This window comes from Microbacterium nanhaiense (assembly GCF_014646015.1).
In the GTDB taxonomy this organism is placed as follows: Bacteria; Actinomycetota; Actinomycetes; order Actinomycetales; family Microbacteriaceae; genus Microbacterium; species Microbacterium nanhaiense.
In genome coordinates, this window is sequence record NZ_BMMQ01000001.1 from 111,236 (window position 1) to 163,574 (window position 52,339).

The following is a 52,339-nucleotide window of genomic DNA, read 5'->3' on the forward strand; positions in this document are numbered from 1 at the left end:
GTACCGGAGGACGCGGAGCACGTTGTTTGGATCTTCGCGGCGACACCGAACTACCGAATGTACGCCGAGAAGAAAAATGGACTCTGGTTCCACGAAGACGCGCGCAATGGTTGCGCCCTCGAAGACCTCCCCGGCGTCACCCCCGAGACGACCTTCACGGTGCTCGATGAGAGGAAGAGCGATGCCTAAGTTCCGCAAGCGGCCCGCCGAGGTCGAGGCGAAGCAGTTCTCCGGCGTCCTCGACCTCATCGACGTGTACGCGCTCGCTGACTGGTGCGGCGGAGACTTCAAGCACGACACGCACCCCGGCCAAGAGATGAAGACCTACTACTGGTCGATCGAGATTCCGACGCTCGAAGGCGTGATGCGCGCGACGCCGGGCGACTGGATCATCCGCGGCGTGCAGGGCGAGTTCTACCCGTGCAAGCCCGACATCTTCGAGCAGACGTACGAGGAGGTTCCCGAATGACCGAGCAGACGAACGCTGACATCATCGCATGGTTGCGCCGCGCGCATACGTTCGATCTGTCCCCTCTTGGGCATGAATACACGGACGCGCAGATCGCAGATGCCCTGGAAGCCGCCGACCAGCGGGCCGAGTTGGCCGAGGCGAATCTATCAGTAGAGGAGAGCAAGAACGCAGGATACAGAGCGAAGAACAACCAGCTCGCCGCCGTCGTGGAGAAGTCGCTCGCCGTTGTGACCGACTCCGATCAGGGTGACAGCTTTCTACCCTTGCTGACCGTGCTGGAATCCGCCCCAGCCGATGCCCTGCGCGAGCACGACGCGGCACTGATCGACAGCCTCATTGAAGGCATCGGATCAGGGACGTACACACATCAGGTTGGGGAGGGCATCGAAGTCGCCCTTGACCAGCTACACGCCGCGAAGGCGGAACTGCGAGAGGGGAAGCCATGAGCCGTTTCAACGAACCGAAGTCACCACTCACGTCAGCGCGCATGTTCGACAAGACGAGTGACGCCGAACTGGCCGACTGGCTCGACACGGACGCACAGGCGATGGACGGACAGCCAGGGCGGAACAATCACGTTGCGGCCACCCGCGCCGCCGCTGAGCGTCTGAGACGGCTTGCCGAGCACGACGCCAAGGTGCGGGCCGAGTCCTACCAGCGGATCCTCGATGCCGCGAACGTGGACGAGCGTTCGAGCGTCATCCTCGCCGCCGTGAAGGGCATCGCACGAGACGGGATCCGAGGTGAGCCGAGCGATGCGACGTTGAAAGAATCGGCCCCAGATTTGACACGTCCCGACGATATGCGAAGCGATGTTGCATATCCGAGCGACGCCGAGGTGGAAGCCGCGGCACGGGGCGCATACGACCGGGCGTTCCTGAAGCACGCGCCCGAGGACGTAGACCGCTGGGACGACCTCGTGGTGGACAACGACGAGGCGGCGGAATCGTGGCGGGAAGTCGCCCGTGCCGCTCTCCTTGCCGCCCAGGAGGTGCGCCCTGGCTGACCAGACGACACCCGCCGAGATGCGGGAGACCGCGAAGCGACTGCGGGCGATGGTATTCGCAATGGAGCGCCTGGGCGAGACGGCTGACGACGAGCGTGCGGGTGCTGACGCTCTCGACCGGCTGGCCGACGTGATCGAGTGGGCGCTCACCGACGACACGCCACCGTCGCTCGACTCCGAGTCGTACGGGATCGCCCGAGGAGACGCGCTCTACATCGCCCGCGGGGACACCACCAACGAGAAGGAGAAGCGATGACCGGCAGCGTCAGCGGTGCGATCCCGTTTCCCGGTCCCGCCGGTCGTTTTCTTGCACATCGGCACGCGCCTGGGTCTCATCGCTGGACTTCGCGCCGTGCCAGTGCTCACCCCGCGCGTCGTCCCATGCCTTCTCGCGGCGGGTGCGCGCGGGGGCTTCCGGCTCGTGGGCGTCAGCGGCACCGCCTTCGTCGTCCCATCGTTCGTCGGCTTGCTGGTCTTCGTGGTCATCGGAGGGTCGTTCATCGGTCATGTTCTTCACTTTCGAGTGTTCGTCCGTTGGCTCTCTCGCGACTGGCGATCAGGACCGCTTCCCGTACCGTGCTGCGCGTTGAGATGTTGCGTTCCGGTGAACGGCTCACATCGACTGCCGACGATTTCGCGTCGCCAGGCCTATCTGAGCCGCTCACCACAACTATCCACTGGACGACTTCGTTCAACGGGGCGCACTCGTCGTTGAGTACTTTCCCAAAGCTATCCCGGAAGGAGCAACGGTGATACCCCCCAACGCGAAACGTATCGCCAGAACCATCTTGGCCAACGAAAAGGAGAAGCCGTGATCTCTCCACCTCTCGACCGAAACAAGACCGTCTATCAGCGCCTCCGTGAACGTCTCGCGGAGGCGCTTCCCGTTGGTACCGACATCGACAAGGCCGCGGCCGCACTGCACCCGTACGTGGTCGCAGAACGACACGACGCGAAGGAGACACGATGACCAGTAAGCGAACACTCGAGGCTGAGCTCGAAGCCGAAGTGGAGCTTCGTAGACGCGCGGTAGACGCGAAGAACCGAGCAGACGCGGCCGCCCACGCCATGAAGTCCGCCCTGGTGCGGGTGGCGAAACACTTCGGCTTCTACGACGCGTACGTGAGGGAAGAACGGTACCTCGTCGAGCGTCATGATGGATACCCGCCAGAGAACCAGCCGACGGGCTACAGGAACGTGTTCTCGCCCGACGCTCTGATAGCGGATCTTGACGCGATCGACCAGGCAAGATCCGCCGACGAAGCACGCGCACGACTCGGGATCAAGGAGGAAGCATGACGACCGACACCTACAAGCTCACCGAAGGGGAAGCAATGCGATGCCTCGCCGCGGTGATCGACAACCCCGAACTCACCGATCTTGTCGAGAAGGGATGGTGGGCATGAAACGCATCTGGACGATCTGGGGCATCACGGCACTCACGGGGGTAATCCTCGTGGGTGCTGTCGTTTTCGGGGCGGTTGCCTGCGCCGGGTACGCGGGCGACGTGGCGTCGTTCTGCATATCTATCTTCGGCGGGGGCCTCGCCGTATTCGCTACGGGGGCCGTCGCGATCTGGCTGGATGACGAGGTGCCGCGATGAAGGGCAGTAGCGGTGCAGGCTGGGCGACCGCGTTCTTCGCCTACCTGACGTTCTCCGCATGGCTGGACGACGAGGCAGGCGTGGTAGGCAGTTTCGGGATTGTGGGACTCGCCTTCCTGGCGCTGTTCTTCCTCTGCCGGTCCATCGAATCACTCAAGGAGAAAGCATGACCGAGAAGTATCCAGTCGAGAAGCTCGACGAATACGAAGATGACGGAACGATGCCCGGCAACGTGCAGGAACTGCGCGACGCCGTCGTGGGGCACCGGATCGTGCGCGCGGGAAACGCCACGAGAACCACGACATACGCGTCGGGCTATTCGTATACGTCCAAAGTGTTCGAGATCGAACTCGACAACGGCAAGACTGTTCAGCTGGCCCAAGGCGGCGACTGCTGTGCGTTCACCGAGCTCGAATCGTTCCTGTTGAACGTCGATCAGATAGACCACGTCATCACAGGTATCGGCACGACGGGCCGGTACACGAAGTGGCACATCTACGCCGACATGGGCGATGTTCTCGAACTCAACGTCGGATGGAGCCCCGGCAACCCGTTCTACTACGGATACGGGTTCTACATCAACGTGGAGGACGCGAATGCTGACCGATGACGGACATGGTGAGTTCGGCTACCTGACGACGGCCCAATGGGAGACATTCCAGTGGGCCGTCTCCTATTCGTTCGCGCTCGTACCGTTCCTCCGCAGCGCCGGGAACTACAGCATCAGCGTCGACGAGGGTAGATCCGCGAAGACAGAGCCGGCGCTCGGGATGCCCGCGACACAGATCGCCGCTATCGAGATTGAACGACTCGCCACACGACTAGGGGAGTGGGACAACCTTGAGGACATCGCCAACGACATCGAAGGGTGGCAGATCGCGCTCGACTTCACACGCGAGGTGAGAACCGCGGCGGAGCGGTGGCCCATGGAAGACGAACCGCACGACGTCCCCGACCTTAGGTGCATCCACTGCGGGAAGCTCGGCATCGTCTACCGGCCTCCCGTAGCTCCCGGCGACGACACGAAGGTGACCTGCGAAGAATGCGGGGGAGAGGAAGACGCCGAATCGTTCGCCGCGAGAGTCAACATGATCCGGCTCGAGATGGAACAGGTGCGGCGTGCGCGTTAACGGCTGGGTGAGCATCGCGGAAGCGGCGAAAGCGACAGGCCGGACGAAGAAGACCGTCTACCAGTGGATCCGCGAAGGGAAGGTGCGGACGATGCGACCCATGCGGGCACTCTGGGTCAACCTCTCAGACATCCGAGCGGTGGAAGAAACGACCACCCTAGGGCGTCCTAGAAAGAAAGGGTGAATCGTGTTACACTCACTAGTGAGGATCGAGAACTGCGCCTAGCCGCCGGTCGAACTTCACACACTAGCTGCTCATCGCCTCCGGGTTGATGGGCATTTTTCGTATCTGAACACGCTCGAGCCGGGTCAAGCCGCGGCGAGCATGCCTTCGTAGCTCAGAGGAAGAGCGCCCGCCTGTCGAGCGGGAGGCCGGGGTGTCGGAATCCCTCGGAGGCGCGGTGAGGTCGAGTGACTGAGGAGATGAAAGCGCGCACCCTTCTCGACCGCACTATCCACAAGCGCCCTTGCGCGGTGCGCCCACGATCTGGGCCGTCCCCGTGCACGCCTCTGTGGAACTAGCCCGGCATGTTGAATCACGGCTTTCCTTCCGTGAACCTCTACCGGGCACACGCCGCTCTAGCTCACCAGGCAGAGCATCCGTTTGAAGCACGGAAGGCGCGAGGTTCGAGACCTCGGGGCGGCACAATGCGACGACTGCGCCGATTATGCGGTCAGGGATCCCCGTCGCAGAAGCCCACGGTCGAGTACCGGTAAGGACGACGGGCGTCGAGTACTCACACGCCGTCGACACCGTGGCAATTCTTTGACTGGTCACTTCCGAATGCTCTGGATCCCAAGCGATCACAGGGAAGTTTCTTTGACTGGCACTTCTTCTGGCGGGACGTCAACGCGTAGGGACATGCACGCGAAGGCAACTCACGACGGCTGTATCAGAAGGGCCCAGGTTGACCTGCGTCCCGCCAGCACTTCTCTCCACACCTCTTCACCGTGGCCCCACGGACACGGCTCTACGACGAACAACAGCGTAGGAGGCCACGGTGATGTACCAGTGCGACGAATGCCCCGCCGAATACACGTCCGCTATGGCAGCGGCCGAATGCGGCGAGACGGATCGTGCGGATGACGCACGCGAACGGCAATGGCTACGTACGCACCCGACAGGCAGAGTGCGGGCCGAGCAGGCAACAGGCTAACCGCCGCTCGAGGAGGATTACATGTCCTCCGAGATCGAGTGGAACATGCCGGGCGATGCCTACTTCAACCCTCCCAAAGAGAAGAAGAAGGAAGCGCCCAAGCCGACGCCGAAGCCGCCCGCGCCGAAAAAGCGGTACAAGGTTGCCACGTCCGAACGGCGCGATGCGCGGCTCAAAAGGCACTACAAGATGACGCTCCTGGAATTCGAGGATTTGCTCGATTCGCAGGATCGCGTGTGCGCCATATGCCGACAGCCCGATATGGACTGGCATGTGGACCACGACCACGCATGCTGCCCGGGAAACGTGACGTGTGGGAAATGCGTACGCGGGATCCTGTGCCGAGCTTGCAACTGGACGATCGGGAAGATGCAGGACAACCCCGAGTGGCTGAGAGCAGCGGCAAGGTACGTAGAGGACAACGCGCGAGGGCGGTAGCTACATGCGTGTCTGCACAGAGACCGGATGTCCGACCCTGATCACGTCAGGGCGCTACTGCCCCGACCACGCACGCGCATACGAACGTGCACGGGGTAGCCGACAACAGCGCGGCTACGGGCTTGAGCATGACCGCATCCGTGCAGGGTGGGCGCCGAAGGTCGCATCTGGCCGCGTCACATGTTGGCGGTGCGGCGAACGCATCAGCGCGACAGAGCCATGGGATCTCGGCCACGACGACGAGGACCGGAGTAGGTACCGCGGGCCCGAACACGCATACCGATGCAACAGGGCAGCGGCAGGGCGCAGATCGCACGACTAGCGCACGGCGACGACGAACGTACACGAGGCGATCCAACGCCCGAATGCACCGCAAGGAATACCTGACCACCCCGGGGCGTTGAACGCCCCTCACGTGACCCTCCAGGGGGTGGGGGGATGCCCTCAGCGCGGCACCCTGCCGTACCGCCGGGGAGGTGTCTACATGGTGCGGAGGGTTCAAAAGTTTCCGCCGTTCGGCTATGGAGGGGGTGGTCTGGATGCCTCGTGGGGGTGCTCGCCCGGGTTCTGGCCCGGCTCCTGATCCGTCTTCGGCGCGCTCTGAGCAACGGGGATTCAAGCTGGCTGGTCTGCCTGCTGAGGGTTATCGCGGTGTCGTGCCGGATTTCCCGCTGCAACCGATCGTGCTGTTCACGGAGTACTTCGAGGACGGCTCGAGGGTGAAGGTTGCAGACGAGGGCGGTACGGAGTCGTTCCGTGAGCGTGAGGCGCAGATCTGGGCTGAGGCGTGGACGACTCCGCAGGCGTGCGCCTGGTCGATGGAGTCGTGGCGTTGGCCTGTAGTCGCGGAGTACTGCCGCCTCAAGGCCGTGATTGAGCATGACCCGGGCGCGAATGCGTCTCTTGTGGGCCAGTTGCACCGTTACCGGGACCAGTTGGGGTTGACTCCGGCAGGTATGAAGTTCAACGGCTGGGCGATCGCGGCGGACGAGGTGGCTGAGAAGCGTTCGGAAAGGGTGGAGCCGGGACCGGCTGTTGCTCCGGTTCGGCGCCTGAGGGCCGTCAATGGAGATGTCGAGTGAGTTTGTAGTCGACTTCCCGACTCTCGGCGATCTGGGTGATGCGTGGATTACGCGTCACTGCCGTGTGCCTGATGGTTTTACGCGTGGCCGGCCGTTTCAGATGGCGGACTGGCAGTTCTGGTGCCACGCGAACAGGTATCGGATCCGCCCTGATGCGGTGTTCGTTCCTCCTGAGCTCGTCGGCCCGGATAAGCCGCCCGTTCTGAACCAGGCGTTCTTCTATCAGCAGACGCTGGTGGTCGCTCCGCAGAAGACCGGCAAGGGGCCGTTCTCGGCCGCCCAGGTGGCGTTTGAGGCTGCTGGGCCGTCGGTGTTTGCGGGCTGGGCTGAGGGCGGCGAGGTCTATTCGTGCGCCGACAACGGGTGCCCGTGTGGCTGGGAGGACTCGCCTGAGGCGTTCGTGTACGCCAAGGGTGAGCCGATGGGCATGCGGCACCCTTCGCCGCTGATTCAGATCACGGCGAACAGTGCCGAGCAGGCCGACAACATCTACAAGCCGTTGCGGGCGATGATTAACCTTGGCCCGTTGAAGCAGCTCCTCGCGGTTCGTGAGGGCTTCATCCGCATCTTGGGCCTGTCGGACCAAGACGACCTGGATCGTATCGATGTAGTCACTTCGTCGGCTCGGTCTCGTCTGGGTAACCCGATCTCTGATGCCGAGCAGGACGAAGCGGGCCTGTACACGAAGTCGAACAAGATGGTCGACGTCGCGGATACGCAGGCTCGTGGTGCTGCGGGTATGGGTGGCCGGACGCATCTGACGACGAATGCGTGGGATCCGTCGGAGAACTCGTACGCGCAGATGATCTACGAGGCCAACGAGCCGGACGTGTTCATCTTCTACCGTGACCCGGATAAGGAGTTGCGGGGCGATGATGGCCGACCGCTGGATTACAAGAAGCTGGCGGATCGCCGGCGTATCCACGAGTATGCGTATGAGGGCTCGTGGTGGGTGAATCTCGACTCGATCGAGGCGCTCGCGCGGAAGCTGATGAAGCGCGACCCTGAGCAGGCGGAACGGTTCTTCGGTAACCGTCTCGTCGCCGGTCACGGTAAGTGGTTGGAGGACGGTGCGTGGGAATCGAAAGCGGTTCCTGCTCTTGTTATTCCTCGTCGTGCGCCGGTCGCTGGCGGGTTCGACGGTTCGAACAATGACGACCACACGGGTATCCGTCTCGAGCTGTTGCCGACGCAGTACCAGTTCACGCCGACGTATGGCCCGGACGAACGAAAGACGCTGTGGAACCCCGCCGACTACGGCAACCGCATCCCTCGCTCTGAGGTGATGGCGGCGTGGCGCGAGTTGGCGAAGTTCTACGACCTTGTGCGCGTCTATCTCGACCCGTTCTTCTGGCAGTCGGAGATCGACGAACTGGCGGCGGAGTTCGGGGAGACGGTGTTCATCCCGTGGGCGACGAACCGTCCCGTGCCGATGCATGCGGCGCTTGACCGCTTGAAGACGGACCTGGGGAATGACGATTCGTCGTTCTCCCATGACGGTGATGAGGTGGTGCGGACACACATGAGGAACGCACGCATTCGTCCGACGACTGTTGACAAGACCACGGGCGTGAAGCGCTACGTGATCGGTAAGCCGTTCGGCGAAGAGCACCGGAAGATCGACTTCGCCATGTCCAGTGTGCTCGCTCATGAGGCGGCGATGGATGTTCTCGCGTCGGGGTGGAAGCCCCGGACTAGCAGCAGGGTCCGCGTATGGCGGTGAGAGGGGGTTGTCTTGACTGATCTCGATGAGGCCCTCCGCCTATCGCGGATCCTGACGCGCGAACAGAAGCCGCTGCAGCGCAATGATGAGTACTTCGAGGGTGAGCAGCCGCTCCGGTTCCTCGCCCCTGTGCTTCAGCAGGAGCTGGGCTACCGGTTGTCGCCGATCGTCCTGAACCTCGCACTGTTTGCTGTGGACGTGTACGACAACCGTCTCGACATCGACGGTTTCCGTGTCCAGTCGCGCGGCCGGACCACTGTGGGGCCGGATGGGCTGTTTGTTACGGAGTATCCGGAGACGACGGCCGATACGGACGTGTGGGACGTGTGGCAGGAGAACGAAGGCCCGTTCATCTCGCAGCAGAACCACCGCGAAGGTCTCGCTCTCGGCCGTGCCTATGCGATGGTCGGCGGTGGAGATTCGAAGGATGATGCGCCGGTAATCACGATCGAGTCGCCCTTCGATGCGATCCACGAGGATGACCCACGCACCCACCGTGTGCGGCATGGCCTGAAGCGTTGGACGGACCCCGACAAGACGCGGTGGATGACGTATCTGCGGGGCGACGGTTCATCGATCACGTGGCGACGTCGAGGCTCTGAATGGGTCGAGGAGACCAACGAAGCGACGGAAGCGAACTCGCAGAATCTCTGTGCGTTGGTGCCGTTCCCCAACGATCCGCGGGTTCTGGGGCGTGCGCGTCCGGGCAAGTATGACCAGCGTCTTGGCCGGTCAGTGTTCGCGCCGATCATCTCGCCGTTGGACGCGCTGAACAAGATCGCCTCGGACATGATGGTGTCCGCCGAGTTTCATGCTCTGCCTCGACGGTGGGGCACGGGGCTCAAGGAAGACGATTTCATCGACGAGACGGGCAAGGCGCTCGACACGTACTCGATGATCGCCGGCCGCATGTGGGGCACCGAGTCCAAGGAAGCAAAGTTCGGACAGTTCCCGGAGGCGGAGCTGACGAACTTCCACAACACGATGAAGCTGCTCATGCAGACCATCGCCATGGAGCTCGGCTTGCCGTCTCACTACCTGCTGTTCCAGGGCGATAACCCGCCATCAGCCGATGCGATTCGTTCCTCTGAGGCGCAGCTCGTAAAGCGTGCCGAGCGCAAGCAGCAGGCGCTCTCGACTCGGTGGGAGCAGGTGCAACGCCTGGTCCTCATGGAGCTGGGGCGCGACGAGGATGCTCGTCCGAAGATGATCGAGACGCTGTGGCGTGACCCGTCGACTCCGACGATCGCGCAGAAGGCGGACGCGATCGTGAAGCTCGTTCAGGCGAAGGACGCGTCGGGGCGTTCGATTGTCCCGATCGAGCAGGCTCGTGAGGACCTCGGTTACACGCCCATGCAGCAGTCGGATATGCGCGACTGGGATCAGAACACGATGCAGGATGCGCAGATCAGCGCGGCGATGAGGGAGCTCGATGATGCTGCCCAGGGCGTCGGCTGACCAGTACCGCATCCAGCAGGGCATCTCGACGACCACAGCTTCGGCAGTGTCGAAGCTGTGGCGTCGGATGGGTGACGATTTCGATGAATCGTGGGAGTCGATCGGCCCGAAGATCACGGGCGTGGTGGAGGCGGGGCGCAAGGCTGCAGTCGCGCAGGCATTGCCCTACACGTCGCTGGTGTTACAGGAAACGAATCAGGTTGATACGCCAGTCGGCGAGTTGGATCCGAACGTATTCCTGAGCACTGCTCCGGACGGGCGCGACTTGGTTTCGCTGTATGACGAGTCGATCGTCAAGGCGAAGACAGCGGTCGCAACGGGGGAGACCGCTGATGCGGCATTGGGGCAGGCCGGCCGCTGGTTGACGATGGTGACGCTGACGACGTTGGCGGACACCCGCCGGGAAGTGTATTCGGCGGACATCGCTCAGCGTCCCACTGTGACCGGCTACACGCGAATGCTGAACCCTCCGTCGTGCGGCCGGTGCACGATCCTCGCCGGGAAGTGGTTTCGGTGGAACGAGGGGTTTCAGCGGCATCCTCGCTGTGACTGCCAGCACATCCCAGCATCTGAGAACGTTGCGGGCGATCTGCGCACCGACCCGTACAAGTACTTCGAGTCGCTCTCGAAAGAGGAGCAGGAAGCCGTGTTCGGGCGTTCCCAGGCGCGCGCTGTTCGCGAGGGTGCTGACATCTATCGTGTCGTGAACTTCAACGGCAAACGTGGTCTGCCGACTGCGGCATCTGCACGACGGTCAGGCATCACGCGCAGGATGACGATCGACGACATTCTCCGCACAGCCGGCACCCGCACGAACGCTATCCGGATGATGCGGGAAGCGGGCTATATCCGGGACCGCGGGCAGGTCGCGATCGCGCGATCACCTGGTGTCCTGTCGGACGCTCAGATCATCGCGGCAGGACGCGGACGCGGGCTCTACACACTTGGCGGGCAGACGCTCACCACGAACCGTGCAGCACGTTTCGACGCCGTCTCGACGGGAGAACGGGACATCCTGCGCCGGTCCACGATGACGGCGGCTGAGCGGCGTCTCTATGACGCTCACTACCGACTGCAGTACGCACTCACCAACGGTTCCGTGCCCCGCAGTATCGGCCGTTCATCCGCGGACCTCTACGCGAACGCGATACCAGCAACGCCAGCGCGTATCGAAGAGCTCCGTGAAGCACTGCGTCGTCAGATCTCATCTCTCAACGACCCGCGCACCCCTGACTCGGTGCGCCGTCTCGCGGCCGCTCTCGGCCTCGTCTGAGACATCACATACTCACCCGCCTCCCGCGGGGTCACTAGCGCGGTTTCCGCGCGTCCATATACGGCCGACGGGCCAGAAACGGATGGTCACGACCATGAAGCGCAACGCATTCGGTCAGCTTGTTCTCCCACCTTTCGTCCGCACCTTCGCGGACCAGGACGGAACGGGTGGATCCGGCGATGACGACGACAAGGGCGGCAAGGATTTCACTCCGCCGGCGTCGCAGGAAGAGCTGGATCGCATCATCAACAAGGCCGTCGGTCGCACTCACAAGCAGTACGAGGGCGTGAAGGAGAAGGCCCAGAAATGGGACGACTTCGACGCCAAGCGTGCCGGCGACGATGACGCCAAGACGGGCGAGAGGCCGTCGGGCGTCTCGGAGTCCGATGTGGACAAGCGAATCGCAGACGCGCTCGCCGCGAAGGATAAGGAACTCGCCATCGAACGGGTTTCTGACCGGCTCGACAAGGCGCTGGAAGGGCGTTCCTTCTCTGCGTCGAAGCTGTTCAGCCTCGACCGTTCCGAGTTCGTGAAGGAAGACGGCAAGACCGTCGATGCTGACGCGATCAAGGACTGGGTGGAGAAGAACTCCACTGCGGTCGAGGCGCCGTCAAACCGTCGCCTGCGCGCCCAAGGCGGGCGCAGTGCAGGCGCGAACGGCGGTAGCGCTCAGGCAGGACGTGACCTGTTCGCCGAAACCCACAAGAAGTCTGGAAAGGACTGATTATGCCTCATCTCCGCCAGGAGACCTTCGGCTCCGGTGACCAGACGTGGCTGGGGTCGACGCACGGACTGCGCAACGCGCGCACCAACGTGCTCGACATCTCCACGTTCACCGCAGCTACCCACTACCCGGACGGCTATCTCCGTTCCGGCACGGAGGTCAACGCCGCCAACGAGTCCGCTGTCACCCCTTACACGGGTGCTGAGGGCGAGCAGCTCGGCTACCTCCTCACCGACCAGAAGGTGCACGGAACTGAAGACCTGGGTGTCCCGGTCCTCCGTCACGGCATCATCAACATCTCGAAGCTTCCGATCGCGCACGTGGCAACCGGCGACGGTACTGCGGCGACCGCCGGCTTCACGTTCGTGGGAGGTGACAACTGATGGCTCTGTGGACTGACATCATCGACCCTGCCACTCTCACCGGGTACGCTCGCGCGTCGCTCGAGGAGTACGAGGCTTCGAAGGGCACGCTTGCCCGCTGGCTCCCCAACCGCGAGGTTGCGGATACGGTGGTTCGTTTCGTGTCCGGCCGTAAGGGCCTGGTCGAGGAGGCGCGCTTCCGCGCCTACGACGCCGAACCCGAGGTTGGCAAGGGCGAGCCGGGTAAGCGGACCATCCTTGAACTTCCGGCAGTGGGGCAGAACATCCCCGTGTCGGAGTACGAGCAGCTCCGTACCCGCAACTCGGCCGACGATGTTCTCGAGCGGTCGATCCTGCGCACCACGGATCGTGTCATCCGAGCGGTCGCTGATCGTGTCGAACGACTGCGCGGCATCGTGCTCAACACGGGTATCGCAACGATCCCCGAGCTCGGCGCGGCAGACAACTTCGGACGTTCCGCGTCGCATGACGTGACCGCGCCGACGCTGTGGACCGACCCGGACGCGGACCGTCTCGCTTTCCTGGAAGGCATCATCGACGTCTACCGGGAGTCGAACGGTGTCGAGCCCGGAGCGATCGTGGTCACCAACCGCGTGTTCCGTGCACTTGCGGCTGGTTCGCAGTTCCGCACTCAGCTCGTCAACGGGGCTTCGCGCCCCGCGACTGAGGCTGACGTGCGCGGCATCGTCACGGGTGCGGGCCTGCCCGACATCATCCGGTACGACCGGCGCACGTCGTCCGGCAAGGTGCTGGATGACTCGAAGCTGTTCCTCCTTCCTGCGCCCGTCGAGCCGGACGACTCGGAGGGCACGGAGCTGGGCGCGACGTTCTGGGGGCAGACGCTGACCTCCACGGACGAGCGTTACGGCATCGAGGAGTCGGAGCAGCCGGGCATTGTCGCGGGCGTGTACCGCGGCGAGAAGCCTCCGATGATTGCCGAGGTCATCTCGGACGCCATCGCGCTTCCCGTCCTCGCCAACGCGGACCTTTCGCTGAGCGCGAAGGTTCTCTGACCCGTTTGAGGCGGGGCACTCACAAGGTGCCCCGCCTCTCACCTGAAAGGCGATCATGACGAAGATTCGTGACGACTTCAACGGCATCACTATTCTCCGCACTGACGGCGGGCTGGATGTCATTCTCCGTGCCGGGGACACCGTGCCTGACGGACTGAGCGTGGGGGAACACCTCATCGCGAAGCAGGCCGTCGAGACCTCTCCTGCAGCACCCACCGTTCCCCCGAAGGCTGGGCCGGGCTCGTCTGCGAAGGCATGGCGCGAGTACGGAGTCCGCGAGACTTCCGCACGCGGCATGAACATCGACATTCCTGAGGACGCCAGTAAGGCAGACATCATCGACGCGCTGGAAAGCGCTGGTATCCCCACGGAGTGATCATGGCCTGGCCGACTGTAACCATCGATGATCTCGTAGGACGCTGGCGGCCCCTCACCCCCGAGGAAGCCGCGGTCGCGCCACAACGCATCAAAGATGCGGAGTCGGAGCTTCGCACAGAGCTCCGCCTCCGCGGTGTCGACGGGATCCCGACGTTCTCCGACCCAAGCGAACGTGAAGACTGGATCAACCTCTACACGGCTCTCGTGGTCGCAGCGGTCAAGAACGAGCTGAAAAACCCTGAGGGGTGGCGTTCGGAGCGGGAACAGTTGGACGACTACGGTCGCACTTTCTCGCGAGGCTCGAACGACCGGTCGGGTGAGATCTGGTTCGAAGATTCCGACATCGACCGTCTCGTGCCACGCCCGCGCCGTCGACGCACGGCGTTCACGATCCGGTTGGGGACATCGTGAGCATCGTCACGGGCATGCTCGGCCGCGGTCGGTCGCTCGCCGAGAATCTCATGGACTCGTCTGTGGTGATCCGGCGCAAGACTGGCGCGGCTCGCGACCCGGAGACGGGAACCCTGATCCCTACGTGGGAGACGGTCTATGACGGGCCTGCACGTTTCCGATTCACCCGTGCAGATCCGAACGAAGCCGACCAGGCTGGGCAGCGCGTCGCCGTCCAGTCACCTCTGGTGTGGCTCCCGATCTCCACGTCAGGCGGTGTGCGTCTCGACGACGTGGGCACCGTGAACGCGTCGCAGTTCGACACGTCAATGGTCGGCATGCAGTTCCGCATCACGGGCGGTCATCACCAGACGCATTCCACCTCCCGGCGTTTGCCGATCGAGGTGCTCTCGTACGCGCAGGGGGTGGATGGTGGCTGACGGAATCGACATCGACAAAGCGGACATCTCGAAGCTGTCGAGCGATCTCGGGAGGACCTCGGAAGCGGCCTGGAAGAACCTTCAGAAAGCGATTGAGGTCACGGCCCGGAACGTGCGTGACACTGCCCGGGAGAATTCGAAGGGTCTCGCCCACGCACCTGCCTTCCCGTACTCGATCACCTACGACGTAGGTGTCGGTTATGACCAGTCGCTCTCGCAAGCGGCGTCGTCTGTTCTCACCGGGAGCATCTCTGACGCGAGGTCTACGACGCTGCGTGCTGAGATCGGGCCGGACAAGAATCGGAAGCAGGGCGCGCTCGGAAACCTCATCGAGTACGGCTCGGTGAACAACCCTCCGCAGGGCATCATGCACGGCGCGATCTACGCCAATGAGGACGACTTCGAACGCGGTGTCAATATCGCGATCGATGATGCGCTCAAGGGGCTGGGCTTGTGACCGCCCGGGATCTGATCGAGCGTCACGTTACGGCCCTTGTGGACCGCATCAAGACGGACCCTCAACTGTCGGGCGTGGTGTTCGAGGGCGAGGTGACTGGGAACCCGCAGCGGTACGTGAACGTGTGGCACGACACGGGCTTCTTCCGTGCCATGAGCTACGTCGACGAGCACCAGGACGTGGACGTGACGTTCACGATCCATTCGGTGGGTTCCGACCGGTGGCAAGCGACGTGGGTCGATGGTCGGGTGCTCGCCGCACTGAATGATGTCGTGCTGCAGGTTCCTGGCAGGCGTTGCTTCAAGCTCCAGCCGGCCGGTACCCAGCCTGTCGCTCTTGACGACACTGTGCAACCGGCGGTGTTCCTCGCCGTGCGCCGATTCATTCTTCATTCCGTCCCAGCAAGGGAGCCGTGATGCCTCGCTACGTGCGCGTCAAGAACAAGCAGACGGGTCACGAGTTCGACCTCGTTGAGTCCGCTTTCAACTCTGAGAAGTACACGCGTGTCGACAAGGCGAAGTACCCGCCGACGACGCGCCCGCGGCGCCCGAAGCCGCGCATCAATCTTGGCGGCAACCGTCGTCAGAACGCTCCCGTGGACACCGAGAAGGAGTAACCATGGATCTTCCTGCTTCCGTGCCCAGCGTGGGCACCCGTCGTGCAGTCTTCATCCCCGGAACGGTCGCCGATATCAAGGCGATCACCCCGGCTGAGGTCACTGCAGGCGACAACATCTCCTGCTACCTGACGCGCACCGGCTGGAACCCGGCGCTGACGGAGAACGTCATCAACGACCCCCGGTACTGCTCGGCGCAGGACTTCGAACGCCGCGGCACGAAGTCGCGCACGCTGTCGCTGACGTACACGTTCAACCTCAACTCGCCGGAGGACGACGTGGCTCGCCTCGCGCTCCCTGAGGGGGCTGTGGGTGTGCTCGTGCACTTCCTTCAGGTCGATGAGGACGCGACGACGTTTGCGGCCGGCGACTGGTATGAGGCCGTCCCCGTCGAGATGGGTGTGCCGACTGTTGTCGCAGGTGAGGACAACGCCGTCGACCGCATCACGCAGAAGGCGTTCATCACTGGCGAGTGGGTTTCGTTCCAGCAGCTCGCCACCGCGTAATAGACCCCTGCGGCCCGGTTTTCACGGGGCCGGGCCGCAGGCACCACTACCCGTGACCACAGCTGAGGAGCTACCCGTGTCTGATCTTCTTTCCCGTGTCGAGGCGCGTGTGATGCCGTCTGAGGACGTGCTGATCTGCCTCGATCTTGCCCTGCTGGATGCCCGCCAGGAGGCTCTCGCCGATCTGGATCGTGCGCGCCGCACGAATGACCGTCCTGGTGACGAGCGCCTGGTGACGCCTAAGGTCGACGTGTCTGCATTCGAGGCGCGCCTGGCAGACATCACCGATGCGATCCGTGACGCGTCGATCCGAATCCGGATCCGCGGCGTTGATCGCAACACGTACAACGGCTGGTTGTCGCAGTGCCCCGCCCGTAAGGGCAAGTCGGAGACATTCGACCAGTCGAAGTTCTTCATGATCGCCGCCCGCGGGTCTGGCGTCTACGTTGACGCCGACGGGGCTGAGCACGACATCACGGAGGATGAGTGGGCCGCGATCGATGCGACACTCACCGATGGCGAGTATGACCGCCTCGCCGCCGCGATCATCGCCGTGAACCGGGCGAAGGGATCGGTTGATGTTGCCCCTTTCGTGAGCGGCTCCGAAACGACGCGGGATTCCTTCGGGATCTCCGTATCGCCCGCTCCCTCGGGATCGCGCCGCGCCGCCTCTGGGGCTGGGAGCCCGAAGAAGTCCACTCCGCGGAAGAGCACGAGGGGCGCACGTACGTCCGAGTGACACGCGAGCCGCAGTTCGACGCGGAGCAGCACGCGATGCTCGCCGCGCTTGAGGAATACGAGGCGGGGCTCGACGAGTGGGGCATCCCCATCGAGGAATCGATGTCGCCACTCGCCGATCCCGGTAACCCGGAATCGCGGTTCCACTACGAGGTGAAGGTGCGCCGCAACTGGGCCACTGATGCCGTGGTGGAGCGCGAGCAGGACTTCAAAGACAACCCCTCACGAGCGCGAACGTTCGCCCCGTACCGCGTGGACCACTAGCCGTTAGCGGCTACAAGGGTTGCGACCTGGATCGAGAAACCCTCGGCTTCGCACGCTCGAGCGACAGCTTCCACGTCGTCTGAGTAGGCCTCGCGGTTATCCATCCAGCCGATCATGTGCGGCGGGTCGGGCAACTCATCGATGAGGACGAGAATTCGCTCTTTGACGTCTCCGTTCGCGGCGAGAGCGACCTCATCGTATGTGGCTGGGATGTCCAGTTCGTCGGCTCGGGAATCTACGACTGCCTGACCAACGTCCAGCGTCGCATCGGCGAACTCAGCGCAAGCGGCCTCGTTGGGGTTGGTTGTCGACGTCGGTGTCGAGCTCTGCGGCGCTGATTGAGGTGTCTCTTCTCCGGCGGAGCTGCAACCGGCCAGTAGAAGTGCGGACAAAACAATCGCTGTGAGCGGCGCACGGTTCATCTGATCAACATAGCGCCTTCGCGGGCTATCTCGGGAGGTACCGATGACTGATCGTTCCGTTAAGGTGAGCCTCCTCCTCCAGGCGCAGGGCTACATGTCTGGCATCCAGAAGGCTTCTGAGGAGACTCGGAAGTTTGGCTCGGAGGCCGAGAAGCTGGCGGCGAAGCGGCAGTCGTTCGAGATGCTCGGCAAGGCGGCGATCGGCGTCGGTGCCGGGCTGGTGACGGCTTCTGGCCTCGCGGTCAAGGCCGCGATGGATTGGGAGTCGGCGTGGGCTGGCGTTACCAAGACCGTTGACGGAACCGATCAGCAGCTCGCGCAGGTCGAGGACGGCCTGCGTAGCCTGACCGAGATTCTTCCGGCGTCGCATGAGGAGATCGCGGGAGTCGCCGAGGCGGCAGGTCAGCTCGGCGTGCAAATCGGCGCGGTCACATCGTTCACGAAGACGATGATCGACCTCGGCGAGACGACGAACCTTTCCGCAGACAATGCGGCTACGTCGATCGCTCAGATGGCGAACGTCATGGATCCCGAGCTTCTGCGGTCGGGTGATGGCGTGCAGCGTCTCGGCTCCACACTCGTGGCGCTGGGCAACGCGGGCGCTTCGACAGAGCGCGACATCATGGAGACGGCGACCCGCATTTCCGGTGCCGGCCGCCTAGTGGGTGCGTCCTCTGGTGACGTGCTGGCGCTGGCGTCGGCTATGACGTCGATGGGTATCACGGCGGAGCTCGGTGGCGGTGTCGCGTCCCGCGTTTTGCAGGACATCTATACGGCGGTCGAGGACGGCGGCGACACTCTCACGCAGTTCGCTCGCGTAGCAGGTATGAGCGCGTCGGAGTTCGCGGCGGCGTTCGAGTCGGATCCGATTCGTGCGCTGAACTCGTTCACGACGGGGCTCAACGGTGTCGAGGCGTCGGGCGGCAACGTCGTTCAGACTCTGATCGATATCGGGTTCAAGTCGTCTGAGGAGCAGCGTGTTCTGCTCCAGCTGAAGGGCGCGCAGGATCTCCTCACCGATTCTCTCGACCTCGCCAATGTCGCGTGGGACGAGAACTCCGCACTGACGGACGAGGCGAACAAGCGGTACGAGACCGCTGAGTCGCGGATCAAGATCGCGGGGAACGCGATCAAGGACGCGTCGATCAACATTGGCAGCCTGCTTCTCCCCGTCCTCGCGGACGGAGCGGAGCGCGTCGGTGTCCTCGCCCGCAATTTCGCAGACCTTCCCGAGCCAGTGCAGGGCGTCATCGGCGTTCTGGGCGGGGCGGCCGGTGCCGCTTCACTCGCGGCCGGCGCTTTCTTCCTCGGCGTCCCGAAGCTGGCAGAGTTCAACTCGGCTCTGTCTGAGATGGGACCGCGGGCGCAGCGCGCCGGGCGGCTTCTCGCGGGCGTAACGAAGGCCGCGGGCGCGGCTGGCGTCTTCTTCGCAATGGCGCAGGGGGCAAGCGCACTCGCCGACGCGTTCGGGATGATGGGGGAGAAGGCGAAGTCAGCTGAGGAGACGACGAGCCTGCTACTTGACAGGGACGTCGACTCGATTTTCGAGGGTCTAGGCGGGGGCGCGAACGGCGTCAACGATCTGACCTCCGCTCTCGATGAGCTTCTCGGGGGTAACTGGGACACCAAGTTCAACCGTTGGGGTTCAGACCTGTTCGCCTGGACCGGTCTCGACTCAAGTGTCGGCAAGGCACGTGAGGCGTTCGACCAGGTGGGGCAGTCGCTCGCTGACCTCGTGAACAACGGCCAGGGCGACCTCGCGAAGGAACTCTTCGATCAGATCGCGGCATCTGCGGAAGATCAGGGCTACTCCGTCGAGGAAATCACCGGCTTGATGGAGCCGTATCAGGACGCGCTCACTGGCGTGTCCAACGAGCAGAAGATCGCCGCGACGACCTCCGAGGATCTGTCTAACGGTTTCGACGACGTTGGCCTGTCCGCCGAAGATGTGCAGGAGAAGGTCAACGATCTCGCGGATGCGATCCGTGGGTTTGGATCTGCTGAGCTGTCCACGCGTGACGCGCATCGGCAGTTCGAGCAGGCATACGACGACCTGACAGCCGCGATCGAGGAGAACGGCTCGACCCTGGATATCTCTACGGATGCCGGTCGAGCGAATGAGGAAGCGATTGATTCGCTTGCTCGTTCGACGCTCGAGCTGGCGGCGGCGACGTTCGAGCAGACGCAGAACGAAGAGGATGCGGCGCGCATCATCAATGATGGCCGTCAGGCACTCCTCGACAAGCTCGAGGCTTTCGGCATCACGGGGGAGGCGGCGGAGGAATACGCCGACTCGATCGGTCTGATACCGGATGCTGCGATCACCGAGATCAAGCTGAGTGGCGTGAGCGAGGCGAAAGCCGAACTCGACGCTCTCGCCGCGGAGCGTAAGGCACGTATCACGGTCACGTGGTCTGAGGACGGCACCTATGGTGAGCTTCCGGGTGGGCGGGTCATCTCGCCGAACGCGACAGGGAACCTGTACGTGGGCGGCAAGGTTAAGGAATTCGCGGCCGGCGGGTGGGCGTCCGGCGTGGGGATGGTCCCGGCTACTCCTGGTGGCGTGTTGAAGGTCGCGGAGGCGGGCTTCGACGAGGCGATCATCTCCACGGATCCGAAGTACCGGGCGCGTTCGCTCGGGCTTCTGGACGAGATGAGTGCCCGGCTGGGTGTGTTCCGGCCGTCTCCTGACTATGTGCTTGCCGCGCAGGCAGCCGGGGGCGGGCGTCGGGAGTCGGTCACTTACGCGCCGGTTATCCATCAGCGACAGGGTGTCTCTGATCGGCGTATCGCGCAGGTCGCGCAGGAAGAGTTCGCATTCGGGCTCGGATGATTCGAGAGGGGGCCGTGCATGGCCGATGAGCTGTTGATCACGACCCCTCTCGGGTTTCGCGCGGCGGGTGACGAACGACTCGACCTGACGTGGACTGTCTCGAAACTCACGGGCTGGTTCGAACGTGCAGGTGTGAAGTCTGAGCGCTCCTCACGCGCGTGGGGCGATGGTGACTATTCCGCACCGTCGTTCCGCGAGGCGAAGCTTCCCGCGTTCGAGGGCCTGTGTTTCTCCCGCTCCGGCGCGGAGCAACACCACTTTCTCCAGATGCTTGAAGCCCAGCTCGGCAACGGTGAGATGACGCGCTTTACCGTCCAGGGCGCGGCAGGAACGACGTGGGCAGACGCGAAGCTCGACAGCGAGCCCACTTTCGAGATGGGCCTCTACGGTCGCACGCTCCGATACCGGGCGACGATGTATGTCCCGTCCGGGTATCGGTATGGCGATCTACGCGAGTATGCGTCGGGGGAGCGCGCCTATCATCGCGGCACGGCTGAGGCTGTCCCGCGCTTTGTTGTCACGGGCGCGATGCCGTCGGGCTATCGGATCCAGGCGGGCGGGCTCACGTTCACTGTCACGCAGGCTCTCGCGGCGGGCCAGACGCACACGATCGATTTCGCGGACGGCGGGATGGTCTACCGCAACGGTGTTCTACAGCGGGGCGTGTACGCGCACCCGCGGCAGATGTGGACGGTGCCGCGTGGTATCGGCATCGTGCACACGCTCGCGCCGATCTCAGGCACAGGCACGTTGAAGGTGCAGCTCACCGATACCTACTAGGGGGACTCGTGGATTACGGGTGGACTGCTTTCATCTATGAGACTCGCTCGGGTCAGATCGAGCTCCCGGTGGAACTGTCGTCGTCTAGCGCGACGCGGCTTCTGACGGGTCAGGGGACAGGTTCGCACGGGATCCGCGCACAGGGCATGTCTCGAGCGCTCCTGCGGGAGATCTCGGAGGGGAATCGTTGGTCGCTCGCGATCGGCTGGGCTGATGACCCGTCGTTCTGCGCCTATGCGGGCGTGATCCAGGGGCGCCGGCTGGATGACGAGACGGATACGGCGACGGTGAAGACGCGTGAGCTTCCGTCGGCGATGTTTGGTGACCGGTCGTTTTTCGGCGTGAATCAGTACGAGCCGGTGAATGGGAAGCTGACGATCACGAATCGCTCCTATTCGGGTGCGGTGCGTGCGATGCTCGCGGCGTGTATGGCGCCGTCATCGGAGTGGGCGTTCCCGATCGATCTCCCTGCGGATGGAACAGGCTCGTTCTCCAAGACGGCGAAGCACGAGGAAGCCCTCACGCTCGCTGATCTGTTGCAGATCGTGCGCGACATGGGACAGGAGATTGATTTCCGCCCGTACTTTTCTGGCAGCACGGTCCGACACCAGACACGGGTCGCGTCGAAGATCAACACAGGTGTTGGCGCTGATCTTCCTGCCCGCGCCCCAGGCTCGCTCCTCGTGGGCCTATCGCGCGAGGACGACTGGACGGATCAGCACACGGGGGTCGGGGCATTCGGTAATGGTCAGGGCCAGGTGCGCCCGTACGCATATGCTCCGTCGTCGGGCTCGGGAGCGACGTTGACGCCCGTCAGGGACTCGTTCGTCACGTTCCCCGACATTGAGGTTCCCGAAGGAGATACGGCCGCACAGGCCCACCTACAGGCCGCGGCTGACGCGGAGTATGCGCGCACGAAGGGTTCCGTCGAGTCGACGTCTTTCGGCATCTCCATCTGGGGTGTCGGCCCGCAGATCGCGGAACCGGGGAAGCTACTCAACCTGTGGTCGTACGGCGGCCTCGCTCTCGAGGACGGCCTCACCCAGAAGCGCGTGACGGGCCTCCGCGTCGACCTTTCAACGATGATTACTCCGGAGGTGGAAAGCTATGCCGCTTGATCCTCTAGCGAAACTGCGCGCACGGATGGACACGCTCGAGAAGCTCCTCCGCTCGCGCTACCTCGAGCGCTCGTCGATCACCGACGGCGTGATGACGTTCATCCGCGGCAGGCTCCGCCTTCTGGGCGGCGCGGTCCTCGAGATCGTCGGAAACGTCATCGGCTCGGGCGTCTTCGACTGGACTGGTCAGGTCTTCTTGAAGGGCCCGTGGAACTTCTCTGGCAAAGGCACGATCACCGGAGACGTAGATGCCTCTGGCCAATGGAACCAGACTGGCAACTTCGACGTCCTCGGCGGCGGACGGATAAAAGTCGGGAATGTGCTCATCACGCCCGGCTCGGGCGGCAAGGTCACCGTCGGAACGGGCTCCGCGCAGGTCGTGCTTGACGGCGCGACGGGGAAGATCACCGCGGGAAAGATCACCATCAACCCGACCGCAGACGGCGGCTCCGTCGTCTTCGCCAACGGTTCCCGGCTTTTCTCCGACGATGACGTGACGATCCTGCGATCGACGGGTGAGCTTGACCTGCACGGATCCGATGGTGTCGTGGTCGGTGGCACGTCGCTCGCAATGAACACACCGAAGATCACATCGGCACCGTTCACCATGGCGGCGGAGGGTGACCTCGAGTTCATCCAGTGGGTGGGCCGCGACAGCCGGAATGGCGAGTGGAAGCTCGTCTTGCCTGGCATGGGCGGCCCGATGGGCGGCCCGCTCGAGTTCCCCTTCTCGCTGACGCTCGTCACGAGCGAGTTCGGTATGCGTGAGCACCCGGACGGTACCGGGCCACGGATGCACGAGGGCATGGACTTCGCCCCTCCCGCTGGTACACCGATCCCGGCTGCGGGTAGCGGTGTCGTTGCATCGTCGGGCTACTCGTCGGGGTACGGCAATGAGGTGTGGATCGATCACGGCATGATCCGTGGTCAGCGGATCCGCACCCACTACGCCCACATGCAAAACCCCGGCGTCGCGGCCGGTACGGCGCTCGGCAAGGGCTCGATCGTCGGCCTCGTCGGCAACACGGGCGAATCGTTCGGCGCTCACCTGCACTTCGAGGTCGAGGTCGACGGCGTGAAGGTCAACCCGCGCGACGTCATCTCGGAGTAAGTCAGGGGCAGAGAGTGCGCAGCGCCTCAGTCACGAAATCAGCGTTCTGCACGTCGGTGACGCCGTCGCCCGTGAGAGCGACGATTTCGGACTGGGGCACGCCTGCATCGCGCTCATCGCAGACGTAATACGCAAGCGACAGAATCTCCTCGTCAGACGCGTCAACGTACCACCAAGCGCCGTAGCTGATGTATTCGCGCATGAGGTCTTCGCCGGTCAGTTCCGGCTCTTCCGAGGGCTCTGCCGACACCTCGATCGGGCCAGTCGCCGCGACCGGCGTCTCGCTCTCTTCGGGTTCCACGGTGGCCGTCTCGACAGCCTCGGGTGTCTCGGTGATCGCGGGTTCGTATGCCCCGGTGTATGCCGTCTCAGGCTCGTCGGTGAGCGCGTTCACGCCCCAGATGCCGCCGCCCACGACGACGACAGCACCGATACCGCTCGCGATCCAGCCTGACGTTTTCATTTCTGCTCCGTGTGGGTGATGAGGATTCGGCGGATGAGTGCGGAGACGGGTTCGCGCATGGTGGCGGCTTCGTTGGCGAGTTTCTGCCAGGTGTCGTCGTCGATGCGGATTTTCCGGATGGGCGTTTCTGCCATGCATTCATTGTGGGTCATGTGTGGCCCGTTATCAATACCTAGTTTCGCCGAGGAGGCGCTATGGCACTCGTGACCGTCACGTACAAGGCGTGGGATCACAACCGGCAGGTTGTCCCCGCCACATGGGAGCCCCGAGTTTTCTTCCGCCCGCTCAGCACCAGTCTTGCGTCGGGGATGATGACGCACCGTGAGGTTCAGGGCACTCTCGACCCCGTGACTGGCGCGGGGCAGGTGCAACTCGAATCGGCTCCTGGGCTTCTTTACGTCCCCTTCATGGACTGGCTCGTGCCGTCGGTATCGACGTTGGAGAACCGTTCACGAGGGTACGCAGAGTGGGATCCGATCTTTCCCGCACAGGGTGGGCCGATCGATGAGCTCCCGCCGGCTGTGCCGTCGATGATGGCTGGTTTCTATTACGGGCTGGGAGCGCCGCCTCAGTTTCTCCGTACTCGCAACGATGTGGTCTACATCGATATCTCTGGCGGCGCGAATGGCTGGTGGGATCCGTGGGTTCCTGAGGGAACTCTGGTGGAGGGTGGCGAGTAATGGCTCTTGTGAAGATTGCCCAGGTGCGGTTCGCGACAGATTCGTCGATGGCTACGATCACGCGCACGACGGGGACGCAGTTTCGGACGGCTCTTGAGGAGCTGATCGCTCAGATCGGTGCGGGCATTATCGCGCAGAACCCGAACCTGATTGCGGCCGCTGAGGCGGCTATCCAGTCGATCGTTTCGGGGTACTTTGCGACGACGAGCGCGCCGGGGCTGTTCACGTTCCCGAACGCTTCGGAGCCCGCGCCGGGTGTCCTCTCGCAGAAGTTTGCGATCAACCCGCTCGCGATCTCTCCGGCGGTCGCTTCGTTCCATAACCGACCGACGACGACGGGTGACGCGACAATTCGCGTGGTGTCGTCGGACACGGATCCTGGAACGTGGGGCAACTCGATCGATCCGACCGCGCAACAGCCGACGTCGGGGTCGGGCGGCGTGTATGCCTCGGTTGACGTGGGGGGCCCGGATGGTGTGTCTCGCGTCCGGGTGATCTCGGTGTCCACGACTGAGGGTGGCAATCGCGCTATCGGAGCATTCACCGCGTCCAGGCTCGCTTCGAACGACATCAAGATCTTGCGCTGGACTGTCGCATCGGGCGGGCAATATGCCCTGCAGCGAGGCAATGGCCCCAACCTCGCCGCCATGTCGTGGCGAGTGCTCACCCAGTCCAGCGTCTTTGCGCGCGCAAACGACCTTGTGGATCTCGAGTATCTCAAGCGTGATGGCCTTCTGGTCCTCCGCGTGAACGGTGCCGTCGCGGCTGTTGGTGCTCTCACGTCCGCCGAGCGTCCGAGCCACGACACGGGTGCGACGATCGCGGGCGTATGGGGCAACGGCAACAACCTCACCTCGAACAAGCTCGGTGGGTGGCAGTGGCTCGTGCCGGTATCTACGGGGACGGTAACTCGCCGGATGGTTTCGGTCGATTCAACCCTCACGATGCCTGCCGACGTGAAGCTCAACCCGGCGCAGAAGCGCCAGGCGGTCGGCCCAGTGTTCGACATTCGGGACTATGGCGCGAAGTGTGACGGCGTGTATGTCACTGATGCGCGCACTCAGGCGGGGGCGAACTACGTCTGGACGAACTCGTATAACTTCACGTCTGCGGACATCGGCAAGCGGATTGCAGTGAAGGGCGCAGGCCCCGTTATCGCGAACGCGAACGACGGAGTATGGCTCGCCACGATCACGGCGATTGACGGTACTGCTGCACGAGTCGACTCGAATGCGACGTCGACGGTCACCGGCGCGCGGTGCGTGTTTGGTACGCCTGATGATGTCGCGATCGCTCAGGCGCAGAAGGAAGCCGTACGCGCCGGGGGTGGCACGGTTCGGTTCCCCGCCGCGCGCACGATCGCGACTGTGCCGCTGAACGTCGAGAACTACGTCTCGTGGGCGGGCATCGACCGGAACGTCTCTTGGGTGCACGTCCTTCAAGACAACCCGGGGAACGGCGGTGTCGCGGGCACGTCGGACTGGCTCACCTGCGCGGGGCGAACCACTGATAACCCGCTCATCGGCGCGACGTTCCGAGACTTCGGCGTGAACGCTGAATTCCATGTCCACTCTGCGGGTTACGGCACCGCCGTCAAGCCTCTGAACATCTACCTCGTGCAGCGATGCTCTATAGAGCGCATGAATGTCTGGAACACGCCCGCGACAGCAGTTCCGTTCGACCACTCGTACGACCAGGTGACCATCGGCTACAACTTCATCCTGAACCCCGGACGCCTCGCACCCAGCGGGGTCGGCCCCGGCGGGTCAGGTATCGGCGCGGGCACGAAGGCAACGGGCGCGACCGAGCCGACGTTGATCATCGGCAATGTCATCCGTGGCATGCACAGCGCGGCCGTCGCGGGGCCAGGGCATAACGGCATCTTCACCGAGGCGCAGTCGGGCGCAGACCCGGATGCGGGCGTTCCCGGCTACCGGATCGTGAACAACGTCGTCGAGGGTATGCCTAACGGCATCTCTGACACCGGTTCGACCGGCACGATCATCTCCGGAAACGAGATCATCGGATGCGGCAACGGCATCCGTCTCGCGAAGACAACCCTGCCGGATGCCTATCCGGGCCTCCACGCGAACATCTTGGGAAACACGATTCGAGGATGCACGGGCCCAGGTGAGACGGATGGCGTCGGCATCCTGATCGCGATGCCATCCGGCGGTGGGCCCAACCTTCGCGACTACCTACACACGCTGATCACGGGCAACCAGATCTTCGAGTGCAAGAGCTGGGGAGTGTCGGTGGAGAACCCGGCGGGTTCCAGTGTCGAAATCACTGGCATCGTCGTGCAGGGCAACGTCATCCGCGCGTGTGGCCGCTCTGGTGTCCGGCTCTATTCGGGTTCGGGCCGGAAGCTTCGGCAGATTGCCGTGCGCGATAACCAGTTGGTCGGTAATGGCCGACGGGGAATCTCGGACGACCGGGCCGGGGTGCTCGTATGGAGTGGCGCGACGCTTGAGGGTGGCCGGATCCAGGACAACGACATCTACGATCTCGCGTCTAACCCGACGCAGGTCGACACGATCGTCACCACCGGCGCGACACTCACGGGCGCCCGCATCTCAGGGAACACTGGCGACGCGTGAGCGCCGCCTCCATCGGGGAGCCCGTAACGCGGGCTCCCCTCAGAGAGGAATAGACCATGTCGGACAAGCCGATCATCCGCGACAACATCATCGCGCCCTCGTCCCGTGGCGAGGCGTCACCGAACGCCATTCGGACGGAGGTCGCGGCCACCGTGGATGCTTCGCTCATCCGCGACAACATCGTTCAGATGACTACCGATATCGCCACAATCAGGCGTGCTGTCTTGGACGCGGTAAAGGAGGAGTTCGGCGGCACATATAGCGGCGAAGACATCGCCCGACGTGTCGTCTCGACCCTGGCCCACTAGGACGTCATGAAGCCCAAGAGCTTCTCGTGAGCCTCATCAGTGGAGGTGGCGTAGTGCGCGCTGGAGAACTGGCCCGTGTACGCGTGGAAAACCGTGCTGATCTTCCCGTGGTTGTTATCTAGGACCACGTGGGGGATTCCCAACCGTGCTGCGATGACGTGCGCGTGGAGCCGGTCTACAGCGATCCCTCGAGCTGTGGAGAACAGGTTGACCGCTGAGTCGACATTCCAATCGTTGAGATATGCGATTCGCCGTTCTATGGCCGACTGAGGAAGAGCAGGAACGAGGGTCGAGATCTTCCGCTTCGCGCCGAGTAGCTTGCGGTTGAACTTCAGCTCCTTGCGCGTGCGGTGCCATCGTGCAGGCACATCGGCATGACGGCCCCAGTCGGTCACGGTGATGTCGAAAGACTCCTGCCATGAGCGGGCAGCTTCTGCCAGCCCAGACGCGCCTTCTCGATCCTCTCGCGCGATAACAACGGCACGCGTCGAGCTCGAACTCACAGAAGCGTCAGGCTTCGGGTCCCACCCAATCGCCATGTCAAGACACGGCGTGCGGTCGATGTCTGGGAGGTGCTCGGAGGCTCGTTCCAGGGACAGCTCGTCGCGAACGAGGAGATGAAAGTCGGGGTGAGCGCCCAGGATCTCGTTCGCCTTCTTTGCCCGGTCCGCGTTCTTGAACAAAACGGACTGGGTGAGCTGGACAATCTTGTACTCCGGGAGCGCCTTCGCGATTCGCTCACGGTGTTCCTGGTGCCCGACCCACACGTCACCGAAATTTCCGCCGCCGCGGAGAAGGATTGTCCCCCCTGCGGGTAGCGCTTTGCGGAGGCGGCGCTCATCAAATGACTGCATGTCGCTGACGTAGCGCACTCGGTAGCCGAGGCGGTCCATGTAGGCGAGCTGGCCGGCCCAGATGAGGGAGTCTCCGACGTTCACCAGTGCGGGGGCGTCGAGGAGGGCTACATCCTTGTGCTCCCCGATTGTGTCTCGGAGAACCTGCTCGGTTTGCGAGCGGAGGGAAGCGAGGTGCTCGGAGTCTTGCTGCGTAAACATCTGGACCTTCTCTGGCCGTAAGGGCTTTGTCGCATCATCCTATCCGGCCAGCACGCGCCACTCATATTTCAGCCCGTCGGCAACGGCGGGCTTTCCCATTCCCGAAAGGAGGGCCGCTGTGGCTCTCGACTACACGACTGTCGACGGATGGCCGGTCGCACCACGGACCGCGCAGGCGTTCCTGACGCGGCTCAAGCCCGCGTTCGAGCGTGCCTTCCCGGGCGTGACTCTGCACGTCTATTCCGGCTACCGCTCCTACGAGGGGCAGGTGGAGATCTTCACGTCCCGGTACCGTCGCGGCGCCTACTCGCCGTTCGGTGACTACCGGCAGTGGGACGGGTCGACGTGGGGGCGCGTGTCTGGTGAGGGCACGGTGGCCGCTCCTGGCACGTCGAACCACCAGAGTGGCCACGCGCTCGATATCCGCGACTCCGGTTCGGATGCGGGCGTGACCATCGCGGGCAACGCGCGCGCGAACTGGATCCGTGCGAACGCATCCAAGTACGGCTTCAACGCGATCGGCTACACGTTCGCCGAACCCTGGCACATTGAGCTCGCGGGAGACCCGTGGGCCGTCACGAATACAGGCGCCGGCGGTACTGCCGCGTCAGAGGAGGACGACATGTTTACTGACGACGACCGCAAGCTTCTCCAGCAGATCCGAGATCAGCAAGGGGGCGCATCGAGCCGGAAGACATCGCTCCGGCAAGATGTTGATGAGATCGGCCGGGAAGTGTCCGCAATTCGGAAGCTGATCGGCTCGACCTTGGCACGCGCGAAGGCCGGAGACACGATCGGTGTCCGCCTGGACAAGATCATCGCGCACCTCGGCGGGCGCAAGAAGCTCGGCCCGAAGGACTGACCGATGCCCGATCGGGACATTCCGCCCCGGTGGAGGCGCTTGCTCCGCATCATGCGCGCCGTGCTCTACACGTGCGTGATCTGTGCCGGGGTCGGGGGACTCATCTGGAGGCCGACAACCATCGCCGGGACAATCGGCGAACCACTCACGGTCTGGTGGACGATGCTCGCCGCAACCGGCGGTCTGGTAGCTCTGACCGGCGTTGTCACGGGGCGGTGGCAGGTGGAGGCCCTGGCAACGTGGGTAGCGGTCGGGGGGCTCATCGGGTACGCGATCGCCGTCTGGGGCATCGTCTCTCAGGGCAGCCCGACACGCCTCGCTCAAGCTTTCGTCATCACCGGCCTTACTGTCGCTGTCGCCGAGCAAGGTGTCCGCCTCGCGGCGCATGCCGCGAAGCTTCGGGCGATGACACCTCGTAGGCGGTGATCGGGTGGATTGGACGTCACTGATAGCAGGTGCTTCCACGTCGATCGTCGCAGTCGGAGGGTTCGTGCTCACCTGGCGTCGATTCACTGCCGATAAGCGGCGCGGGGTTGCGACGGATGAGCGTGAACTGCGCCGTGACACGATCGCTGACCGTGACGCGCTGATCGATCAGATGCAGGAAGAGATGCGTGAACTTCGGGCACGCATGTCTCATATCGAGGTTGAGCAGGCACTCGACCAGCAGTGGGCGCGTGCTCTCGTCGACCATATTTACCGGGGATCTCCGCCGCCACCGCCGGCGCGCCCCACACGACCATGAAGGAGAACCTCATGACCACCCCTACCCCTGGCGTCCCGAACGTCGTCATCACGAACCCGAAGGCCCGCAAGATCGCACGCACCGTGCTCGATGTGGTGACCCTCGTCGTCGCGGTTGTCGTGTCCGCGGATCTCGCATCGGACGCGTTCGACGCGCTCGCGATCACGACACCCGCACTCGCTGTGCTTGGTGTCCTGCGCCCCGCCTTCGGGCTCGGCGTCGACAACCCGAACACCCCGACTGCGTGACTTCACGACTCCGCCCCCACTCGGTGACTACGGTCCCGGGTGGGGCGGTTCTGTCGTGCGCTTTCGACCCTCGCTACGTACCAAGCTCGCGTGCGACACCGGGGTAGCCTTCGAGGAAGCGTCGATACATAACGCGTCCACCGAACACATCGCGAACTTCCGTTCCAACGACGTGCTTGAGTTCAGGGGCATCGCTTCCGACGAAACCCCATCGGTTCTGGCCCTCGTCATCCGGGACGGGTGAAGGGAACCATTCGTCGATACGGTAGACGCCCCGCACGACGCCATGCGCGACGCCGAGGCAGAACTGGGCACGTTCCCGGACCCAAGAAGCGATCTTCCAATGGCCGCGCGTTTGGTCGTAGATCTGTTGCTCGTTTGCGTCCGGGCGCCACCCCTTCTGGATCTTGACCATGATGACGGGGAACGGAATCGGCGGACACGGTTCCGCCCGGTGGCGGCTGATCACAGCGGGGAGCGTCGCAAGCCCGTGTCGGCTCGCGTGATGACCGCGAACAAGGTTCGTGAGCGGATGCCCGGTGGCGGCAAACGCATCGATGACGGCCTGCTCGACGACGAATGCGGTCGATTCCTCTGAGATCCCGGTACGCAAGAACAAGAGGTCAACACGCTGTCCCGTAGCCTCGATCTCGTTGATGTTCCGGAGCTTCGCGCGCTCTACGGTGAGATCGGTGCGCGCGTCGCGTACGTGAGCATTGATGCGGTCGCCGATCCCTTTGCCGACATAGAAAACTTGGCCGTCCCTGGGGTCGCGCAGCGCATAAACGTAGTAGCCCAGCTGTGCGGCAACTTCGGCCGGGATGCGAGTATCGGCGGTCATGATCCGTAGCCTATGGCCAGGATCGTCTCGCTTCGAAGTTCCCGAATCCGGCCCGCGCCGTTATTGCCGGCGCGGCCAGCGTATTCACGGCCAACGTTCGCACCGCCGCACGCGCGAGCACGTAGACCTGGACGAGCTCACACCCTGACATCACGACTCCGCCCCTCCTCGGCTGGCCCTCACGGGCCCCGGGGAGGGGCGGTTACTTCGTTTGTCAGTGGTTACGGTGAGTCTGTTGTCAGTAGATGCAAGGTTGACAACACGTGACGCAACGAAATTTGGTGACGACGCTACTCTTTCATGCAGGTAGAGTAGTTATCACCAGCCTGTGGATAACTTTCGGGCAGCGTGGTTGAGGACGGAGGAATCATGGGTTACAGCCCTGTCGTAGTTAGCAACAACATCCTTCGGCGAGCCTTCGACGAGAAGGCCAACGTGACGCCGATGAAGCTTCAGAAAATTCTCTTCTTCGCCGCCTGCGAGTACGCGAAACGCACCGGTCGGCAGCTACTGGACGGCTCGTTCCAAGCCTGGAAGTACGGCCCTGTGAACAGGACTGTCTACGACGAGTTCCGGTCCTTCGGTGGAGATCCAATCAGGTCGTTCGGTAAAGACGCCAAGAACAAGGCCTACAAGGTGAACGAAGATAGCGATCCGAACTTGAAGGCCGTGCTGGATGCCGTCTGGGCTGGCTCAAAGCAGATGAGCGCAGTTGCACTCTCGAGGCTGACCCATGAGGACGGATCAGCATGGGCGCAGGTCTTTAAGCCGGATGCCAGCGCGCACATTGGGCATGAGATCATGCTCGCGGATCGGACGTACCAGAAGACGCTTGGGGTTTCCGAAGGCACGGCTCTGTGAACGAAGACCCCGGGGCGGCGGATGCTCCCTTGCATGAGGAAGTTCCCCTAGACGCCGAGGTTGACGTTCCTCCAAACGAGGTCGGCACTCTTGAGCAAGAGAAGGACCCTGACGGGACTCATTGGCGGTTCCTCGACAGATGGAAGCATAAGTTCGCTTTCCTCCTGATCGCGGCATGCATGGTCTGGATCGTTTTCTTCGCACTGATAGACCACATCTGGCCGCGTGACGGCATGACCTTCTCCGCCACGTCGGACACGCTCAAGATCATCGCGACAACTGCTATGGGATTCGTATTCGGGCAGGCTGTCCGCAAGTAGCATCAGGAGTGCCCCTCCTGCTTTCGAGCAGGAGGGGCACCTTTCTGCTTTGGGCAGAGAGGTGGTCGGCGAGCTCGGGCGCAGCGAGACGTTCGGCCGACGCGTGGGGACGATCGTAGTAGACAGGGTTGCGCGGGTTGACGCAACCGCGAAGAAGACTAGTTCTCGTCGAGGCCAGTAGCTCGGTATTCTTAGCTCATGAAGAAACGTTCAATCGTCGTCTCCGTCTCGGCCTTCGTCCTCATGGTCGGACTCAGTGGATGTTCCAGTGCGATGAGCCAGGAAGAGGCAGGGCAGACATACCGTTCTGCTGTCTGTGCAGTGAACAACATCGGCTACGAGATGGATGACGCCTCAGATGACATGGACATGGGGAGGGTGCGCGATCTTGCGGGAGACAGTGCGGTAGCTTCTGCCGATGCCGCCGAGACCCTGCGTGATGCGTCATGGCCTGACGTCATCGACCCCGACGACATCGAAGCGGTGGCTTCCTACTACGAAGACCAAGCCGAATCAATGACCGCCATATCTGAAGCACAGACCATGGCCGACATGATGGTTATCCGTCCTTCTGCGTCGGACTTCCAGCCGGCGGTGAAGAGGATTCGTGAGGCTCTGGATCTGCCTTCTACCCTCTCGGATGACTGCCGAAACCTAAAGTAGGCGTAGCGTCGCTCGATGCACGTGACCCCCCTGACTATGGCTAATGATTGCCAGAGCAGGGGGTATCTCGTCTCATTGCAATCGCTGGTGTATTGCAGGTGAAACCCTCCGGTTTCCAGCAGCGAGTGTTCCTGAGGCGTGGGCACGGCACCTGGCGTTAGTCGTGGAATGTGACGGCCCCTTGCCAGAGCCAACACCGCATGGGTCGGCCGTCGATCTCGAAGACGACACCGATCGCGCGGTCTGTCCACCTGTCGATGCGCACCTCGGCGGGGACGTCGATCGTGCCGAACCGGAGCCACGCGGTACCCATGATGCGGGCTTTCGGGGGAGCGACGGTGACGGGCGTGTGGTCAAGATCCAGCTGCGCAGCGGTGAGGCTGTGCAGGTCACCCTTCTGAGCGGCAGTCCTGAGCTCGCGTTGTTCCATCAGCTTCGCGCCGTGATCGGGGTAGCGGCGGTTCGATCCCATAACCCCGATTGTAGAACAAACGTTCGAATTTGGGTGAGGCCGAGTGATTCTGTGGCTACCCCAGGCTGGCCCCCTTGCGTCTGTTGCACGGTTCGCAAAGCAGTTGAAGATTACGCACAGTGCTCGACCCGCCCATTGAGAAAGGGATAATGTGATCGAACTCGAGATCTTGACGTCCGCCGCACTCGACACACTCGCCGCCGTCGCGTTGCCATACCGCGACCTTCACGTCTTGTGGGATCTTGGTTCGTTTAGTCGGCTTGTCTAGCTGGTCCGTCATAGCCTGCAGCGCGTGAGCCTTAGCGAGAGCGAGCCTGCGACGGTTAGCGATCTCGTTGATGAGAGCCTTCACATCCTCGGGCGTGAGGTTGAAGTCCTTCGTTTCATATATCTCGTCCCTGTACAACCACAGGTGAATGTCAGCTTGATATTCGCCGTAGCCTGCGACCAGTACAGGCTGCTCCTGAGAAAGCTCATACTCGCGCCCCTCCACGGCAAGGTGAAACCGGAGCTTAGGTACGTCGCTTTGGTGTGACCATGCAAAACTGGGGATTAGTTTGCTATCGATCACCTCGTGAGTCCACGCGGTGGATCCCGGTAGCTCCAGCCACTGATCGTGCTTTCGCACAGTGGCGGATCGCCTGTGGTCGATTCGCTCCACCCGCGCCGATACGCGCTTCTTTATGATCGCCATGCGCTCATCCTAGGTGCGCGTCAGTTGCGGACACGGCTAGGCGCTGTTAGAGGGGAATCGGCTCATTCGGAAACGGTGGATCGTCCCGGTACGCCTCGAGCGCCCCGATCAGCTCGGCGACATCCACACACCCGGTCATGTCGAGCAGGTCGCGCACCTCAGACCAGACGAGGCGACGTGGTGGATAGCCGGCATCCAAGTCATCCATGAGGCGAGGGTAGCGGTTTACTGAAGACGGGCCTCGGGAGATCATCAGGCCATGGATGAACGAGCAGACATCACCGACGAGGATGTCGCGGGTGCCGTCCGCGCTGAGATGGCGCGACGGCTGAAGAAGCAACGTGACCTCGTGGCAGTTCTCGGGATGAGCTGGCCGACTGTTTCGAGCCGTCTGCACGGAAGATCATCGTTCACGATCTCAGAGCTGGCCAAGATCGCCGCGTTCTTGGACATGACAGTGGGGGAGTTGTTCGAGTCTGCGGTGTTCGGAAGCCGAGTGATGAACCCGGCGAGCGCCTACAGGGAGCAACCGCGCGGCGAGATCCCAATCATGGACGCGCCTCGCGACCCTTGGGAGCAGCCTGCTGGTTCCCATCGTCGGCGTCGAGGTCGTTCATGAGGCGAGGGTAGCGCCGTACTCGCTATTTACTCGCTACTTTGCGGCAAGAAATTGCGTTGCCCGCAAGTGCCCAAGAATGCCCACACTCGCGCGCGCCCTGTAATCCCGCGGAAGCTAGTAGCCTAGGGCACTCAAGGGCACCGTCACCGAGTAACCGCGAAGTGTGGGTTCGAGTCCCACTGGGGGGACGAGCGACGCCGCGGTCTCGCGCGCGCGTCGCGTTTAGCAGGTGAGGGTGCGTCGCGTCAAGACGAAAGCCTCTTCTCCGAATACCGACTTACATGGGTCTTCCCAGTACAGAAGCGGTAACGGAGAGGAAGAACGATGACGCAGAACTATGGCGAGACGGCCTCGTCGGCGACGGCGACGGACTCACCGTCGGGCAAGGCCGACGCGGCCAAGCAGGAAGCCGCGGAGGTTGCGAGCACGGCGCGCGAAGAGGCGGGCGACGTCCTCGGCACGGCTCAGGAGGAAGCGACGAACGTCGCTCACGAGGCGCGGGCACAGGCCAAGGAGGTCTACGCGCAGACCCGCCAGGAGCTGATGGATCAGGCGGCCCAGCAACAGCGACGGGTCGCGGAGGGCCTGCGCGCGATCGGCGACGAACTGCAGTCGATGGCGCGCGGCGCGGAGAACCCGGGCATCGGAGCGGACCTCGTGGGTCAGGCATCGACGCGCGTGTCGGACGCATCCGCGTGGCTCTCGCAGCGCGATCCGGGAGGGCTCGTCAACGAGGTGAAGGCCTTCGCGCGACGCAAGCCCGGCGTCTTTATCGGCGGCGCGCTCGTGGCCGGTGTGCTCGCGGGGCGTCTGACGCGCTCGCTCGCGGAGTCGGCCTCCGAGCACGGAGCCGACGACGGCAGCCCGCGCGCCGGATCCCCCGACGAGGTGGCCACGCGCCCGACACCGCCGGTGCCGCCCGCGACGACCGTCCCGCCGCAGGCCCCCGTCGTCCCGCCGACGACGGCGGCGCCCGGCGTCCCGGGAGCGGCAGCGGGCCTCGACGAACCGACGCCCGTCTACGACAGCTCGCGCGCCGCGTCGCCGGCCGTGGATCCCGCGATCGTCCGAGGGGAGCGCGCCGATGACCGATGAGCCCACGCCGTCCGAGCAGAAGGCGGCGACGACGTCGCTCGGTGACCTCCTCGGCGAGGTCACCAAGGACCTCTCCGTGCTGATGCGCCAGGAGATCGCCCTCGCGAAGGCAGAGCTGAAGGAGTCGGCCACCCGCGCCGGCACGGGCGCGGGGATGGTCGGAACCGCCGGATACGCGGTGCTGATGGCCGTGTTCTTCCTCTCGGTGGCGCTCTGGTGGGCGCTCGGAGAGCTCGTCGGCCTCGGCTGGTCCGCCGTGATCGTGGCGGCGGTATGGCTCGTGATCGCCGTCGTCCTGTTCGTCGCCGGTCGCGCACAGATCAAGAAAGTGAAGGGTGCCCCGCGCACCATCGAGTCGCTCGGGAAGATCCCGGAGGCACTGAAAAGGAATGAGGAGAACCGATGACCGATTCGCCAGAGGCGATCCGCGCCGAGATCGAGCGCTCACGCCGTGAACTCAGCCAGGACACCGACGCCCTCGTCGACAAGGTGACGCCCTCGAAGATCGCGCACCGGCAGACGGAGCGCGTGAAGGGTGCCTTCTCGTCGGTCAAGGACCGCGTGATGGGCGCCGCCGACAGCGTCGCCGAATCGGCGCACGATGCGGGATCCGCCGTCGCGGACAGCGTGTCGAACGCCGGGCACCGGACCGCCGCGAAGGCCGAGGGCAATCCGCTGGCCGTGGGCCTGATGGCCTTCGGCGCGGGGCTCCTCGTCTCCTCGCTCCTGCCGGCCTCGGAGAAGGAGAAGAGGCTCGCCGAGGACGTCAAGGAGAAGGCGCAGCCGCTCGTCGACGAGACGAAGGAGATCGCGCGCGATATCGGCGCGGACCTGAAGGAGCCGGTGTCCGAGGCAGCCGCGGCCGTGAAGGACGCGGCGAGCGAGGGGGCGGCGCACGTTCAGACCGATGCGCAGAGCGCCGCGCACGCGGTTCGCGACCGCGCGGGCGAGGCACGAGACAACGTCTCGGACGCGTGACCGATTGATGACGCAGCCGGGGACGACGGGTACCGCCGTCATCCCCGGCCCACGAAGGGTAGGAAGATGGAAGCGCAGAAAGCATCGACGAGCGAGCACTCGGCTAAACCCGACGCGTTGCGGGAGATCCGGCGACCCTCGTGGAAGTACGTCCTGAAGAGAAGCGTGCGCGAGTTCGTGCGCGACGAGTGCCCCAACCTTGCCGCCGGGCTGACCTATTATTCGGTGCTCGCCCTGTTTCCCGCGCTCATCGCCGTCTTCTCGCTTCTCGGGGTGATCGGCCAGGGCGAGGAAGCGGCCGACGCCGTGCTCGGGATCGTCGATGAGGCCGCGCCGGGCGGCATGGCCGACACCCTTCGCGCGCCCATCGAGGAGCTCGCGAGCTCTCAACTGGCCGGCTTCGCCCTCATCAGCGGTCTCGTGGTGGCGGTATGGTCGGCCTCCGGATACGTGGGGGCGTTCGCGCGGGCGCTGAACCGCGTGTGGGAGATCGACGAGGGGCGGCCGGTGTGGAAACTCAAGCCGGCGCAGCTCGCGATCACGCTCGGCGTGATCGTGCTGCTCGCGGCCGCCCTCGTGATCCTCATCGTCTCGGGCCCGGTCGCGCAGGCGATCGGGAGCGCCATCGGGGCGGGCGAGATCGCCGTAACGGTGTGGTCGATCGCGAAATGGCCCGTGCTGGCGATCATCGTGGTGGTCGTGGTCGCGCTGCTGTACTACTTCACCCCGAACGCCAAACAGCCGAAGTTCCGCTGGATCAGCGCCGGCGCGATCCTCGCGATCGTCGTTCTCGCCCTGGCGACGGTGGGATTCGGCTTCTACGTCGCGAACTTCTCCCGCTACGAGCGCACATACGGCTCCCTCGCCGGGGTGATCGTGTTCCTCCTGTGGCTCTGGATCGCCAACATGGCGCTCCTGGCGGGCGCCGAGTTCGACGCCGAACTCGAACGCGGGCGAGAACTGCAGGGCGGTCTCGCCGCCGAGCAGCGGATCCAGCTCCCGCCGCGCGACGACACGAAGATCCGAAAGGACGCGCTGAAGGAGGCCGAAGAGGTGCAGCAGGCTCGGCGCCTCCGTGCCACCGGCGGACGCAGCGACTGACGCGGCGTCGCCCGGCGCTCGCGCAGGACGGCGGGCGATACTGGACGCATGACGACGGACTTCGCGCGCGAGAGGCGCCCTGTCGCCGCACCGCTCCTTCCGCCCCGCGAGGGGATCACCGCGGCGAAGCTCCGTGCGCCCGGCGGTTCCCAAACCCACGCGGCTCAGCACGAGCCGGTTCCTGCGACGGTCGGGGAGTGGCTCGAACGGGTCGTCATCCCGCGTCTGTCGTCGAGCGAGGAGGCTCTCGCGGAGATCACGGCGGAACAGTTCGTCGGCCCCGGCGAACTCACCGACCAGCATCGCCGGAGGGTCTCGCTGAGCGACCCCGTCATTCCCGGGGGCTTCTACGCCTTCCACAAGCCCTTTCCTCCGGAAGCGCGGATCCCCTTCGAGATCCGTGTCGTGCACGAGGACGAGGAGCTGATCGTGGTCGACAAGCCGCACTTCCTCGCATCCACCCCGAACGGTTCATTCGTGCGCGAGTGCGTGATGACGCGGCTCCGCGTCGAGCGCGGCGAAGACGACATCGTCGCGATCCACCGCCTCGACCGCGTCACCGGCGGTCTGCTCGCGCTCTCGCGACGTCCCGCCACCCGGGGCGCATATCAGAAGCTCTTCCAGGAGAAGCGGATCCGCAAGACCTACCGCGCTCTCGCCCACCTCCCCGACCGCTGGCGGGACGGGGATCCGCTGCCCCTGGGCCTGGAGGACGGCCGCCCGCGCGAGCGGTGGAGTCGCCTGCGCAAGGTCTCGGGCGAGCGCGCGGTCCGCGAGGTCGACGGCGAGCCCAACGCACACACGACCATCAGGCTGCTCGCGGCGCGCGACGGGGTGGGCGAGTTCGAGCTCGTCCCGCACACCGGCAAGACCCATCAGCTGCGCGTGCACATGAACGGTCTCGGCATGCCGCTCCTCGGCGACCCGGTGTATCCGCGCGACCTCGAACCGGATCCCTACGACTTCTCGAACCCCCTGCGGCTGATCGCGACGGCGCTCGAGTTCACGGATCCGTTGACCGGACAGCCGCGGCGTTTCGCGTCCCGCATGTCGTTCGAGAACGACGAACGGGGCCGCCCGGAGGCGACCCCGTCCGCAGCGCGCGATCAGTGACCCATGGGCGCCGGGGCGCCCTCCTGGTCGTCGGCCGGCTTCACGATGAAGAAGGACAACACGACCGTGACGGCCGCGACGGCGGCGCCGATCAGGAACGCGAGGTTGGCGCCGTTCGCACCGGCGATCGACGCGGACACCCCATCGGCCGTGCCGGCGTGGAGCGTCGCCGAGTAGATCCCGATGAGGAGCGCCGTTCCGGCGCCTCCGGCGACCTGCTGGACCGTGTTGAGCGCGGCCGACCCGTGCGAGTAGAGGTAGCGCTGAAGCGACCCGAGCGACGACGAGAACAGCGGCGTGAAGGAGCTCGCGAGTCCCACCGACATCATGATCTGGGTCGCGGTGATCACGAGAACGGGCGTGTCCGGTGAGATGAACGAGAACACCAGGAGCGCCGCGGTCACCAGGATCGTGCCAGGGATCAGCAGAACCTTCGGACCGAACGAGTCGTAGATCCGGCCCATGATGGGGCCGAGAACACCCATCAGAACGGCTCCGGGCAGCAGAACGAGGCCCGTCGCGGTGGGCTCGAGCCCGATCACGGTCTGCAGAACCAGCGGCAGCATCGTGAGCGTGCCGAACATCGCGAAGGCGATCACGCCCATGATGATGACGGCGATCGTGTAGTTTTTCGACTGGAACACGCGCATGTCGAGCAGCGCGTCGTCCTTCTTCTGCAGCGACAGCTGCCGCCACACGAACAGCGCGAGCGCGACGACGCCCGCAACGAGGATGACGATCGACAGCGAGCCGAGACCCGCCGACGCGCCCTCGCCGCCGCTGAGCTGGCTCAGCCCGAACACGATGCCGCCGAATCCGATCGCGCTGAGGATGATCGACAGCACGTCGATCGGCGCGTGGGTGGTCTCGCCGAGGTTCGTCATCCACTTCAGACCGACGAGCAGCGCGACGATGGCGAAGGGCAGGACGATCGCGAAGATCGTGCGCCAACCGAAGTGTTCGATGACGAAGCCCGACAGCGTCGGGCCGATCGCGGGCGCGAGGGAGATGACGAGGCCGACGCGGCCCATCATGCGGCCGCGCGAGTGCGCGGGCACGACGTTCATCATCGTCGTCATCAGCAGCGGCATCATAATGCCGGTGCCGCCCGCCTGAACGATGCGGCCGAGCAGCAGCGTCGTGAAACCGGGGGCCACGAGGCAGATGAGCGTGCCGAGCGTGAATGCCGAGATCGCCGCGAGGAAGATCTGCCGCGTCGTGAAGCGCTGGAGGAGGAAGCCGGTCGTCGGGATGACGACGGCCATCGTGAGCATGAACGCGCTCGTGAACCATTGACCCTGCTCCTCGGGGATGCCGAGGGTCTCGTTGAGCACGGGGATCGCGATGCCCATCGTGGTCTCGTTGAGGATCGCGACGAACGCCGCGATGAGAAGCAGCCAGATGACCCGCATGCCCGCGGGGTCGATGACGTCGTTGTGCGCGGGGACGCGCGTTGAACCGGTATCTGTCGTCACGTGAAGTGCTCCAGGCAGAAGAAGGGATGAGCCGCCTCGGGCCAGGGCTCGCGAGAAGAAGCCCCCGTAGGCGGACGCATCATTCTAACGGCCGCCGGTGAGCGGTTATTCCCGTTCTAAGCTTCTCGAATGAGCATGGGACGGCCGATGGGCGGTGGGCGCGGAATGCGAGCGGTCGACGAGCGCGCCCTGCGCGAGATGAACGCGCAGGCACCGAAGGTCCCCGATCTGGGGAAGAGGGTGCTGGAGCTGTTCCGCCCCTACCGGAAACGCGTCGCCGTCACGGCACTCCTCGTCGTGCTCGGTGCGGCCCTCGGCGCGATCCCGCCGCTCGTGATCCAAAAGGTCTTCGATGAGGCGCTGTTCCCGCCGTCGGGCGGCGTCGACATGCGTCTCCTCGCCTGGCTCGTCGCCCTCATGATCGGGCTCTACGTGGCGGCCGCCGTCGTTCAGGTCATCCAGACCTGGTTGACCTCGAGCGTCGGCAACAGGGTCGCCGGAGACCTCCGCGTGCGGATGTTCGACCACCTCCAGAACATGGAGCTCGCCTTCTTCACCCGCACGAAGACGGGCGTGATCCAGTCGCGCCTGCAGAACGACGTCGGCGGCGTCTCCGGCGTCCTGACGAGCACCGTGACGAGCATCCTCGGCAGCGCCGTCACGGTCATTGCCTCGATCGTTGCGATGATCCTGATCGACTGGCGCCTGACGATCATCTCGCTGATCATGACCCCCGTGCTCGTCATCGTTCAGCGCCGCGTCGGGCAGGTGCGCGCGCGGATCGCCAGCCAGACGCAGCAGTCGCTCTCGGAGCTCACCTCGATCACGCAGGAGACGCTGAGCGTCTCGGGGATCCTTCTGTCGAAGTCGTTCAATCGCCAGCGCACGGAGTCGGCGCGGTACGCCGAGGAGAACGCCAACCAGATTCGCCTTCAGGTGCGGCAGACGATGAGCGGGCAGGGTTTCTTCGCGATCGTGAGCGTGCTGATGAGCTCCGTCCCGGCCGTGATCTATCTCGCCGCGGGATTCCTCATCGGCGGATCCGACGGCGCGATCACCGCCGGGACGATCGTCGCCTTCACGACGGTGCAGGCGCGCGTGTCGATGCCGCTCGTGAGCCTCATGCGGGTGGCGCTCGACATCCAGACCTCGCAGGCCCTGTTCGCCCGCATCTTCGAGTACCTCGACCTGAAGCCCGCGATCGTCGACCGCGAGGACGCGATCCCGGTGGCCGAGGCGCAGGGCCCCCAGGGGCGCATCGAGTTCCGCGACGTGCGCTTCCGTTATCCCAACGTGGCTGCCGAGGCGGCGCCGACCCTCGACGGGGTCTCCTTCGTCGCGGAGCCCGGCCAGCACGTCGCCTTCGTCGGTCCGAGCGGCGCCGGAAAGACGACGATCCTGTACCTCACGCCGCGCATGTACGAGGCCGAGTCCGGAACGGTGCTGTTCTCGGGCCACGACGTGCGCGAGCTACAGGGCGCGTCGATCATCGCTCAAATCGGCATCGTGACCCAGGAGACGTATCTCTTCCACGCGACGATCCGCGAGAACCTCCGCTACGCGAAGCCGGACGCCACCGACGACGAGATCGAGCGCGCGTGCCGGGGCGCGAACATCCACGAGCGCATCATGAGCTTCGACGGCGGCTATGACACGGTCGTCGGGGAGCGCGGCTATCGGCTCTCGGGCGGCGAGAAGCAGCGGATCGCGATTGCGCGCGTGCTCCTGAAGGATCCGCCCGTGCTCCTGCTCGATGAGGCGACGAGCGCGCTCGACACGGTCAGCGAGCGCGTGGTTCAGGAGGCGCTCGAGTCGGCGGCCGAGGGCCGCACGACCATCACGGTCGCGCACCGCCTGTCGACGATCGCGGGGGCCGACGTCATCAATGTCCTGGACAAGGGCCGCATCGTCGAGAGCGGAACCCACGAGGAGCTGCTGACGCGCGGCGGCCTCTACGCCTCGCTCGCCGCGGAGCAGCAGGCCTGAGCGCGCTACCGCGGCCCACCCCACCCCGCGAGATCTCATCGATGTGCCGAAGCCGCACCGATCTCGGTGCGATCTCGCGGAAACGGTGCGATCTCGCGGGCCGGCGGCGCGGGAAGGCGGGCCTAGATCGGACCGAGCTCGGCGAGGTCGACGTCGGCGTTGTACTGGAAGAGGCGCGCCGGCCGGTGCGGACCCGTGCGGAACTCCTCGGTGGGGATCAGCGCCTCCGAGCCCTCGAGCAGGCGGCGGAAGTTCGACGGATCCAGGCGCTTGCCGAGCACGGTCTCGTAGACGCCGCGCAGTTCGGCGAGCGTGAAGTCATCCGGAAGGAGCGCGGCGGCGATGCGGCTGTACCCGGCCTTGTTGCGCAGGCGCCAGACGGCGTACTCGATGATGCGGCGATGGTCGAACGCGAGTTCGGGCAGCGCCTCGACCGGGAACCATTCGACGTTCTCGGGTGCGCCCTCGGCCGCTCGCTGAGCCTCGACGAGGTCGCTGCGCAGGAGCGCCCAGTACACGACCGACACGACGCGCGCGTCCGGCGAGCGATCGGGATCGCCGAAGGTGTACAGCTGCTCGAGCCAGCTCGGCGCAAGAGCGGTCGTCTCGGCCAGGGTGCGCCCCGCCGCCTGCTCCAGCCCCTCCGTGCCGCCCAGCCACCCGCCCGGCAGCGCCCACATTCCGAGGAACGGTTCGCGGGTGCGTCGAACGAGGGGGATCATCAGCTGGTCGCCGTCGTCCGACGCGCGCACCGAGAAGATGGCGGTGGAGACGGCGATACGGACATCATTCGTGGCGGCTGTCACAGAGAAGACCCTACCGAGTCGGTGCTCCGACCCCGGTGAGATGCGACGGCGTCCGCGAGAGCCGACGCGACGGAGGAGAGCTCCGTTCCGTTCGCCGCGAGGGAGAAGCGAATCGCGGTCCGGGCCAGATCGTCGTCGATGCCGAGCGCGAGGAGAACGTGAGAGGCGTCCTCGCTCGCGGAGGAGCACGCGGATCCGCTCGACGCGAGGACGCCGCGCCGCTCGAGATCCGTGAGCACCGTCTCGCCGTTCGCGCCCGCGATCGTGAAACTGGCGATGTGCGGCAGGCGGCGCGATGGATGCCCCGTGAGAACGGCGCCGGGCACGAGGGCGAGCACCCGCGCGACGAACTCGTCGCGGATCCGCTCGACGTGCCGCGCGGCCGAGGCCCGCTCCGCTTCCGCGAGTTCGAGCGCGGTCGCGAGCGCGACGGCACCGGCGACCGATTCGGTGCCGGCTCGGCGCCCGCGCTCCTGACCCCCGCCGTGGAAGAGCGGTTCGAGCGGGATGCGCGCGGGCGCGATGAGCGCCCCCGTACCCTTCGGCGTGCCGATCTTGTGCCCGGAGACCGCGAGCGAGCTCCTCGGGAACGAGAGCGGAAGCCACCCGGCGGCCTGCACGGCATCGATATGGAGGGGAACGCCCCTGCGCTCGCAGACGCGCTCGATGTCGAGAATGGGCTGAACCGTCCCGACCTCGTTATTGGCGTACCCGACCGCGACGAGCGCGGTGTCGTCGCGGATGGCTGCGTCGACGCGGTCCGGGTCGACGAGACCGTGGCAGTCGACGGGCAGCACCGTCGACGAGAACCCGTGGATCCGCTCGAGCGCGCGCGCCGAGCCGAGCACGCTCGAGTGCTCGATGGCGCTCGTGACGACGTGCCGGGCGCCGCGCGCGAGCGCCGCCGCCACCGCGATGCCCTTGATGCCGAGGTTGTTCGCCTCGGTGCCGCCCGATGTGAAGACCACGTCGTGCGTCCGCGCCCCGACGACACGAGCGACGCGGCGCCGGGCATCATCCAGCGCGGCGCGCGCGCGCTCGCCCGCACCGTGCACGCTCGACGGGTTACCGAACTCGCTCGTCAGATGGGGCGTCATGGCGACGAGCACCTCGCGCCGAACGGGGGCGCTCGCCGCGTGGTCGAGGTACATCAGGCATCCAGCGCGATGTCGAGGCCGAGATCGATGGCCCGGGCGCCGTGGGTGAGCGCGCCCACCGAGATGACGTCGACCCCCGTCGAGGCGATGTCGGCCACGGTGTCGAGGCTGACGCCGCCCGACGCCTCCACGACGGCGCGTCCCGCGATCATCCGCACACCTTCGCGCAGGTCCGGGAGGGAGAAATTGTCGAGCATGATCGTGTCGACGTCCGCCGCCAGAACGGCCGCTATCTGATCGAGGCGATCGACCTCGACCTCGATGTGCACGGTGTGGGGGAGCCGCGCCCGCGCATCACGGAGCGCACCCGTGAGGTCGTCGCCGACGAGCGCCAGGTGGTTGTCCTTCGCCATCACGGCATCGGAGAGCGAGAAGCGGTGATTATGCCCGCCGCCCGCGACGACCGCGTGCCGCTCGAGGGCGCGCAGCCCCGGGGTGGTCTTGCGCGTGTCGGCGATGCGTGCGTGCGTGCCGCGCACCGCCGCAACGTAGCGGTCGGTCAGGGTCGACACACCGGTCATCCGCTGCGTGAGGTTCAGCGCGACGCGCTCTGCGGTGAGCACCGCGCGGGCCGGTCCCGTCACCCGGGCGAGCCGGTCGCCGGGCGCGAAGCGGGATCCGTCTTCGGAGAGGAAGTCGACGCGGATCGTCTGATCCGTTGCGGCGAAGGCGGTGGCGAACACGCGACCCCCGCTGAAGACACCGGCCTCGCGCGCGACGAGCTCGGCCGTGGCGGTCGCGGTCGCGGGGATCAGGGTCTCGCTCGTGAGGTCGCCCCAGGGGGCGTCCTCGTCGAGGGCGAACCGCACGACGCGGTCGATGGCGGCCTGGGTCAGCATGGGAGGTCTCCTGAGGGGTGTGGTCGTCGGCGAACGTCTTAGGCGGCGACGCGGGCCGGGGTGGCGTCCGAGCGGTGGTGGGCGCCGACGGATTCGGTGCGGGCGCGGGCCGCGCGCACGATCTCGCGCGACACGATCAGCAGGTTCCGTGTTTCGATGCCGACGGCATCCGCCGTCTCGGGCAGGTCCCGGATCCACCCATCGATACGGCCTGCGGCACGGGCGAGGCCGGCCTCGGTGCGCCTGAGCCCCGCCTCGCGCCACATCAGCTCGGGCAACTCCCCGCGTACATGACGACGCAGATTTTGGTATGAGTTCGGCCGGACACCGGTTTCTGGTTCCTCTGCCGGAAATTCTTGCGTCGTTGTGTACGGCGGTGCGGGGGTGAGTGCCGCGCTTTCACCGGCGCGTGCACCGAAGACGGCGCCCTCGAGGAGCGAGTTGGATGCCAGTCGATTCGCCCCGTGGACGCCCGTGTGCGCGACCTCGCCGGCGGCGTAGAGCCCCGTGATGGTCGTGCGTCCGTCCAGGTCGGTGACGACTCCGCCCATCAGGTAGTGCGCCGCGGGGGCGACGGGGATGGGCTCGCGCACCCAGTCGAGCCCGCGTTCCCGCACGGCGCGGTCGATCGTGGGGAAGCGGGTGCGGAGCGTGGATCCGAGTCCGGTGGCGTCGAGCATGACGGGGCGGCCGCCCTGCCGCGCCATCACCTCGTCGATCGCACGGGCGACGACATCGCGCGGCGCCAGCTCGGCATCCGGATGCGCGTCGACGCAGAATCGCCTGCCGGTCTCGTCGAGCAGCACCGCGCCCTCGCCGCGCACCGCCTCCGAGACGAGGAACGGCTCGCCCGCGGCCAACACGGTCGGGTGGAACTGCACGAATTCCAGCCCCGCGACCTCGGCGCCCGCGCGGATCGCCGCCGCGATTCCGTCGCCCGTCGCAACGGCGGGGTTCGTGGTGCGGGCGAACACCCGCCCGGCACCGCCCGTCGCGAGGATCACCGCGTCCGCCCGTTCCGCGCGCACCTCGCCCGTCGGGCCGAGCAAGCGCGCGCCGGCGACGCGCGCGGAGTCGTTCGCGAGCACGAGGTCCGTCAGCATCGTGTGTTCGCGCACCTCGATTCCTGCCGCTCGCACGGCCGCGACGAGCGCGCGCTGGATCTCCGCGCCGGTCGCATCGCCGCCGGCGTGGAGGATCCGCGGATACGAGTGCGCTCCCTCGAGGCCGCGCTCGAGGCGCCCGGCTCCGTCGCGGTCGAAGCGCACGCCGCAGTCGATCAGCCACGCGATCGCCTCCGTGCCGCCGGTGACGAGCGCGCGCACCGCGGCCGGATCCGCGAGCCCCGCCGCGGCCCGCATCGTGTCGGTCTCGTGGTCGGCGTGGGCGTCATCGGGAAAGACGACCCCCGCGATCCCGCCCTGCGCGTGCGTCGTGTTCGCATCGGTGATGCGGGCCTTCGTGACGATCGTCGCCTCGGCCCCGGCCGCCCGCGCCGCGAGCGCCGCCGTCAAGCCGGCGATGCCGCTGCCGATGACGAGGACGCGATTCACGGCGTCGCCGCCAGCATGCGGTCGAGGGCGACGCGCGCGGGGCCCGCGACGTCGGGCGAGACGGTGATGCGGTTCACGGTGCGCCCCGCGACGAGCTCCTCCAGCACCCACGCGAGATAGGCGGGGTGGATTCGGTACATCGTCGAGCACGGGCACACAACCGGGTCGAGGCAGAAGATCGTGTGCTGCGGGTGCTGGGCGGCCAGGCGCTGCACGAGGTTGATCTCGGTGCCGATGGCGAAGGTCGTGGGCTCCGTGGCGCCCTCGATCGCGCGGCGGATCACGTCGGTGGATCCGGATTCGTCGGCGGCGTCGACGACCGCCATGGGGCACTCGGGGTGCACGATCACGCGCACGCCCGGGTGCTCGGAACGGGCCTGCGCGATCTGCTCGACCGTGAAGCGGCGGTGCACCGAGCAGAACCCGTGCCAGAGGATCACGCGGGATCCTTGGAGATCCGCCGGCGCGGATCCGCCGAGCGGGCGCCGCGGGTTCCACATCGGCATCTGCTCGAGCGGCACGCCCATCGCCTTCGCGGTGTTTCGGCCCAGGTGCTGGTCGGGGAAGAACAGCACGCGGCGCCCCCGGGCGAACGCCCACTCGAGCACCGTGCGGGCGTTCGACGAGGTGCACACGATGCCGCCGTGGCGACCCACGAAGCCCTTGATCGCGGCGGAGGAGTTCATGTAGGTCACCGGAACGACGGGTACGAGGCCGTCCTCGTCGGGCTCGTCGAGCGGGCCGAGGACATCCTCCAATTGCTCCCAGCACTCCTCGACCTCGTCGATCGATGCCATGTCGGCCATTGAGCACCCGGCGCCGAGGTTGGGGAGGATCACGTTCTGCCCGGCGCCCGAGAGCAGGTCGGCCGTCTCGGCCATGAAGTGCACACCGCAGAACACGATCGCCTCGGCGTTCGGGTGCTCGGTGGCGGCGCGGGCGAGCTGGAAGGAATCTCCGACGTAATCGGCGTGCTGCACGATCTCGTCGCGCTGGTAGAAGTGTCCGAGAACGACGACGCGCTCGCCGAGGGTCTCGCGGGCGGCGCGGATCCGCCCGTGGAGTTCGTCGTCGCCCGCATCGCGGTACTCCGCGGGGATCTCGCCCTGCGCGGGGGAGAGCACAGGGAACGGGTCGGACGAGGAGGAACCGGGGCCGTAGCCCGGAACATCGTCGAAGGTCCACGGCGCCGAGGCGAGGTCGGTCTCGCAGGCGCCGGACGGATCCGCGGCGATCGCGCGGGCGACGGACGGGTCGCGTTCGAGGGTGATCCGTGTGGCGGGCATGACTCTCCTCCGGCGGTTAAGGTTGAAGTGACCAGAAGACTACACCATCTAAAGGTCAGTACGACCATAAGTAAATCCGCTAGTCTCGATCGAGAAGACACGGGGTGTCCCCACCGGGGACTGAGAACACACCCGAAGAACCTGATCTCGTTCATGCGAGCGGAGGGATGTCGATGTTCGACACTGCACTGAAGCCTGTCCACCCGATCGATCTGCGCACCTATCTGGTCGCCGACATGGCGACGATCGGCGCGGGTGACGTCGTCCGGATCATCGACGAGGCCGTTGCCGGCGGCGCGACGACCGTGCAGATCCGCGGCAAGCAACTGGGGGACGCCGAGCTACTCCGCATCGTCACGGCGGTCGCCGATCGGCTCGACGGCCGAGCGACGCTGCTCGTCAACGATCGCGTCGACGTCTATCTCGCGGCGCGCGAGGCGGGCGCCGCCGTGCACGGCGTGCACATCGGACAGAGCGATGGCGGAGCCGAGGCCGTGCGCGAGCGCATCGGCGTGCACGCCGTGCTGGGCCTGAGCGCCGCGGCGCCCGAGCACCTCGCCGAGGCCGCGGCTCTTCCTCCCGGCGTCGTCGATTACCTCGGAGTCGGGGCCGTGCGCGCCACCCCCACGAAGCCCGACGCCCCGGAGCCGCTCGGCTGGGATGGCCTCGCACACGCGATCGCTCTGGCAGGCGACCTGCCGTGCGTCGCGATCGGCGGGGTGGGCCCGGGCGACGCCCGCGATGCGCGCGCGGCGGGAGCGGCGGGTCTCGCGGTCGTTCGCGCGATCTGCGCGGCGGCGGATCCGCGCGCGGCCGCCCGCGCGCTCCGCGAGGAGTGGGATCGCGGACGCACCCCGAACGTGCTCTCGATTGCCGGATCCGACCCGTCCGGCGGCGCGGGGATCCAGGCCGATTTGAAGTCGATCCAGGCGACGGGCGGCTACGGCATGGCGGCCGTCACGGCGCTCACGGCGCAGAACACCCGCGGAGTCACCGGCGTGCATGTGCCGCCGGTGGCCTTCCTGCGGGATCAGCTCGAGGCGCTCTCGGAGGACGTGCGGATCGACGCGGTCAAGATCGGCATGCTTGCAAACGCCTCCGTCATCGAGGCCGTCGCGTCATGGATCGCCGGGCTCGCCTCCCGGCCCGCCGTGGTGCTCGACCCGGTCATGATCGCCACGAGCGGTGACCGCCTGCTGGACGCGGACGCGTCGCGCGCGCTCGACGCCCTCATCGCGCTCGCCGATGTCATCACCCCGAACCTGTCCGAGCTCGCCGCGCTCGTCTCGGGGGAGGTCGCGGGCTCGTGGGAGGCGGCGCTCGAGCAGGCGCGCACGCTCGCCGCGCGGCACGGCGTGCTCGTGCTCGCCAAGGGCGGCCACCTCGAGGGCGACACGGCACCCGATGCGCTCGTCTCGGCCGCGGGCGTCGTCGCGTCGTTCGAGAGTCCTCGTATCGATACGGCGAACACGCACGGCACCGGTTGCTCGCTCTCGTCGGCGCTCGCGACGATCTATGCGCGCGAGGCCGCGGATCCCGTGGCGGGCGAGCCGGACACGGACGCCTGGGCGTGGTCGGCGCGGCTCGCGCACGAGTGGATCCACGGCGCGATCCTCGCGGCGGATGGCCTCGACGTGGGGCAGGGCAACGGGCCTCTCGACCACTCCTATTCTGCGCGGGCCGGGCTCGTCGCCCCGCGGCGCGATGCCGAACTCGATGCGTGGTGGGGCGACATCGTCCCCATCGTCGACGGCATCCACGGCGACGACTTCGTGAAGAGCCTCGGAGAGGGGACGCTCGACGCCGCGCGCTTCGAGACCTACATCGCGCAGGACTCGGTGTATCTCTTCGCGTATTCCGAGCTGCTGGCGCGCGCGGGGGAGCTCTCGACCGATCCCGCGGAGAAGGCCTTCTGGCGTGCATCGGCCGAGGCGGCGATCGCGACGGAAATGGAACTGCATCGTTCGCGCGGCGCGGGGGAGCGGGTGCCGGCATCGCGTGAGACGGCGCGCTACCTCGCGCACCTGGATCGCTCGAGCGGCGAGCATGCCGTGCTGGTCGCGGCGTTGCTGCCGTGCTTCTGGATCTATGAGCAGGTCGGCCTGACGCTTGCGGCGAAGAACCACGATGGGCACCCCTTCGGCGACTGGCTGTCCACCTACGGTTCGCCGGAGTTCACGGAATCGACGCAGCAGGCGATCGCCCTCGTCCAGCGCGCGGCGCGCCGCGCCGACGACGCGACGCTCGCCCGCATGCGTCAGGCATTCGTGCTCTCCTCCCGCCACGAGCGCGCCTTCTTCGCCCAGGCATAGCTCGGCGCTTCCGCACGTCTCCGCGCGTCGCGGACGACGCGTGGAGACGGCGGAACGGTGCCGGCAAGTAGGCTCGAGCGCATGGCTACCCCTGATTTCATCCTTCGGTTGCGCGAGAAGATCGGGCGCGAATTGCTGTGGCTCACGGGGGTGACGGCGATCGTCGTGAAGGATGATGCGGTCCTGCTCGTCGAGCGCGCCGACAACGGGCGGATCACGCCCGTCACGGGAATCGTGGATCCGGGTGAGCAGCCCGCCGTCGCCGCCGAGCGGGAGATCCTCGAGGAGGCGGGGATCGTCGCGGAGGCCGAGGCGCTCGTCTGGGTGCACTCGCTGCCGCCCCAGACCTTCATCAACGGCGACCGCGCGCAGTTCATGGACATCGTGCTCCGCTGTCGCTGGGTGAGCGGGGATCCGCACCCGGCCGACGGCGAGAACGTGCGCGCATGGTGGTGCCCGATCGACGAGCTGGACGACGCGGGCCTCGCCGGCGAGATGCCCGAGCGGATCCGCACGGCACTGGAATACGACGGAACGGCACGGTTCGAGCGATGATCGATCACGAGAACAGGCGGATCCACGTCAGCGCGGTCGTGCTGCGCCACCCCGAGACCGGCTGGATCCTCACGGTCCGCAAGCGCGGCACGAGCATGTTCATGCAGCCGGGCGGCAAGCCGGATCCGGGGGAGGGGCCGCTCGACACCGCGGTGCGCGAGATCCGCGAGGAACTCCGCGTGGAGCTCGATCCCGATGCCATGCGGCTGCTCGGCGTCTACGAGGCGCCGGCCGCGAACGAGGGCGGCTACACCGTGGTCGGCACCGTCTTCACCCACCCGCCCGTCGAGGTGACGGCGCCCGCGGCGGAGATCGAAGAGATCCGCTGGGTGGATCCGGATGCGCCTATGGCCGCGAATCTCGCGCCGTTGATGACGCACCACATCGTGCCCGCGCTGCGCGAACTCGAGCACTGAGCGGGCACGCCTCCTCGTCGCCGATCCGAACCACACGTGACGGCGCGGGGTCCGACGGGCTCAGGGCAGGTAGGGCGCGGCGAGCGGGTACCCCACGAAGGCGATGATGTCGATCAGCGTGTGGGCGATGACGAGCGGCATGACGCGGCGCCACTTCAGGTATACCCAGCCGAACACGACGCCCATCACCATGTTTCCGAGCGCCATCGCGGGCCCCTGGTACAGGTGGTAGAGGCCGCGCAGAGCGGCGACTGCGAGGAGCACCTGCCACGGCCTCCAGATCGAGGTGAGCTTTTCGATGAGGTATCCGTTGAGGATCACCTCCTCGAGGAGCCCTGCGCGCAGGGCCGAGAAGAGCAGGAGGGGGATCGTCCACCAGGCGGCGTCGAGTTCGGACGCCTGCACCTGGAGGGTCAGGCCCGCCAAGCGGCTGATCGCATAGAGCGCGAGACCCGGGATCCCGATGGCGGCGAGGAGCGCAATGGCCGTGCCGAGGTCGCGTCCGAAACGCGAGAAGGTGAGGCCGATGCGGTCGAATGCGCGACGCGACGGCTCCCACAGCAAGTACAGCACGAGCGCGACGAGGGCGAGATCGAACGCGATATCGAGCACCCGGTACACGGCATCCCACAGCGCCTGGTCGGCGCGCGAGGGGTTGAGCGCGGTGGCCTGCTGCGACAACGGCGCCGTCATCAGCGACCGCACGAAGGACACGATCGAA

The 52,339-nt window shown here is 65.5% G+C and carries 71 protein-coding genes, 2 tRNA genes and 1 riboswitch (2 of these 74 cut by a window edge); of the genes, 55 read left to right on the top strand and 18 right to left on the bottom strand.

The genetic code is table 11. The features are described from left to right. The 5 genes in view from IEX05_RS00550 to IEX05_RS00570 are tightly spaced (at most 49 nt apart) and all read left to right on the top strand, a layout consistent with a single transcriptional unit that may run on beyond the window. Window positions 1-189 carry the 3' portion of a hypothetical protein gene (locus IEX05_RS00550; protein ID WP_188699390.1) on the top strand. It extends 165 nt beyond the left edge of the window, so only the last 189 of its 354 coding nucleotides appear in the window; its start codon lies beyond the left edge, outside the window; the stop codon is at window positions 187-189. Further along, window positions 182-469 carry a hypothetical protein gene (locus IEX05_RS00555; RefSeq protein WP_188699391.1) on the top strand — a complete coding sequence of 96 codons (288 nt, stop codon included), beginning with the start codon at window positions 182-184 and terminating at the stop codon, window positions 467-469. The genes IEX05_RS00550 and IEX05_RS00555 overlap by 8 nt, the downstream gene beginning before the upstream one ends. After that, the gene (locus IEX05_RS00560; protein WP_188699392.1) at window positions 466-918 is read left to right on the top strand and encodes a hypothetical protein; all 453 of its coding nucleotides are present in this window, start codon (window positions 466-468) and stop codon (window positions 916-918) included. The genes IEX05_RS00555 and IEX05_RS00560 overlap by 4 nt, the downstream gene beginning before the upstream one ends. Further along, a complete protein-coding gene (locus IEX05_RS00565; RefSeq protein ID WP_188699393.1) occupies window positions 915-1,478 on the top strand; it encodes a hypothetical protein in 564 nt (187 codons plus the stop codon). Before IEX05_RS00560 ends, IEX05_RS00565 begins: the two co-directional genes overlap by 4 nt. Window positions 1,479-1,527: 49 nt before the next feature. Further along, window positions 1,528-1,734 (top strand): hypothetical protein, encoded by a 207-nt coding sequence (locus IEX05_RS00570; protein WP_188699394.1) that lies wholly within the window; start codon window positions 1,528-1,530, stop codon window positions 1,732-1,734. A 9-nt stretch (window positions 1,735-1,743) separates the two neighbouring features. Here the strand turns inward: IEX05_RS00570 and IEX05_RS00575 are convergent, their stop codons facing one another. Then, window positions 1,744-1,995, bottom strand: a complete 252-nt coding sequence (locus IEX05_RS00575; RefSeq protein WP_188699395.1) for a hypothetical protein — start codon at window positions 1,993-1,995, stop codon at window positions 1,744-1,746. A gap of 294 nt (window positions 1,996-2,289) precedes the next feature. Between IEX05_RS00575 and IEX05_RS00580 the strand changes: the two genes are divergently transcribed. From IEX05_RS00580 to IEX05_RS00700, 27 genes are all read left to right on the top strand, one after another. Next, window positions 2,290-2,448, top strand: coding sequence for a hypothetical protein (locus IEX05_RS00580; protein ID WP_188699396.1), 159 nt, complete (start codon window positions 2,290-2,292; stop codon window positions 2,446-2,448). Next, entirely contained in the window at window positions 2,445-2,777 is a 333-nt protein-coding gene (locus tag IEX05_RS00585) for a hypothetical protein (RefSeq protein ID WP_188699397.1), read from the top strand. Before IEX05_RS00580 ends, IEX05_RS00585 begins: the two co-directional genes overlap by 4 nt. Window positions 2,778-2,880: 103 nt before the next feature. Next, the gene (locus IEX05_RS00590) at window positions 2,881-3,081 is read left to right on the top strand and encodes a hypothetical protein (protein ID WP_188699398.1); all 201 of its coding nucleotides are present in this window, start codon (window positions 2,881-2,883) and stop codon (window positions 3,079-3,081) included. Next, window positions 3,078-3,251: a hypothetical protein gene (locus IEX05_RS00595; protein WP_188699399.1), complete on the top strand. Its 174-nt coding sequence runs from the start codon at window positions 3,078-3,080 to the stop codon at window positions 3,249-3,251. The genes IEX05_RS00590 and IEX05_RS00595 overlap by 4 nt, the downstream gene beginning before the upstream one ends. Next, a complete protein-coding gene (locus IEX05_RS00600; protein ID WP_188699400.1) occupies window positions 3,248-3,691 on the top strand; it encodes a DUF7448 domain-containing protein in 444 nt (147 codons plus the stop codon). The genes IEX05_RS00595 and IEX05_RS00600 overlap by 4 nt, the downstream gene beginning before the upstream one ends. Next, on the top strand, window positions 3,678-4,211 hold the full coding sequence (locus IEX05_RS00605) for a hypothetical protein (RefSeq protein WP_188699401.1): 534 nt from the start codon (window positions 3,678-3,680) through the stop codon (window positions 4,209-4,211). The genes IEX05_RS00600 and IEX05_RS00605 overlap by 14 nt, the downstream gene beginning before the upstream one ends. A gap of 7 nt (window positions 4,212-4,218) precedes the next feature. After that, complete coding sequence (locus IEX05_RS15490; protein ID WP_373286278.1) at window positions 4,219-4,395, top strand: helix-turn-helix domain-containing protein; 177 nt, start codon at window positions 4,219-4,221, stop codon at window positions 4,393-4,395. A gap of 143 nt (window positions 4,396-4,538) precedes the next feature. Beyond that, window positions 4,539-4,610, top strand: a tRNA-Asp gene (locus tag IEX05_RS00610). 174 nt (window positions 4,611-4,784) lie between these two features. Next, window positions 4,785-4,857: transfer RNA gene (locus IEX05_RS00615), tRNA-Phe, on the top strand. A gap of 532 nt (window positions 4,858-5,389) precedes the next feature. Beyond that, entirely contained in the window at window positions 5,390-5,806 is a 417-nt protein-coding gene (locus IEX05_RS00620) for an endonuclease VII domain-containing protein (protein WP_188699402.1), read from the top strand. Between the two features lie 4 nt (window positions 5,807-5,810). Next, complete coding sequence (locus tag IEX05_RS15595; RefSeq protein ID WP_505744121.1) at window positions 5,811-6,128, top strand: DUF8602 domain-containing protein; 318 nt, start codon at window positions 5,811-5,813, stop codon at window positions 6,126-6,128. 334 nt (window positions 6,129-6,462) lie between these two features. Next, complete coding sequence (locus tag IEX05_RS00625; protein WP_229661043.1) at window positions 6,463-6,888, top strand: hypothetical protein; 426 nt, start codon at window positions 6,463-6,465, stop codon at window positions 6,886-6,888. Then, window positions 6,872-8,611, top strand: coding sequence for a terminase large subunit domain-containing protein (locus tag IEX05_RS00630; protein ID WP_188699403.1), 1,740 nt, complete (start codon window positions 6,872-6,874; stop codon window positions 8,609-8,611). Before IEX05_RS00625 ends, IEX05_RS00630 begins: the two co-directional genes overlap by 17 nt. Window positions 8,612-8,623: 12 nt before the next feature. After that, the gene (locus IEX05_RS00635; protein ID WP_188699404.1) at window positions 8,624-10,069 is read left to right on the top strand and encodes a phage portal protein; all 1,446 of its coding nucleotides are present in this window, start codon (window positions 8,624-8,626) and stop codon (window positions 10,067-10,069) included. Continuing rightward, complete coding sequence (locus tag IEX05_RS00640; protein WP_188699405.1) at window positions 10,044-11,342, top strand: hypothetical protein; 1,299 nt, start codon at window positions 10,044-10,046, stop codon at window positions 11,340-11,342. The genes IEX05_RS00635 and IEX05_RS00640 overlap by 26 nt, the downstream gene beginning before the upstream one ends. A 94-nt stretch (window positions 11,343-11,436) precedes the next feature. Continuing rightward, window positions 11,437-12,066 (top strand): hypothetical protein, encoded by a 630-nt coding sequence (locus tag IEX05_RS00645; protein WP_188699407.1) that lies wholly within the window; start codon window positions 11,437-11,439, stop codon window positions 12,064-12,066. 2 nt (window positions 12,067-12,068) lie between these two features. Beyond that, on the top strand, window positions 12,069-12,449 hold the full coding sequence (locus IEX05_RS00650; protein ID WP_188699416.1) for a potassium transporter: 381 nt from the start codon (window positions 12,069-12,071) through the stop codon (window positions 12,447-12,449). Further along, window positions 12,449-13,462, top strand: a complete 1,014-nt coding sequence (locus IEX05_RS00655; protein ID WP_188699418.1) for a major capsid protein — start codon at window positions 12,449-12,451, stop codon at window positions 13,460-13,462. Before IEX05_RS00650 ends, IEX05_RS00655 begins: the two co-directional genes overlap by 1 nt. Window positions 13,463-13,517: 55 nt before the next feature. Beyond that, window positions 13,518-13,838, top strand: coding sequence for a hypothetical protein (locus IEX05_RS00660; RefSeq protein ID WP_188699420.1), 321 nt, complete (start codon window positions 13,518-13,520; stop codon window positions 13,836-13,838). Between the two features lie 2 nt (window positions 13,839-13,840). Continuing rightward, window positions 13,841-14,251 (top strand): hypothetical protein, encoded by a 411-nt coding sequence (locus tag IEX05_RS00665; RefSeq protein WP_188699422.1) that lies wholly within the window; start codon window positions 13,841-13,843, stop codon window positions 14,249-14,251. Further along, window positions 14,248-14,670, top strand: coding sequence for a DUF6093 family protein (locus tag IEX05_RS00670; RefSeq protein ID WP_188699424.1), 423 nt, complete (start codon window positions 14,248-14,250; stop codon window positions 14,668-14,670). The genes IEX05_RS00665 and IEX05_RS00670 overlap by 4 nt, the downstream gene beginning before the upstream one ends. After that, entirely contained in the window at window positions 14,663-15,127 is a 465-nt protein-coding gene (locus tag IEX05_RS00675; protein WP_188699888.1) for a hypothetical protein, read from the top strand. The genes IEX05_RS00670 and IEX05_RS00675 overlap by 8 nt, the downstream gene beginning before the upstream one ends. Then, window positions 15,124-15,543, top strand: a complete 420-nt coding sequence (locus IEX05_RS00680) for a hypothetical protein (protein WP_188699425.1) — start codon at window positions 15,124-15,126, stop codon at window positions 15,541-15,543. Before IEX05_RS00675 ends, IEX05_RS00680 begins: the two co-directional genes overlap by 4 nt. Then, on the top strand, window positions 15,543-15,743 hold the full coding sequence (locus tag IEX05_RS00685; RefSeq protein ID WP_188699427.1) for a hypothetical protein: 201 nt from the start codon (window positions 15,543-15,545) through the stop codon (window positions 15,741-15,743). The genes IEX05_RS00680 and IEX05_RS00685 overlap by 1 nt, the downstream gene beginning before the upstream one ends. 2 nt (window positions 15,744-15,745) lie before the next feature. Next, window positions 15,746-16,249, top strand: a complete 504-nt coding sequence (locus tag IEX05_RS00690) for a phage tail tube protein (RefSeq protein WP_188699429.1) — start codon at window positions 15,746-15,748, stop codon at window positions 16,247-16,249. A 76-nt stretch (window positions 16,250-16,325) separates the two neighbouring features. Further along, the gene (locus tag IEX05_RS00695; protein WP_188699431.1) at window positions 16,326-16,988 is read left to right on the top strand and encodes a hypothetical protein; all 663 of its coding nucleotides are present in this window, start codon (window positions 16,326-16,328) and stop codon (window positions 16,986-16,988) included. Next, on the top strand, window positions 16,985-17,251 hold the full coding sequence (locus tag IEX05_RS00700; protein WP_188699433.1) for a hypothetical protein: 267 nt from the start codon (window positions 16,985-16,987) through the stop codon (window positions 17,249-17,251). Before IEX05_RS00695 ends, IEX05_RS00700 begins: the two co-directional genes overlap by 4 nt. On the opposite strand, the gene IEX05_RS00705 is transcribed toward IEX05_RS00700, so the two are convergent. Further along, window positions 17,248-17,673 (bottom strand): YajG family lipoprotein, encoded by a 426-nt coding sequence (locus IEX05_RS00705; RefSeq protein WP_188699435.1) that lies wholly within the window; start codon window positions 17,671-17,673, stop codon window positions 17,248-17,250. The two genes, IEX05_RS00700 and IEX05_RS00705, sit on opposite strands and share 4 nt — an antisense overlap. Window positions 17,674-17,716: 43 nt before the next feature. On the opposite strand from IEX05_RS00705, the gene IEX05_RS00710 reads away from it, so the two are divergent. The 4 genes from IEX05_RS00710 (at window position 17,717) to IEX05_RS00725 (ending at window position 23,515) form a co-directional block, all read left to right on the top strand. Next, entirely contained in the window at window positions 17,717-20,506 is a 2,790-nt protein-coding gene (locus IEX05_RS00710; protein WP_188699437.1) for a phage tail tape measure protein, read from the top strand. 18 nt (window positions 20,507-20,524) lie between these two features. Next, window positions 20,525-21,286: a hypothetical protein gene (locus IEX05_RS00715; RefSeq protein ID WP_188699438.1), complete on the top strand. Its 762-nt coding sequence runs from the start codon at window positions 20,525-20,527 to the stop codon at window positions 21,284-21,286. A gap of 146 nt (window positions 21,287-21,432) precedes the next feature. Continuing rightward, entirely contained in the window at window positions 21,433-22,404 is a 972-nt protein-coding gene (locus IEX05_RS00720) for a hypothetical protein (RefSeq protein ID WP_188699439.1), read from the top strand. A 25-nt stretch (window positions 22,405-22,429) separates the two neighbouring features. After that, window positions 22,430-23,515 carry a M23 family metallopeptidase gene (locus tag IEX05_RS00725; protein ID WP_188699440.1) on the top strand — a complete coding sequence of 362 codons (1,086 nt, stop codon included), beginning with the start codon at window positions 22,430-22,432 and terminating at the stop codon, window positions 23,513-23,515. A 1-nt stretch (window position 23,516) separates the two neighbouring features. Here IEX05_RS00725 and IEX05_RS00730 read toward each other — a convergent pair whose 3' ends face one another. Together IEX05_RS00730 and IEX05_RS00735 are read right to left on the bottom strand one after the other, a co-directional pair. Further along, window positions 23,517-23,978: a DUF732 domain-containing protein gene (locus IEX05_RS00730; RefSeq protein WP_188699441.1), complete on the bottom strand. Its 462-nt coding sequence runs from the start codon at window positions 23,976-23,978 to the stop codon at window positions 23,517-23,519. Beyond that, the gene (locus IEX05_RS00735) at window positions 23,975-24,112 is read right to left on the bottom strand and encodes a hypothetical protein (protein ID WP_188699443.1); all 138 of its coding nucleotides are present in this window, start codon (window positions 24,110-24,112) and stop codon (window positions 23,975-23,977) included. Before IEX05_RS00735 ends, IEX05_RS00730 begins: the two co-directional genes overlap by 4 nt. A gap of 60 nt (window positions 24,113-24,172) precedes the next feature. On the opposite strand from IEX05_RS00735, the gene IEX05_RS00740 reads away from it, so the two are divergent. Next, window positions 24,173-24,658 carry a hypothetical protein gene (locus IEX05_RS00740; RefSeq protein WP_188699445.1) on the top strand — a complete coding sequence of 162 codons (486 nt, stop codon included), beginning with the start codon at window positions 24,173-24,175 and terminating at the stop codon, window positions 24,656-24,658. Window positions 24,659-24,767: 109 nt separating this feature from the next. Here IEX05_RS00740 and IEX05_RS00745 read toward each other — a convergent pair whose 3' ends face one another. Continuing rightward, entirely contained in the window at window positions 24,768-25,031 is a 264-nt protein-coding gene (locus IEX05_RS00745; protein WP_188699448.1) for a hypothetical protein, read from the bottom strand. A 118-nt stretch (window positions 25,032-25,149) separates the two neighbouring features. Here IEX05_RS00745 and IEX05_RS00750 point away from each other — a divergent pair, with 118 nt between their 5' ends. Further along, complete coding sequence (locus tag IEX05_RS00750; RefSeq protein ID WP_188699450.1) at window positions 25,150-27,258, top strand: right-handed parallel beta-helix repeat-containing protein; 2,109 nt, start codon at window positions 25,150-25,152, stop codon at window positions 27,256-27,258. Window positions 27,259-27,314: 56 nt separating this feature from the next. Next, window positions 27,315-27,566 carry a hypothetical protein gene (locus tag IEX05_RS00755; protein ID WP_188699451.1) on the top strand — a complete coding sequence of 84 codons (252 nt, stop codon included), beginning with the start codon at window positions 27,315-27,317 and terminating at the stop codon, window positions 27,564-27,566. Here the strand turns inward: IEX05_RS00755 and IEX05_RS00760 are convergent. After that, the gene (locus tag IEX05_RS00760; RefSeq protein WP_188699453.1) at window positions 27,563-28,621 is read right to left on the bottom strand and encodes a polysaccharide pyruvyl transferase family protein; all 1,059 of its coding nucleotides are present in this window, start codon (window positions 28,619-28,621) and stop codon (window positions 27,563-27,565) included. The two genes, IEX05_RS00755 and IEX05_RS00760, sit on opposite strands and share 4 nt — an antisense overlap. Window positions 28,622-28,739: 118 nt before the next feature. On the opposite strand from IEX05_RS00760, the gene IEX05_RS00765 reads away from it, so the two are divergent. Together IEX05_RS00765 and IEX05_RS00770 are read left to right on the top strand one after the other, a co-directional pair. Next, window positions 28,740-29,483 carry a M15 family metallopeptidase gene (locus tag IEX05_RS00765; protein ID WP_188699454.1) on the top strand — a complete coding sequence of 248 codons (744 nt, stop codon included), beginning with the start codon at window positions 28,740-28,742 and terminating at the stop codon, window positions 29,481-29,483. Between the two features lie 3 nt (window positions 29,484-29,486). After that, window positions 29,487-29,909 carry a hypothetical protein gene (locus IEX05_RS00770; RefSeq protein WP_188699456.1) on the top strand — a complete coding sequence of 141 codons (423 nt, stop codon included), beginning with the start codon at window positions 29,487-29,489 and terminating at the stop codon, window positions 29,907-29,909. 16 nt (window positions 29,910-29,925) lie between these two features. Here the strand turns inward: IEX05_RS00770 and IEX05_RS00775 are convergent, their stop codons facing one another. Continuing rightward, window positions 29,926-30,177 carry a hypothetical protein gene (locus IEX05_RS00775; RefSeq protein WP_188699458.1) on the bottom strand — a complete coding sequence of 84 codons (252 nt, stop codon included), beginning with the start codon at window positions 30,175-30,177 and terminating at the stop codon, window positions 29,926-29,928. Between the two features lie 62 nt (window positions 30,178-30,239). Between IEX05_RS00775 and IEX05_RS00780 the strand changes: the two genes are divergently transcribed. After that, window positions 30,240-30,476 carry a hypothetical protein gene (locus IEX05_RS00780; RefSeq protein ID WP_188699460.1) on the top strand — a complete coding sequence of 79 codons (237 nt, stop codon included), beginning with the start codon at window positions 30,240-30,242 and terminating at the stop codon, window positions 30,474-30,476. 73 nt (window positions 30,477-30,549) lie between these two features. Here IEX05_RS00780 and IEX05_RS00785 read toward each other — a convergent pair whose 3' ends face one another. Beyond that, a complete protein-coding gene (locus IEX05_RS00785; RefSeq protein ID WP_188699461.1) occupies window positions 30,550-31,317 on the bottom strand; it encodes an LEM-3-like GIY-YIG domain-containing protein in 768 nt (255 codons plus the stop codon). A 348-nt stretch (window positions 31,318-31,665) separates the two neighbouring features. Between IEX05_RS00785 and IEX05_RS00790 the strand changes: the two genes are divergently transcribed. The 3 genes from IEX05_RS00790 (at window position 31,666) to IEX05_RS00800 (ending at window position 33,161) form a co-directional block, all read left to right on the top strand. Continuing rightward, window positions 31,666-32,178, top strand: coding sequence for a Panacea domain-containing protein (locus IEX05_RS00790; RefSeq protein ID WP_229661044.1), 513 nt, complete (start codon window positions 31,666-31,668; stop codon window positions 32,176-32,178). Beyond that, the gene (locus tag IEX05_RS00795; RefSeq protein WP_188699464.1) at window positions 32,175-32,498 is read left to right on the top strand and encodes a hypothetical protein; all 324 of its coding nucleotides are present in this window, start codon (window positions 32,175-32,177) and stop codon (window positions 32,496-32,498) included. The genes IEX05_RS00790 and IEX05_RS00795 overlap by 4 nt, the downstream gene beginning before the upstream one ends. 198 nt (window positions 32,499-32,696) lie before the next feature. Then, window positions 32,697-33,161 carry a hypothetical protein gene (locus tag IEX05_RS00800; RefSeq protein ID WP_188699466.1) on the top strand — a complete coding sequence of 155 codons (465 nt, stop codon included), beginning with the start codon at window positions 32,697-32,699 and terminating at the stop codon, window positions 33,159-33,161. Between the two features lie 157 nt (window positions 33,162-33,318). Here the strand turns inward: IEX05_RS00800 and IEX05_RS00805 are convergent, their stop codons facing one another. Genes IEX05_RS00805 through IEX05_RS00815 form a run of 3 tightly spaced genes read right to left on the bottom strand, consistent with a single transcriptional unit; the run spans window position 33,319 to window position 34,535 of the window. Further along, on the bottom strand, window positions 33,319-33,633 hold the full coding sequence (locus tag IEX05_RS00805) for a hypothetical protein (RefSeq protein ID WP_188699468.1): 315 nt from the start codon (window positions 33,631-33,633) through the stop codon (window positions 33,319-33,321). A gap of 55 nt (window positions 33,634-33,688) precedes the next feature. Beyond that, on the bottom strand, window positions 33,689-34,327 hold the full coding sequence (locus IEX05_RS00810) for an HNH endonuclease (protein ID WP_188699470.1): 639 nt from the start codon (window positions 34,325-34,327) through the stop codon (window positions 33,689-33,691). Window positions 34,328-34,373: 46 nt separating this feature from the next. Then, complete coding sequence (locus IEX05_RS00815) at window positions 34,374-34,535, bottom strand: hypothetical protein (RefSeq protein ID WP_188699472.1); 162 nt, start codon at window positions 34,533-34,535, stop codon at window positions 34,374-34,376. Window positions 34,536-34,586: 51 nt separating this feature from the next. Between IEX05_RS00815 and IEX05_RS00820 the strand changes: the two genes are divergently transcribed. The 6 genes from IEX05_RS00820 to IEX05_RS00845 all read left to right on the top strand — a co-directional run bounded on the left by IEX05_RS00820 (window position 34,587) and on the right by IEX05_RS00845 (window position 39,233). Further along, entirely contained in the window at window positions 34,587-34,946 is a 360-nt protein-coding gene (locus IEX05_RS00820; protein WP_188699473.1) for a helix-turn-helix domain-containing protein, read from the top strand. A gap of 324 nt (window positions 34,947-35,270) precedes the next feature. Then, window positions 35,271-36,041, top strand: coding sequence for an ATP synthase subunit B family protein (locus tag IEX05_RS00825; protein WP_188699475.1), 771 nt, complete (start codon window positions 35,271-35,273; stop codon window positions 36,039-36,041). Further along, window positions 36,031-36,447, top strand: a complete 417-nt coding sequence (locus IEX05_RS00830) for a phage holin family protein (RefSeq protein ID WP_188699476.1) — start codon at window positions 36,031-36,033, stop codon at window positions 36,445-36,447. The genes IEX05_RS00825 and IEX05_RS00830 overlap by 11 nt, the downstream gene beginning before the upstream one ends. Beyond that, complete coding sequence (locus IEX05_RS00835; RefSeq protein WP_188699478.1) at window positions 36,444-37,019, top strand: DUF3618 domain-containing protein; 576 nt, start codon at window positions 36,444-36,446, stop codon at window positions 37,017-37,019. Before IEX05_RS00830 ends, IEX05_RS00835 begins: the two co-directional genes overlap by 4 nt. A gap of 66 nt (window positions 37,020-37,085) precedes the next feature. Continuing rightward, window positions 37,086-38,120, top strand: a complete 1,035-nt coding sequence (locus IEX05_RS00840; RefSeq protein ID WP_188699479.1) for a YihY/virulence factor BrkB family protein — start codon at window positions 37,086-37,088, stop codon at window positions 38,118-38,120. A 48-nt stretch (window positions 38,121-38,168) separates the two neighbouring features. Further along, complete coding sequence (locus tag IEX05_RS00845; protein ID WP_188699482.1) at window positions 38,169-39,233, top strand: pseudouridine synthase; 1,065 nt, start codon at window positions 38,169-38,171, stop codon at window positions 39,231-39,233. Here IEX05_RS00845 and IEX05_RS00850 read toward each other — a convergent pair. After that, a complete protein-coding gene (locus IEX05_RS00850) occupies window positions 39,227-40,645 on the bottom strand; it encodes a DHA2 family efflux MFS transporter permease subunit (RefSeq protein WP_188699851.1) in 1,419 nt (472 codons plus the stop codon). The two genes, IEX05_RS00845 and IEX05_RS00850, sit on opposite strands and share 7 nt — an antisense overlap. 198 nt (window positions 40,646-40,843) lie before the next feature. Between IEX05_RS00850 and IEX05_RS00855 the strand changes: the two genes are divergently transcribed. Then, window positions 40,844-42,694, top strand: coding sequence for an ABC transporter ATP-binding protein (locus tag IEX05_RS00855; protein WP_188699852.1), 1,851 nt, complete (start codon window positions 40,844-40,846; stop codon window positions 42,692-42,694). A 122-nt stretch (window positions 42,695-42,816) separates the two neighbouring features. On the opposite strand, the gene IEX05_RS00860 is transcribed toward IEX05_RS00855, so the two are convergent. From IEX05_RS00860 to nadA, 5 genes are read right to left on the bottom strand one after another with little or no spacing between them, the layout of a single operon-like run. Further along, complete coding sequence (locus tag IEX05_RS00860) at window positions 42,817-43,500, bottom strand: NUDIX hydrolase (RefSeq protein WP_268237851.1); 684 nt, start codon at window positions 43,498-43,500, stop codon at window positions 42,817-42,819. Then, window positions 43,497-44,654 carry a cysteine desulfurase family protein gene (locus IEX05_RS00865; RefSeq protein ID WP_188699853.1) on the bottom strand — a complete coding sequence of 386 codons (1,158 nt, stop codon included), beginning with the start codon at window positions 44,652-44,654 and terminating at the stop codon, window positions 43,497-43,499. The genes IEX05_RS00860 and IEX05_RS00865 overlap by 4 nt, the downstream gene beginning before the upstream one ends. After that, the gene (gene nadC, locus IEX05_RS00870) at window positions 44,651-45,496 is read right to left on the bottom strand and encodes a carboxylating nicotinate-nucleotide diphosphorylase (protein ID WP_188699483.1); all 846 of its coding nucleotides are present in this window, start codon (window positions 45,494-45,496) and stop codon (window positions 44,651-44,653) included. Before nadC ends, IEX05_RS00865 begins: the two co-directional genes overlap by 4 nt. 38 nt (window positions 45,497-45,534) lie before the next feature. Continuing rightward, on the bottom strand, window positions 45,535-47,049 hold the full coding sequence (nadB, locus tag IEX05_RS00875) for an L-aspartate oxidase (RefSeq protein ID WP_188699485.1): 1,515 nt from the start codon (window positions 47,047-47,049) through the stop codon (window positions 45,535-45,537). Further along, window positions 47,046-48,335, bottom strand: coding sequence for a quinolinate synthase NadA (nadA, locus tag IEX05_RS00880; RefSeq protein WP_188699487.1), 1,290 nt, complete (start codon window positions 48,333-48,335; stop codon window positions 47,046-47,048). The genes nadB and nadA overlap by 4 nt, the downstream gene beginning before the upstream one ends. A gap of 90 nt (window positions 48,336-48,425) precedes the next feature. Then, a riboswitch (TPP riboswitch) is annotated at window positions 48,426-48,520 on the top strand. On the opposite strand from nadA, the gene thiD reads away from it, so the two are divergent. The 3 genes from thiD (at window position 48,509) to IEX05_RS00895 (ending at window position 51,618) form a co-directional block, all read left to right on the top strand. Next, window positions 48,509-50,647: a bifunctional hydroxymethylpyrimidine kinase/phosphomethylpyrimidine kinase gene (thiD, locus tag IEX05_RS00885; RefSeq protein WP_188699488.1), complete on the top strand. Its 2,139-nt coding sequence runs from the start codon at window positions 48,509-48,511 to the stop codon at window positions 50,645-50,647. (Overlaps the previous riboswitch by 12 nt.) An 81-nt stretch (window positions 50,648-50,728) precedes the next feature. After that, a complete protein-coding gene (locus IEX05_RS00890) occupies window positions 50,729-51,202 on the top strand; it encodes an NUDIX hydrolase (protein ID WP_188699490.1) in 474 nt (157 codons plus the stop codon). Further along, window positions 51,199-51,618 carry an NUDIX hydrolase gene (locus tag IEX05_RS00895; RefSeq protein WP_188699492.1) on the top strand — a complete coding sequence of 140 codons (420 nt, stop codon included), beginning with the start codon at window positions 51,199-51,201 and terminating at the stop codon, window positions 51,616-51,618. Before IEX05_RS00890 ends, IEX05_RS00895 begins: the two co-directional genes overlap by 4 nt. 60 nt (window positions 51,619-51,678) lie before the next feature. Here the strand turns inward: IEX05_RS00895 and IEX05_RS00900 are convergent, their stop codons facing one another. Beyond that, window positions 51,679-52,339 carry the 3' portion of a CPBP family intramembrane glutamic endopeptidase gene (locus IEX05_RS00900; RefSeq protein ID WP_229661046.1) on the bottom strand. It continues 86 nt past the right edge of the window, so the window shows 661 of its 747 coding nt (coding positions 87-747); the start codon falls outside the window, past its right edge; it ends in the stop codon at window positions 51,679-51,681.

Excerpts from the sequence above, each read along its gene's own strand:
- IEX05_RS00595 (WP_188699399.1), top strand. The coding sequence starts at position 3,078 with ATGAAGGGCAGTAGCGGTGCAGGCTGGGCGACCGCGTTCTTCGCCTAC.
- IEX05_RS00740 (WP_188699445.1), top strand. The coding sequence starts at position 24,173 with ATGGCACTCGTGACCGTCACGTACAAGGCGTGGGATCACAACCGGCAG.
- IEX05_RS00820 (WP_188699473.1), top strand. The coding sequence starts at position 34,587 with ATGGATGAACGAGCAGACATCACCGACGAGGATGTCGCGGGTGCCGTC.
- IEX05_RS00770 (WP_188699456.1), top strand. The coding sequence starts at position 29,487 with ATGCCCGATCGGGACATTCCGCCCCGGTGGAGGCGCTTGCTCCGCATC.
- IEX05_RS00555 (WP_188699391.1), top strand. The coding sequence starts at position 182 with ATGCCTAAGTTCCGCAAGCGGCCCGCCGAGGTCGAGGCGAAGCAGTTC.
- IEX05_RS00815 (WP_188699472.1), bottom strand. The coding sequence starts at position 34,535 with ATGGATGACTTGGATGCCGGCTATCCACCACGTCGCCTCGTCTGGTCT.
- IEX05_RS00590 (WP_188699398.1), top strand. The coding sequence starts at position 2,881 with ATGAAACGCATCTGGACGATCTGGGGCATCACGGCACTCACGGGGGTA.
- nadC (WP_188699483.1), bottom strand. The coding sequence starts at position 45,496 with ATGCTGACCCAGGCCGCCATCGACCGCGTCGTGCGGTTCGCCCTCGAC.
- IEX05_RS00665 (WP_188699422.1), top strand. The coding sequence starts at position 13,841 with ATGGCCTGGCCGACTGTAACCATCGATGATCTCGTAGGACGCTGGCGG.
- IEX05_RS00720 (WP_188699439.1), top strand. The coding sequence starts at position 21,433 with ATGTCTCGAGCGCTCCTGCGGGAGATCTCGGAGGGGAATCGTTGGTCG.
- IEX05_RS00715 (WP_188699438.1), top strand. The coding sequence starts at position 20,525 with ATGGCCGATGAGCTGTTGATCACGACCCCTCTCGGGTTTCGCGCGGCG.
- IEX05_RS00805 (WP_188699468.1), bottom strand. The coding sequence starts at position 33,633 with ATGGGATCGAACCGCCGCTACCCCGATCACGGCGCGAAGCTGATGGAA.
- IEX05_RS00660 (WP_188699420.1), top strand. The coding sequence starts at position 13,518 with ATGACGAAGATTCGTGACGACTTCAACGGCATCACTATTCTCCGCACT.
- IEX05_RS00800 (WP_188699466.1), top strand. The coding sequence starts at position 32,697 with ATGAAGAAACGTTCAATCGTCGTCTCCGTCTCGGCCTTCGTCCTCATG.
- thiD (WP_188699488.1), top strand. The coding sequence starts at position 48,509 with ATGTTCGACACTGCACTGAAGCCTGTCCACCCGATCGATCTGCGCACC.
- IEX05_RS00585 (WP_188699397.1), top strand. The coding sequence starts at position 2,445 with ATGACCAGTAAGCGAACACTCGAGGCTGAGCTCGAAGCCGAAGTGGAG.
- IEX05_RS00785 (WP_188699461.1), bottom strand. The coding sequence starts at position 31,317 with ATGACCGCCGATACTCGCATCCCGGCCGAAGTTGCCGCACAGCTGGGC.
- IEX05_RS00565 (WP_188699393.1), top strand. The coding sequence starts at position 915 with ATGAGCCGTTTCAACGAACCGAAGTCACCACTCACGTCAGCGCGCATG.
- IEX05_RS00760 (WP_188699453.1), bottom strand. The coding sequence starts at position 28,621 with ATGTTTACGCAGCAAGACTCCGAGCACCTCGCTTCCCTCCGCTCGCAA.
- IEX05_RS00810 (WP_188699470.1), bottom strand. The coding sequence starts at position 34,327 with ATGGCGATCATAAAGAAGCGCGTATCGGCGCGGGTGGAGCGAATCGAC.
- IEX05_RS00825 (WP_188699475.1), top strand. The coding sequence starts at position 35,271 with ATGACGCAGAACTATGGCGAGACGGCCTCGTCGGCGACGGCGACGGAC.
- IEX05_RS00620 (WP_188699402.1), top strand. The coding sequence starts at position 5,390 with ATGTCCTCCGAGATCGAGTGGAACATGCCGGGCGATGCCTACTTCAAC.
- IEX05_RS00780 (WP_188699460.1), top strand. The coding sequence starts at position 30,240 with ATGACCACCCCTACCCCTGGCGTCCCGAACGTCGTCATCACGAACCCG.
- IEX05_RS00705 (WP_188699435.1), bottom strand. The coding sequence starts at position 17,673 with ATGAACCGTGCGCCGCTCACAGCGATTGTTTTGTCCGCACTTCTACTG.
- IEX05_RS00570 (WP_188699394.1), top strand. The coding sequence starts at position 1,528 with ATGGTATTCGCAATGGAGCGCCTGGGCGAGACGGCTGACGACGAGCGT.
- IEX05_RS00835 (WP_188699478.1), top strand. The coding sequence starts at position 36,444 with ATGACCGATTCGCCAGAGGCGATCCGCGCCGAGATCGAGCGCTCACGC.
- IEX05_RS00560 (WP_188699392.1), top strand. The coding sequence starts at position 466 with ATGACCGAGCAGACGAACGCTGACATCATCGCATGGTTGCGCCGCGCG.
- IEX05_RS00655 (WP_188699418.1), top strand. The coding sequence starts at position 12,449 with ATGGCTCTGTGGACTGACATCATCGACCCTGCCACTCTCACCGGGTAC.
- nadA (WP_188699487.1), bottom strand. The coding sequence starts at position 48,335 with ATGCCCGCCACACGGATCACCCTCGAACGCGACCCGTCCGTCGCCCGC.
- IEX05_RS00645 (WP_188699407.1), top strand. The coding sequence starts at position 11,437 with ATGAAGCGCAACGCATTCGGTCAGCTTGTTCTCCCACCTTTCGTCCGC.
- IEX05_RS00605 (WP_188699401.1), top strand. The coding sequence starts at position 3,678 with ATGCTGACCGATGACGGACATGGTGAGTTCGGCTACCTGACGACGGCC.
- IEX05_RS15595 (WP_505744121.1), top strand. The coding sequence starts at position 5,811 with ATGCGTGTCTGCACAGAGACCGGATGTCCGACCCTGATCACGTCAGGG.
- IEX05_RS00640 (WP_188699405.1), top strand. The coding sequence starts at position 10,044 with ATGATGCTGCCCAGGGCGTCGGCTGACCAGTACCGCATCCAGCAGGGC.
- IEX05_RS00830 (WP_188699476.1), top strand. The coding sequence starts at position 36,031 with ATGACCGATGAGCCCACGCCGTCCGAGCAGAAGGCGGCGACGACGTCG.
- IEX05_RS00690 (WP_188699429.1), top strand. The coding sequence starts at position 15,746 with ATGGATCTTCCTGCTTCCGTGCCCAGCGTGGGCACCCGTCGTGCAGTC.
- IEX05_RS00735 (WP_188699443.1), bottom strand. The coding sequence starts at position 24,112 with ATGGCAGAAACGCCCATCCGGAAAATCCGCATCGACGACGACACCTGG.
- IEX05_RS00890 (WP_188699490.1), top strand. The coding sequence starts at position 50,729 with ATGGCTACCCCTGATTTCATCCTTCGGTTGCGCGAGAAGATCGGGCGC.
- IEX05_RS00840 (WP_188699479.1), top strand. The coding sequence starts at position 37,086 with ATGGAAGCGCAGAAAGCATCGACGAGCGAGCACTCGGCTAAACCCGAC.
- IEX05_RS00630 (WP_188699403.1), top strand. The coding sequence starts at position 6,872 with ATGGAGATGTCGAGTGAGTTTGTAGTCGACTTCCCGACTCTCGGCGAT.
- IEX05_RS00685 (WP_188699427.1), top strand. The coding sequence starts at position 15,543 with ATGCCTCGCTACGTGCGCGTCAAGAACAAGCAGACGGGTCACGAGTTC.
- IEX05_RS00775 (WP_188699458.1), bottom strand. The coding sequence starts at position 30,177 with ATGGTCGACGAGAGCACGCGCCCACTGCTGGTCGAGTGCCTGCTCAAC.
- IEX05_RS00710 (WP_188699437.1), top strand. The coding sequence starts at position 17,717 with ATGACTGATCGTTCCGTTAAGGTGAGCCTCCTCCTCCAGGCGCAGGGC.
- IEX05_RS00855 (WP_188699852.1), top strand. The coding sequence starts at position 40,844 with ATGGGACGGCCGATGGGCGGTGGGCGCGGAATGCGAGCGGTCGACGAG.
- IEX05_RS00730 (WP_188699441.1), bottom strand. The coding sequence starts at position 23,978 with ATGAAAACGTCAGGCTGGATCGCGAGCGGTATCGGTGCTGTCGTCGTC.
- IEX05_RS00755 (WP_188699451.1), top strand. The coding sequence starts at position 27,315 with ATGTCGGACAAGCCGATCATCCGCGACAACATCATCGCGCCCTCGTCC.
- IEX05_RS00845 (WP_188699482.1), top strand. The coding sequence starts at position 38,169 with ATGACGACGGACTTCGCGCGCGAGAGGCGCCCTGTCGCCGCACCGCTC.
- IEX05_RS00725 (WP_188699440.1), top strand. The coding sequence starts at position 22,430 with ATGGACACGCTCGAGAAGCTCCTCCGCTCGCGCTACCTCGAGCGCTCG.
- IEX05_RS00600 (WP_188699400.1), top strand. The coding sequence starts at position 3,248 with ATGACCGAGAAGTATCCAGTCGAGAAGCTCGACGAATACGAAGATGAC.
- IEX05_RS00895 (WP_188699492.1), top strand. The coding sequence starts at position 51,199 with ATGATCGATCACGAGAACAGGCGGATCCACGTCAGCGCGGTCGTGCTG.
- IEX05_RS00650 (WP_188699416.1), top strand. The coding sequence starts at position 12,069 with ATGCCTCATCTCCGCCAGGAGACCTTCGGCTCCGGTGACCAGACGTGG.
- IEX05_RS00850 (WP_188699851.1), bottom strand. The coding sequence starts at position 40,645 with ATGCGGGTCATCTGGCTGCTTCTCATCGCGGCGTTCGTCGCGATCCTC.